General features: G+C 63.2%; 51 protein-coding genes and 8 pseudogenes (2 of these 59 running past the window's edge). 31 read left to right on the top strand and 28 right to left on the bottom strand.

Translation table 11 applies throughout. The annotated features are described in order from the left end of the window. Both AB3L03_RS34610 and AB3L03_RS34605 read right to left on the bottom strand, forming a co-directional pair. On the bottom strand, positions 1–1,139 hold the 5' portion of the coding sequence (locus AB3L03_RS34610) for an acetyl-CoA carboxylase biotin carboxylase subunit (RefSeq protein ID WP_368507932.1). The gene continues 877 nt to the left of window position 1, outside the view; only the first 1,139 of its 2,016 coding nucleotides appear in the window; its start codon is at positions 1,137–1,139; the stop codon falls past the left edge of the window. 183 nt (positions 1,140–1,322) lie between these two features. Next, positions 1,323–2,393, bottom strand: coding sequence for a putative zinc-binding metallopeptidase (locus tag AB3L03_RS34605; protein WP_018455236.1), 1,071 nt, complete (start codon positions 2,391–2,393; stop codon positions 1,323–1,325). Between the two features lie 216 nt (positions 2,394–2,609). Here AB3L03_RS34605 and AB3L03_RS34600 point away from each other — a divergent pair. Continuing rightward, positions 2,610–5,088 (top strand): annotated as a pseudogene (locus tag AB3L03_RS34600) (PAS domain S-box protein). 286 nt (positions 5,089–5,374) lie between these two features. Next, positions 5,375–6,625 (top strand): arsenic transporter, encoded by a 1,251-nt coding sequence (locus tag AB3L03_RS34595; protein WP_368507931.1) that lies wholly within the window; start codon positions 5,375–5,377, stop codon positions 6,623–6,625. 9 nt (positions 6,626–6,634) lie between these two features. Here AB3L03_RS34595 and AB3L03_RS34590 read toward each other — a convergent pair whose 3' ends face one another. After that, positions 6,635–7,999 carry an MFS transporter gene (locus AB3L03_RS34590; RefSeq protein ID WP_085351341.1) on the bottom strand — a complete coding sequence of 455 codons (1,365 nt, stop codon included), beginning with the start codon at positions 7,997–7,999 and terminating at the stop codon, positions 6,635–6,637. Between the two features lie 25 nt (positions 8,000–8,024). Then, on the bottom strand, positions 8,025–8,789 hold the full coding sequence (locus AB3L03_RS34585) for a GntR family transcriptional regulator (RefSeq protein WP_018455240.1): 765 nt from the start codon (positions 8,787–8,789) through the stop codon (positions 8,025–8,027). A 177-nt stretch (positions 8,790–8,966) separates the two neighbouring features. Here AB3L03_RS34585 and AB3L03_RS34580 point away from each other — a divergent pair. From AB3L03_RS34580 to AB3L03_RS34570, 3 genes and pseudogenes are all read left to right on the top strand, one after another. Continuing rightward, positions 8,967–10,167, top strand: a pseudogene (locus AB3L03_RS34580) (mandelate racemase/muconate lactonizing enzyme family protein). Between the two features lie 11 nt (positions 10,168–10,178). Further along, positions 10,179–10,946 carry an SDR family oxidoreductase gene (locus AB3L03_RS34575; protein ID WP_368507930.1) on the top strand — a complete coding sequence of 256 codons (768 nt, stop codon included), beginning with the start codon at positions 10,179–10,181 and terminating at the stop codon, positions 10,944–10,946. Between the two features lie 26 nt (positions 10,947–10,972). Further along, positions 10,973–12,004, top strand: a complete 1,032-nt coding sequence (locus AB3L03_RS34570; RefSeq protein WP_368507929.1) for an L-idonate 5-dehydrogenase — start codon at positions 10,973–10,975, stop codon at positions 12,002–12,004. Positions 12,005–12,017: 13 nt separating this feature from the next. Here AB3L03_RS34570 and AB3L03_RS34565 read toward each other — a convergent pair whose 3' ends face one another. Continuing rightward, entirely contained in the window at positions 12,018–12,887 is an 870-nt protein-coding gene (locus AB3L03_RS34565; RefSeq protein WP_204511427.1) for a DUF3280 domain-containing protein, read from the bottom strand. A gap of 190 nt (positions 12,888–13,077) precedes the next feature. On the opposite strand from AB3L03_RS34565, the gene AB3L03_RS34560 reads away from it, so the two are divergent. Continuing rightward, positions 13,078–14,463 (top strand): HAMP domain-containing sensor histidine kinase, encoded by a 1,386-nt coding sequence (locus tag AB3L03_RS34560; protein ID WP_018455245.1) that lies wholly within the window; start codon positions 13,078–13,080, stop codon positions 14,461–14,463. After that, positions 14,460–15,122 carry a response regulator transcription factor gene (locus tag AB3L03_RS34555; protein WP_085384464.1) on the top strand — a complete coding sequence of 221 codons (663 nt, stop codon included), beginning with the start codon at positions 14,460–14,462 and terminating at the stop codon, positions 15,120–15,122. The genes AB3L03_RS34560 and AB3L03_RS34555 overlap by 4 nt, the downstream gene beginning before the upstream one ends. Before the next feature lie 4 nt (positions 15,123–15,126). Here the strand turns inward: AB3L03_RS34555 and AB3L03_RS34550 are convergent, their stop codons facing one another. After that, positions 15,127–15,969, bottom strand: coding sequence for a hypothetical protein (locus AB3L03_RS34550; RefSeq protein WP_018455247.1), 843 nt, complete (start codon positions 15,967–15,969; stop codon positions 15,127–15,129). 210 nt (positions 15,970–16,179) lie between these two features. Here AB3L03_RS34550 and AB3L03_RS34545 point away from each other — a divergent pair, with 210 nt between their 5' ends. Genes AB3L03_RS34545 through AB3L03_RS34535 form a run of 3 tightly spaced genes read left to right on the top strand, consistent with a single transcriptional unit; the run spans position 16,180 to position 19,312 of the window. After that, the gene (locus AB3L03_RS34545; RefSeq protein ID WP_368507928.1) at positions 16,180–17,058 is read left to right on the top strand and encodes an IclR family transcriptional regulator; all 879 of its coding nucleotides are present in this window, start codon (positions 16,180–16,182) and stop codon (positions 17,056–17,058) included. Positions 17,059–17,094: 36 nt separating this feature from the next. Beyond that, positions 17,095–18,069 (top strand): Bug family tripartite tricarboxylate transporter substrate binding protein, encoded by a 975-nt coding sequence (locus AB3L03_RS34540; protein ID WP_368507927.1) that lies wholly within the window; start codon positions 17,095–17,097, stop codon positions 18,067–18,069. Positions 18,070–18,091: 22 nt separating this feature from the next. Then, the gene (locus AB3L03_RS34535; protein WP_368507926.1) at positions 18,092–19,312 is read left to right on the top strand and encodes an ABC transporter substrate-binding protein; all 1,221 of its coding nucleotides are present in this window, start codon (positions 18,092–18,094) and stop codon (positions 19,310–19,312) included. Positions 19,313–19,431: 119 nt separating this feature from the next. On the opposite strand, the gene AB3L03_RS34530 is transcribed toward AB3L03_RS34535, so the two are convergent. Further along, positions 19,432–19,923, bottom strand: coding sequence for an SRPBCC family protein (locus AB3L03_RS34530; protein ID WP_018455251.1), 492 nt, complete (start codon positions 19,921–19,923; stop codon positions 19,432–19,434). A gap of 2 nt (positions 19,924–19,925) precedes the next feature. Continuing rightward, complete coding sequence (locus AB3L03_RS34525) at positions 19,926–20,330, bottom strand: helix-turn-helix transcriptional regulator (RefSeq protein ID WP_247377527.1); 405 nt, start codon at positions 20,328–20,330, stop codon at positions 19,926–19,928. A gap of 369 nt (positions 20,331–20,699) precedes the next feature. Between AB3L03_RS34525 and AB3L03_RS34520 the strand changes: the two genes are divergently transcribed. Then, positions 20,700–21,755, top strand: coding sequence for a serine hydrolase (locus AB3L03_RS34520; RefSeq protein ID WP_368507925.1), 1,056 nt, complete (start codon positions 20,700–20,702; stop codon positions 21,753–21,755). Between the two features lie 70 nt (positions 21,756–21,825). Here AB3L03_RS34520 and AB3L03_RS34515 read toward each other — a convergent pair. Continuing rightward, positions 21,826–22,645: pseudogene (locus tag AB3L03_RS34515) on the bottom strand (outer membrane protein). A gap of 266 nt (positions 22,646–22,911) precedes the next feature. Then, on the bottom strand, positions 22,912–23,616 hold the full coding sequence (locus AB3L03_RS34510) for an SDR family oxidoreductase (RefSeq protein WP_085384467.1): 705 nt from the start codon (positions 23,614–23,616) through the stop codon (positions 22,912–22,914). A gap of 122 nt (positions 23,617–23,738) precedes the next feature. Between AB3L03_RS34510 and AB3L03_RS34505 the strand changes: the two genes are divergently transcribed. Further along, positions 23,739–24,581 (top strand): GNAT family N-acetyltransferase, encoded by an 843-nt coding sequence (locus AB3L03_RS34505; protein WP_368507924.1) that lies wholly within the window; start codon positions 23,739–23,741, stop codon positions 24,579–24,581. An 18-nt stretch (positions 24,582–24,599) separates the two neighbouring features. Here the strand turns inward: AB3L03_RS34505 and AB3L03_RS34500 are convergent, their stop codons facing one another. Beyond that, positions 24,600–25,040, bottom strand: a complete 441-nt coding sequence (locus tag AB3L03_RS34500; protein WP_026232911.1) for a hypothetical protein — start codon at positions 25,038–25,040, stop codon at positions 24,600–24,602. 282 nt (positions 25,041–25,322) lie between these two features. Between AB3L03_RS34500 and AB3L03_RS34495 the strand changes: the two genes are divergently transcribed. Continuing rightward, entirely contained in the window at positions 25,323–25,607 is a 285-nt protein-coding gene (locus AB3L03_RS34495) for a hypothetical protein (protein WP_018455258.1), read from the top strand. A 53-nt stretch (positions 25,608–25,660) separates the two neighbouring features. Here AB3L03_RS34495 and AB3L03_RS34490 read toward each other — a convergent pair whose 3' ends face one another. The 6 genes from AB3L03_RS34490 to AB3L03_RS34465 form a co-directional block, all read right to left on the bottom strand. After that, complete coding sequence (locus tag AB3L03_RS34490) at positions 25,661–25,951, bottom strand: hypothetical protein (RefSeq protein ID WP_204511437.1); 291 nt, start codon at positions 25,949–25,951, stop codon at positions 25,661–25,663. Positions 25,952–25,970: 19 nt separating this feature from the next. Beyond that, complete coding sequence (locus tag AB3L03_RS34485) at positions 25,971–26,393, bottom strand: curlin (protein ID WP_276018145.1); 423 nt, start codon at positions 26,391–26,393, stop codon at positions 25,971–25,973. 74 nt (positions 26,394–26,467) lie between these two features. Further along, positions 26,468–26,845 (bottom strand): curlin, encoded by a 378-nt coding sequence (locus AB3L03_RS34480; protein ID WP_247336127.1) that lies wholly within the window; start codon positions 26,843–26,845, stop codon positions 26,468–26,470. Between the two features lie 32 nt (positions 26,846–26,877). Next, a complete protein-coding gene (locus AB3L03_RS34475) occupies positions 26,878–27,270 on the bottom strand; it encodes a curlin (protein ID WP_204511438.1) in 393 nt (130 codons plus the stop codon). A gap of 119 nt (positions 27,271–27,389) precedes the next feature. Then, entirely contained in the window at positions 27,390–27,791 is a 402-nt protein-coding gene (locus AB3L03_RS34470; RefSeq protein WP_018455265.1) for a hypothetical protein, read from the bottom strand. 165 nt (positions 27,792–27,956) lie between these two features. Then, on the bottom strand, positions 27,957–28,616 hold the full coding sequence (locus AB3L03_RS34465; RefSeq protein WP_018455266.1) for a response regulator transcription factor: 660 nt from the start codon (positions 28,614–28,616) through the stop codon (positions 27,957–27,959). Between the two features lie 643 nt (positions 28,617–29,259). Here AB3L03_RS34465 and AB3L03_RS34460 point away from each other — a divergent pair. The 6 genes and pseudogenes from AB3L03_RS34460 (at position 29,260) to AB3L03_RS34435 (ending at position 35,777) form a co-directional block, all read left to right on the top strand. After that, complete coding sequence (locus AB3L03_RS34460) at positions 29,260–30,687, top strand: efflux RND transporter periplasmic adaptor subunit (RefSeq protein ID WP_085351325.1); 1,428 nt, start codon at positions 29,260–29,262, stop codon at positions 30,685–30,687. Continuing rightward, positions 30,684–31,409: an ABC transporter ATP-binding protein gene (locus tag AB3L03_RS34455; protein WP_204511439.1), complete on the top strand. Its 726-nt coding sequence runs from the start codon at positions 30,684–30,686 to the stop codon at positions 31,407–31,409. Before AB3L03_RS34460 ends, AB3L03_RS34455 begins: the two co-directional genes overlap by 4 nt. After that, positions 31,406–31,981: pseudogene (locus AB3L03_RS34450) on the top strand (ABC transporter permease); the annotation flags it as partial. The gene AB3L03_RS34455 and the pseudogene AB3L03_RS34450, both read left to right, overlap by 4 nt. 133 nt (positions 31,982–32,114) lie before the next feature. Then, positions 32,115–32,630, top strand: a complete 516-nt coding sequence (locus AB3L03_RS34445; protein ID WP_368507923.1) for an ABC transporter permease — start codon at positions 32,115–32,117, stop codon at positions 32,628–32,630. 48 nt (positions 32,631–32,678) lie between these two features. Continuing rightward, on the top strand, positions 32,679–32,996 hold the full coding sequence (locus tag AB3L03_RS34440) for a response regulator transcription factor (protein WP_204511440.1): 318 nt from the start codon (positions 32,679–32,681) through the stop codon (positions 32,994–32,996). 914 nt (positions 32,997–33,910) lie between these two features. Beyond that, a pseudogene (locus tag AB3L03_RS34435) lies at positions 33,911–35,777 on the top strand (alkaline phosphatase family protein). A 57-nt stretch (positions 35,778–35,834) separates the two neighbouring features. On the opposite strand, the gene AB3L03_RS34430 reads toward AB3L03_RS34435, so the two are convergent. Further along, positions 35,835–36,407 (bottom strand): hypothetical protein, encoded by a 573-nt coding sequence (locus AB3L03_RS34430; RefSeq protein WP_085360898.1) that lies wholly within the window; start codon positions 36,405–36,407, stop codon positions 35,835–35,837. Positions 36,408–36,799: 392 nt separating this feature from the next. Between AB3L03_RS34430 and AB3L03_RS34425 the strand changes: the two genes are divergently transcribed. Further along, a complete protein-coding gene (locus AB3L03_RS34425; RefSeq protein ID WP_018455274.1) occupies positions 36,800–37,459 on the top strand; it encodes a peroxiredoxin in 660 nt (219 codons plus the stop codon). Positions 37,460–37,515: 56 nt separating this feature from the next. On the opposite strand, the pseudogene AB3L03_RS34420 reads toward AB3L03_RS34425, so the two are convergent. Beyond that, a pseudogene (locus AB3L03_RS34420) lies at positions 37,516–39,245 on the bottom strand (methyl-accepting chemotaxis protein). A gap of 191 nt (positions 39,246–39,436) precedes the next feature. On the opposite strand from AB3L03_RS34420, the gene AB3L03_RS34415 reads away from it, so the two are divergent. Continuing rightward, a complete protein-coding gene (locus tag AB3L03_RS34415; RefSeq protein WP_368509109.1) occupies positions 39,437–40,840 on the top strand; it encodes a deoxyribodipyrimidine photo-lyase in 1,404 nt (467 codons plus the stop codon). Between the two features lie 66 nt (positions 40,841–40,906). Beyond that, a complete protein-coding gene (locus tag AB3L03_RS34410) occupies positions 40,907–41,221 on the top strand; it encodes a hypothetical protein (protein ID WP_018455277.1) in 315 nt (104 codons plus the stop codon). Between the two features lie 62 nt (positions 41,222–41,283). Here the strand turns inward: AB3L03_RS34410 and AB3L03_RS34405 are convergent, their stop codons facing one another. The 3 genes from AB3L03_RS34405 to AB3L03_RS34395 form a co-directional block, all read right to left on the bottom strand. Continuing rightward, positions 41,284–42,024, bottom strand: coding sequence for a hypothetical protein (locus AB3L03_RS34405; RefSeq protein WP_085351318.1), 741 nt, complete (start codon positions 42,022–42,024; stop codon positions 41,284–41,286). A 98-nt stretch (positions 42,025–42,122) separates the two neighbouring features. Then, on the bottom strand, positions 42,123–42,995 hold the full coding sequence (locus tag AB3L03_RS34400; RefSeq protein ID WP_018455279.1) for a DMT family transporter: 873 nt from the start codon (positions 42,993–42,995) through the stop codon (positions 42,123–42,125). Positions 42,996–43,097: 102 nt separating this feature from the next. Then, the gene (locus AB3L03_RS34395) at positions 43,098–43,544 is read right to left on the bottom strand and encodes a hypothetical protein (protein WP_007603109.1); all 447 of its coding nucleotides are present in this window, start codon (positions 43,542–43,544) and stop codon (positions 43,098–43,100) included. A 289-nt stretch (positions 43,545–43,833) separates the two neighbouring features. Here AB3L03_RS34395 and AB3L03_RS34390 point away from each other — a divergent pair, with 289 nt between their 5' ends. Next, the gene (locus tag AB3L03_RS34390; protein WP_368507922.1) at positions 43,834–44,097 is read left to right on the top strand and encodes a hypothetical protein; all 264 of its coding nucleotides are present in this window, start codon (positions 43,834–43,836) and stop codon (positions 44,095–44,097) included. A 50-nt stretch (positions 44,098–44,147) separates the two neighbouring features. On the opposite strand, the pseudogene AB3L03_RS34385 reads toward AB3L03_RS34390, so the two are convergent. Continuing rightward, a pseudogene (locus AB3L03_RS34385) lies at positions 44,148–44,589 on the bottom strand (host attachment protein); the annotation flags it as partial. A 312-nt stretch (positions 44,590–44,901) separates the two neighbouring features. Here AB3L03_RS34385 and AB3L03_RS34380 point away from each other — a divergent pair. The 3 genes from AB3L03_RS34380 to AB3L03_RS34370 all read left to right on the top strand — a co-directional run bounded on the left by AB3L03_RS34380 (position 44,902) and on the right by AB3L03_RS34370 (position 46,887). Beyond that, complete coding sequence (locus AB3L03_RS34380; RefSeq protein WP_018455281.1) at positions 44,902–45,174, top strand: hypothetical protein; 273 nt, start codon at positions 44,902–44,904, stop codon at positions 45,172–45,174. Between the two features lie 438 nt (positions 45,175–45,612). Continuing rightward, entirely contained in the window at positions 45,613–46,578 is a 966-nt protein-coding gene (locus AB3L03_RS34375) for a helix-turn-helix domain-containing protein (protein ID WP_368507921.1), read from the top strand. A gap of 156 nt (positions 46,579–46,734) precedes the next feature. Continuing rightward, a complete protein-coding gene (locus tag AB3L03_RS34370; protein WP_368507920.1) occupies positions 46,735–46,887 on the top strand; it encodes a hypothetical protein in 153 nt (50 codons plus the stop codon). A 221-nt stretch (positions 46,888–47,108) separates the two neighbouring features. Here AB3L03_RS34370 and AB3L03_RS34365 read toward each other — a convergent pair whose 3' ends face one another. Genes AB3L03_RS34365 through AB3L03_RS34355 form a run of 3 tightly spaced genes read right to left on the bottom strand, consistent with a single transcriptional unit; the run spans position 47,109 to position 49,247 of the window. Next, complete coding sequence (locus AB3L03_RS34365) at positions 47,109–47,663, bottom strand: hypothetical protein (protein WP_368507919.1); 555 nt, start codon at positions 47,661–47,663, stop codon at positions 47,109–47,111. A gap of 35 nt (positions 47,664–47,698) precedes the next feature. Beyond that, positions 47,699–48,052: an STAS-like domain-containing protein gene (locus tag AB3L03_RS34360; RefSeq protein ID WP_368507918.1), complete on the bottom strand. Its 354-nt coding sequence runs from the start codon at positions 48,050–48,052 to the stop codon at positions 47,699–47,701. A 13-nt stretch (positions 48,053–48,065) separates the two neighbouring features. Beyond that, positions 48,066–49,247 carry a hypothetical protein gene (locus tag AB3L03_RS34355; RefSeq protein WP_368507917.1) on the bottom strand — a complete coding sequence of 394 codons (1,182 nt, stop codon included), beginning with the start codon at positions 49,245–49,247 and terminating at the stop codon, positions 48,066–48,068. Positions 49,248–49,488: 241 nt separating this feature from the next. Between AB3L03_RS34355 and AB3L03_RS34350 the strand changes: the two are divergent. Beyond that, a pseudogene (locus AB3L03_RS34350) lies at positions 49,489–49,741 on the top strand (hypothetical protein). 640 nt (positions 49,742–50,381) lie between these two features. On the opposite strand, the gene AB3L03_RS34345 reads toward AB3L03_RS34350, so the two are convergent. Further along, a complete protein-coding gene (locus tag AB3L03_RS34345) occupies positions 50,382–50,876 on the bottom strand; it encodes a DUF4142 domain-containing protein (protein ID WP_368507916.1) in 495 nt (164 codons plus the stop codon). A 24-nt stretch (positions 50,877–50,900) separates the two neighbouring features. Between AB3L03_RS34345 and AB3L03_RS34340 the strand changes: the two genes are divergently transcribed. The 4 genes from AB3L03_RS34340 (at position 50,901) to AB3L03_RS34325 (ending at position 53,826) form a co-directional block, all read left to right on the top strand. Then, on the top strand, positions 50,901–51,380 hold the full coding sequence (locus AB3L03_RS34340) for a hypothetical protein (protein WP_368507915.1): 480 nt from the start codon (positions 50,901–50,903) through the stop codon (positions 51,378–51,380). A 213-nt stretch (positions 51,381–51,593) separates the two neighbouring features. Continuing rightward, positions 51,594–52,211 carry an NYN domain-containing protein gene (locus tag AB3L03_RS34335; RefSeq protein WP_368507914.1) on the top strand — a complete coding sequence of 206 codons (618 nt, stop codon included), beginning with the start codon at positions 51,594–51,596 and terminating at the stop codon, positions 52,209–52,211. 1,155 nt (positions 52,212–53,366) lie between these two features. Then, on the top strand, positions 53,367–53,585 hold the full coding sequence (locus AB3L03_RS34330; RefSeq protein ID WP_085353429.1) for a hypothetical protein: 219 nt from the start codon (positions 53,367–53,369) through the stop codon (positions 53,583–53,585). 4 nt (positions 53,586–53,589) lie between these two features. Next, positions 53,590–53,826, top strand: coding sequence for a hypothetical protein (locus tag AB3L03_RS34325; protein ID WP_368507913.1), 237 nt, complete (start codon positions 53,590–53,592; stop codon positions 53,824–53,826). 2,639 nt (positions 53,827–56,465) lie between these two features. Here the strand turns inward: AB3L03_RS34325 and AB3L03_RS34320 are convergent. Next, positions 56,466–56,695: the 3' portion of a hypothetical protein gene (locus AB3L03_RS34320; RefSeq protein ID WP_368507912.1), read on the bottom strand. 13 nt of this gene lie beyond the right edge of the window; 230 of the gene's 243 nt are visible here — the last part of the coding sequence; its start codon lies off the right edge, out of view — the gene reads right to left on this strand; it ends in the stop codon at positions 56,466–56,468.

Genomic DNA, 56,695 nt, shown 5'->3' with positions numbered 1-56,695 from the left:
CCCTCCTGCACGCCGGTGTCGTTGCGCACGGTGATGCCGTCCTGGCTCGCTTCCGCCGGCGGACGGTATTTCACCAGGCGCCCGATCGAGGGCAGGAAGTTGCGGAACGGGTCCTCCGCGTAGAGGCGCGACTCCACTGCCCAGCCGGTCAGCGTGACGTCCTTCTGCGCAATGGCGAGCTTCTCGCCGGCGGCGACGCGGAGCATCTGCTCGACGAGGTCGACGCCGGTGACCAGCTCGGTGACAGGATGCTCGACCTGGAGGCGCGTGTTCATCTCCAGGAAGTAGAAGCTCTTGTCCTGCCCCGCGACGAATTCGACGGTGCCGGCGGAGTCGTAATTCACCGCCTTGGCGAGTGCGACCGCCTGCTCGCCCATCTTGCGGCGGGTGGCTTCGTCGAGCAGCGGCGACGGCGCTTCCTCGATGACCTTCTGGTTGCGGCGCTGGATCGAGCATTCGCGCTCGCCGAGATAGATTACGTTGCCGTGCTTGTCGCCGAGCAGCTGGATCTCGATATGGCGGGGATCGACGATGAACTTCTCGATGAAGACCCGGTCGTCGCCGAACGAGGCCTTGGCCTCCGCCTTGGCGAGGTTGAACCCCTCGGCGACCTCGGAGGTCGAATGCGCGATGCGCATGCCCTTGCCGCCGCCGCCAGCGGAGGCCTTGATCATCACGGGATAGCCGATCTCGTCGGCGATCTTGACCGCGTGCGTGGCGTCCTCGATGACGCCGAGATAGCCGGGCACGGTCGAGACTTTTGCCTTCGCGGCAGCCCTTTTGGATTCGATCTTGTCGCCCATCGCCGCGATCGCGCCCGGGTTGGGGCCGATGAAGACGATGCCCGCCGCCTCCAGCGCGCGCGGAAACGCCTCGCGCTCGGACAGGAAGCCGTAACCGGGATGCACGGCCTCGGCGCCGGTCTTGCGGCAGGCCTCCACGATCTTCTCGATCACCAGATAACTCTCGGCCGCAGCCGGCGGGCCGATCAGCACGGCCTCGTCGGCCATCTCGACATGGAGAGCGTCGCGGTCGGCCTCGGAATAGACCGCGACCGTCTGAACTCCCATGCGGCGAGCGGTCTTGATGACCCGGCAGGCGATTTCGCCGCGATTGGCGATCAGAATGCGTTTGAACATGCTTTTCTTGAGTCTCGACCTTGGGCGGGACCCTTCCCTGGCCGTTGGAGCCTATGGGAGGGGCCGTGTGGCTCCCGTGGTACATCAAAATAGGCTGGAGGCAACGGTCAAAATCCGGCCCCTCTGGCGTACCAGCGCAAGACCGAAGCAAGACCGAAACGGGCCTGACAGGCCCCGGACGGCCTACGGCTTCCCGGCCTTGCCCACGTTCCGGACCAAGCCGTGAATGAAGCCGAGCTTGTCGACAACGACCGGCGAGAGGATGAACGGATAGAGATCGCGCATGCCCATGGCGCGGTTGACGCTGTTCATGGCGAAGGTGAAGGGCAGCCATGCGTTGACGATGGCCTCGACGTCCCTCGCTTCGTACGGGTTGAAGCGGATGCGCGCCGTCAACTCCCCGTCGCGGTCCACCTTGGGCCGCACCTCCATGCCGAACTCGCTAGCCATCTCCAGAGTGTCGACGATGTGAAGATAGTGCGCCCAGGTCTCGGCGAAATCTTCCCAGGGATGCGTGGTCGCGTAGGCAGAAACGTAGTTCTGCTGCCAGTCCGGCGGGGCGCCTTCGGCATAGTGGCGCTGCAAGGCCTGACCGTAATCGGCGGAATCGTCGCCGAACACAGCGCGGCATTCGTCCAGCATGCCGCCGTCGCGCACCAGCACGTCCCAGAAATAGTGCCCGACCTCGTGGCGGAAATGCCCGAGCAGCGTCCGGTAGGGCTCGCCCATCTCCAGCCTGCGCCGCTCGCGCTCGATGTCGTCGGCCTCGGTCAGCGCGATCGTGATCAGGCCGTTGTCGTGGCCGGTCAGGACCTTCTGCCCGCTCTGCGGATCGTCGGCGAGGAAATTGAAGATCAGGCCATGTTCGGGATTGTCCTGCCGGGTCTGGAGCGGCAGCTTCCAGCGGATCAGGGAATAGAACAGCCGGTGCTTCGCCATCTCCAGCTCGCGCCAGCCGGCGAGTTGCGCCTGATCCGACAGATCCGGCACGACGCCGTTATGCCGGCAGGCGCGGCAATAGCCGGTGGTATCACCTGCATCCGTCAGCCAGTTGCAGGAATCATATTCGGCATTACGGCACGGCATGCGTCCGCTGCCCTTGTCGGCGAGCGTGGCCCAGACCTCTCCGTCGGGCTCGATCGCCGACATCGTCTCCTTCTCCGGCAGGAACGCGACCCGATGGCCGCAGCGTTCACAGGTGCGGTTCTCGAAATAGAGGACGTTGCCGCAGGCCTGGCAGACAAAAAGCTTCAAGATTTAGCCTCTTCGGAAAGGGAGCTTTTGGGAATGACAGTTGTGGCGCCTCGCGGATACGCGCGCGGCGGGCTCATCGTTCCAATGTTCGGAACAAATAGCCAGACCTTGGCGTTCGCTCATGCCCACCATACTGCATCCGGCGACGCCTTTCTTTCCATATTCCCTCTGAGCAATGGCCATCGCGCTACGTCTGTGTGAATATCGGTCCGCCACGTGCGCTCTCGCATCACAACGGCCAACGCCTTGAACGATCCTTTGCCCGAGACCATCGCCGCCGAAAAGCTGCGCCAGCACCTGGAAGATGTTGCGCGCGAGCGCGACAACGCCTATCGCGCGCTCCAGGAGCGCGAAGCCGAACTTGCGCGCATCCAGCGCATCGGCAAGGTCGGCGGTCTCGAAGTCGATTTCCGCGAAGGCTTCAAGAACCGCCGTTCGCCGGAATATCTGATGCTTCACGGCCTGCCGCCGGAAGCTGCCGACGAGTCGCACGAGGACTGGATCAATCGCATTCATCCCGGCGACCGGGACGCTACGGTGAAGCACTTCATCGAAGCGCTGTCCGGCACCAGTGAGGACTATACCGCAGAATACCGCATCATCCGCCCCAGCGACGGCGAGACCCGCTGGATCCGCGTCGTCGCCAAGATCGAGCGGGACGGTGGCGGCCGCGCCCTTCGCCTCGTCGGCGCCCATATCGACGTCACCGACCAGATGCTGGTGCGTGAGACCCTGCGCGAGAGCGAAGAGCGCTTCCGGCTGATCGCCGACAGCGCCCCGGTGCCGATCTGGGTCACCAAACTCGACCGCACACGGTCCTTCGCCAACCAGGCCTATGTCGATTTCGTCGGCCTGCCCTACGACCAGGCCATTGCCTTCGACTGGCGCAAGGTGCTGCATCCGGACGACCTGCCCCACGTGCTACAGCAATCCGTTCAGGGCGAAGCATCACTCAAACCGTTCGTGCTGGAAGCCCGCTACAAGAACGCCGCCGGCGAATGGCGCTGGCTGCGTTCGGAATCGCAGCCGCGCTGGGACCCGACCGGCAGGCATATCGGCTTCATCGGCGTTGCCCATGACATCACGGTGGCCAAACAGGCCGAGATCGAGCTCCGGCAGCTCAACGAGACGCTGGAAGAACGCATCGTCCAGCGCACCGCCGAACTCGAATCCAACGAGGCGCGGCTGCGCGCCATCCTGGAGACCAGCAACCAGTATCAGGGCCTCGTCAATCTCAGTGGCGAGCTGCTTTACGCCAACACGACCGTGCTCGACGCCATCAAGGCGAGCCCTGCGGATGTGATCGGAAAGCCGTTGTGGCAGACGCCCTGGTTCAGCACGACGGAGGGCATGGGCGCACGAGTGCGCGAGGCCTTCGACACCGTGCTCAAGGGCGAAGCCGTGCGGATGGAGATGCGCCTGCGCCTTCCCATCGGGGAGCGCGATTTCGAGTTCGGCATGCGCCCGGTGCTCGACCGCCACGGCAACATCACCGGCGCGGTGCCTGAGGCTGTGGACATCACCGAGCGTCGCCGCGGCGAGGAAGCGTTGCGGCAATCGCAGAAGATGGAGGCGATCGGCCAGCTCACTGGCGGCGTCGCGCACGACTTCAACAATCTGCTCACCATCATCCGCTCGGCCACCGATTTCCTGCGCCGCCGCGAGCTGCCGGAGGAGCGCCGTCGCCGCTATGTCGATGCTATCTCGGACACCGTCGAGCGTGCCTCCAAGCTGACCGCCCAGCTGCTGGCGTTTGCGCGCCGGCAGCCGCTGAAACCGCAGATCTTCAACGTCGGCAGCCAGGTTGAAGGCGTGGCGCAACTGGTCCGGCCGCTGGTCGGCGGCCGCATCGAAATCGCGGTGGAGGTTCACGATGGCGACTGCTTCACGGTCGCCGATATCGCGCAATTCGAGACCGCGCTAATCAACCTCGCCATCAACGCCCGCGACGCCATGGACGGCGAAGGCCGTCTCACCATAGCGGTCCGGAAAGTTCAGGGAATCCCCGACCTCCGCACGCAACCGGCGCGCGGCGGCGACTATGTCGCGATCTCCGTTGCCGACACCGGCAGCGGCATCGCGCCCGAAAACATCGAAGCCATCTTCGAGCCGTTCTTCACCACCAAGGAGGTCGGCAAGGGCACCGGCCTCGGCCTGAGCCAGGCCTTCGGCTTCGCAAAGCAGTCCGAGGGCGACATTGCCGTGACGAGCACGCATGGTGAAGGCGCGACCTTCACCATCTATCTGCCGCGGGCGCACAGCCCCGCGACAGATCAGGAAAGCCGCGGCGCTGACCTATGAGGCCGCGGCCACCGGGCGCGGCTATCGCGTGCTCGTGGTGGAAGACGACGACGAGGTCGGCCGGTTCTCCACCGAGCTGCTGGAAGACCTCGGCTATGTCGTCCGCCGCGCCGCCAACGCCAATGCGGCGCTCGCCATTCTCGGCGAGAACGAGTTCGCCGTCGATCTCGTTTTCTCCGACGTCATCATGCCCGGCATGAACGGCGTCGAGCTCGCCGGCATCATCCGCGAACGCTATCCGGGCCTGCCCGTCGTGCTCACCTCTGGTTACAGCAACGTTCTCGCCGAGAACGCCGATCGCGGTTTCGAGCTGATCCAGAAGCCGTATTCGGTCGAAGCGCTGTCGCGCATCTTGCGGAAGGCAATCACGGCAAAGCCGTCGATGGCGCGATGAGTGTTATGGTCGCACGAAGCTGCCACAAACTCCGTAGTTGCGAGCGCAGCGAAACAATCCAAAATCTTTCCGCGGAAACAGTCTGGATTGCTTCGTCGCTGCGCTCCTCGCAATGACGGCGCTATCGTGCCGCTCCAACCCAACGGGCTTTTGAACAACATTGTGGACTGAAACTCGGGCCGAGACGCGGCAATCGCAGATAGCCGTCCGCGCTCGCGGGGGGAAGACATCGACATCGGCTTCCGCTATCGCTGCCGAATGAACCGACACATCTCAAGGATCGAACGTGCCGTCTAACGCCATCTGGGCCTGGAGCATCATCGTCGTCGCGACCGCAGGCGTCATCATCCGGCCCTTTCGCCTGCCGGAGGCGATCTGGGCCATCATCGGCGCCAGTGCGCTCGTGCTGTTCGGTCTGCTGCCCTGGCGGGATGCGCTCACCGGCATCGAGAAAGGCGTGGATGTCTATCTTTTCCTGATCGGCATGATGCTGATCGCCGAGCTGGCGCGGCTCGAAGGCCTGTTCGACTATCTCGCAGCGCTCGCCGTGGAACATGCCGGCGGCTCGCCGCAGCGGCTGTTCCTGCTGATCTACATTGTCGGCACGCTCGTCACCGTCCTGCTCTCGAACGACGCCACCGCGATCGTGCTGACCCCCGCCGTCTATGCCGCGACGCGTGCGGCCGGCGCCAAGCCGCTGCCTTATCTCTTCGTCTGCGCCTTCATCGCCAATGCCGCGAGCTTCGTGCTGCCGATCTCCAACCCCGCCAATCTCGTCGTGTTCGGCGCCCACATGCCTGCGCTTACCGAATGGCTGCGGCTGTTCGCCCTGCCCTCGGCGGCCTCGATCCTGCTGACTTATGTCGTGCTGCGCCTGACCCAGCACCGCGCCCTGAAGGAAGAGACGATCGCGCGCAGAGTGCCGCATCCCAAGCTCGGCCGCGGCGGCAAGCTGACGGCCATCGGCATCGTGGCGATCGGCGTCGTGCTGGTCACGGCCTCCGCGTTGGACAAGCAATTGGGCCTGCCGACCTTCGTTTGCGGCGTGGTGACAGCCGCAATCGTGCTGCTGCTCAACCGGCAATCGCCGCTCCCCGTGCTGCGCGGCGTCTCCTGGAGCGTGCTGCCGCTGGTCGGCGGATTGTTCGTGATGGTGGAAGCGCTGATCAAGACCGGCGTGATCGGGCAGCTCAGCGCGCTGCTGCATGAAGCTGTCGGACAATCCGTGACGAAGGCGGCCTGGAGCGTCGGCATCGCCACCGCGGTCGCCGACAACATCGCCAATAATCTTCCCGTCGGTCTCGTTGCCGGCTCGGTCGCCGCCAGCGATCACTTGCCCGCGCCGGTCGTGAGCGCCATCCTGATCGGCGTCGATCTCGGTCCCAATCTGTCGGTGACCGGTTCGCTCGCCACCATCCTGTGGCTGGTGGCGCTGCGGCGGGAGAAGATCGAAGTCGGCGCCTGGCCGTTCCTCAAGCTCGGACTGCTCGTGACGCCGCCGGCCCTGATCGCGGCCTTGGCGGCCGCGATCTGGTAACTTGCGAGATCAGTCGTTCTCGTAGCCGTAGACTTCCGGCAGGATGAAGATTGCGGCAAGTAATCCGATCAGCGGGAAGATCGCGACGAACAGCGTGGCATTCGCCTGCCCAATCGCCGCGAACAACGACGGGAACAGGAAGATCGCGAGGAACGACGGCAGCTTCACGAACATGTAGGCGAAGCCGCTGGCGGTGCCGCGATATTTCGGCTTGGCGACCATGGTCGGGATCGTCATGCAGTTGGAGGCATCCCAATAATGGCCCCACAGCATCGCGGCAGCCGCGAACGGCAGCAGGATCTTGTTGTCGGTGTAGAGCGCGAAGGCCGCGACCAGCAGCGAGACCAGCACGATCGAGAAGCCCGCGATCGAGATGCCGCGGTGGCCGATTTTCGGGGTCAGCAGCGGACCGACCCAGCCCGACACGGCAGCGAAGGAGAACAGCGCCATCGTCACCAGATTGATGCCGAGCACGCTCGACACGCCGACCATCACGAAGAGCACCGGCAGGTAGAACGCGAAGGTCGAGAACTCGCTGGCCTGCGCGAAGCAGGCGATCCAGCCGTAGATCGTGGCGCGCCAGCGGATCGGATCCTTCTTGAGGTCGGCGAGGAAGTCGCGGGTGGACACCTTGGGCACCTCCACGTCATGGTCCGGCAGCATGGCGAGGTCGTCGTTGAACATCTCGCGCGCGACCTGCTTGGCCTCGCGGTAGCGTCCCTTCTGCACCAGCCAGACCGCCGTCTCCGGCACGTCGTGGCGCATGATCAGGATGATCAGCGCCGGCAGCGCGCCGAGGCCGAGCGTCACCCGCCATAGCGTTTCGTGGTTGATGTCGAGCAGCAGGAAGATCACGATGACGCCGATCGTCAGGACCTCACCGACCGCGAACATGAATTGCCAGCGGTTGCCCATGACTTCGCGCTCACCCTTGGCCATGGATTCCATGATGTAGGTGTAGCCGGTCGAGATGTCCGAACCGAGCGGAACGCCGAGCAAGAAGCGGATCACGACGAGCCAGAACACATTGGGCACGAAGGCCTGCGCCAGCGCCAGCACGATGAACAGCACCATCGTCACCAGGAACATGACGCGGCGGCCGATCTTGTCGGAGAGCCAGCCGCCGAGCAGCGCACCGATCAGGGCGCCGCCTTGCGTACCGGCCGCGGCCAGGCCCAGCATCAGCGGATCGGGATTGAACTGCTCCTTGATGAAGATCAGCACGAAGGCGATCGAATAGAGATCCCAGGCTTCGACCAGGATCGAGGCCATCATCAGCCAGCCGACCTTGTTGCCCTTGGGACTGTAGTTCGTGATGAGGTAGCGGACCGCGGCTTCGCTCGCGGTCGGTTGTGGCATCGCCATCGTCGACATCTTTGGTCCTCTCTTCAAAACTTTCTTACGTGCCAAGCAGCGGCTCGATGCTGCAATCGAGCAGGCGCGGGTCGATCCCGACCTCCATGCCGGTGAACATCTCGCCCATGTAGTCGATCAGTGCATCGCTCGCCTTCACCGCGTCCTCGACGCGGCGGCCGGCGACCGCGGCGAGAATGGCGAGGTGACGATCGATCGTGCCTGACAGTTCGGCCTGTCCCGGCATGAACCGGTGGTGGATGTAGCCGATGCGCCGGTACAGCGTGTGTAACGGCCGTAGCGTGTGCACCAGAAACGGCTCGCCTGCCGCCTCCAGCACCAGCGCGTCGATGCGGCGGTCAATACTGTTGAACTCGTCGAGGGTCAGAGTGGCGCGGCGCTCGCGCAAAAGGCGCTCAATATGCAGCGCCTGATTGCGGTGCGAGAGGCTGGCGCGATCGGCCGCAAGCCGGATCACGAAGCGCTCCATGTCGCGGCGCAAGGCCAGCAGCATGCGCTCGCGTGCCAGATCGATCGGCGCAATGCGCAGACCGTGGCGCGGTCGGATGATGATCAACGTATCGGCGGAGAGACGATTGACGGCGTGATGAACCGGCGTACGGCCGAAGCCGGTGATGTGCTGCAATTCCAGCATTGTCATGAACTGGCCTGGCTTGAGCTCGCAATGGACGAGCAGCTCTTCGATCCTCTGGTAGGCGAGCTCGAAGAAGTTGAGACGGTTGCGTCGGAAGGGCTTGCCCTCGCCGTCGTCGTTCCTCACCACCTCGAGCGCGCGCTTGCGCGTTGCCATGCCGTCTCTCCCTCAGCCCGCGCCGTCGTTGCTGGATGGCGCCTTGTTGGTGATATCCCTAAAACATGTTGTGATATATTACAAGCGGGCGTAAGACTTGACGCCTGCCCGCACCATGTTGCGGTGCGCAATGACAACAAGACGGCGCTGCGCGCGCCTGCGACGGGAGGAGTTGCCGTGAAAATCACGTCGATAGAGACGCTGCGCACCGAAGAATTCTCCAACGTCATCTGGGTGCGCGTCCACACCGACACGGGCATGATCGGTCTCGGCGAAACCTTTTACGGCGCCGGCGCAGTCGAGGCGCAGATCCACGACACCTTTGCCGGCCGCCTGCTCGGCCGCAATCCGCTGCACATCGAGGCGATCCATCGCGACATGCTGAACCTGCCGATGGCGCAGTCGTCCACCGGCGTCGAATATCGCGCGGCCTCGGCAATCGACATCGCGCTGTGGGACCTGTTCGGCAAGGTCTGCAATCAGCCGGTCCACCAGATGCTCGGCGGCCTCTGCCGCGACAAGCAGCGCATCTACAACACCTGCGCCGGCACCCAATATGTCCGCTCCACCAATATCAGCCCGGTCGCGAACTGGAATCTTGGCGCTGCCAAGAGTCCCTACGAAGACCTCGACGGCTTCATGCACCGCGCCGACGCGCTTGCCGAAAAACCTGCTGGAGAGCGGCATCTCCGCGATGAAGATCTGGCCGTTCGATCCGGCGGCGCAGGAGAACAAGGGTCTCTACATCTCCGCCGCGCAGATGAAGCAGGCGATCGAGCCGTTCGAGAAGATCCGAAGGGCGGTCGGCGACAAGATGGAGATCATGGTCGAGCTTCACTCGCTGTGGAACCTGCCAACCGCAAAACAGATCGCGCGCGCGCTCGAGCCCTACAAGCCGACCTGGTACGAAGACCCGATCCGTATGAACTCGCCGCAGGCGCTGGCCGAATATGCCCGCTGCACCGACGTCTGGGTCTGCGCCAGCGAGACGCTGGGGTCGCGCTTCCCCTACAAGGACATGCTCGACCGCGACGCTATGCATGTGGTGATGGCGGATCTGTGCTGGACCGGCGGCCTCACCGAGGGCCGCAAGATCGCGGCGATGGCCGAGACCTATCACCGGCCCTTCGCACCGCACGACTGCATCGGCCCGATCGGCTTCATCGCCGCCATCCACATGTCGTTCAGCCAGCCCAATACGCTGATCCAGGAATCGGTGCGCGCCTTCTACAAGGGCTGGTACAATGAGCTCGTTACCACCATGCCCACGATCAAGGATGGTTTTGTCTATCCAATGGAAGGCCCCGGCCTCGGCGTCGACCTTCTGCCTGCCGTCTTCGACCGCTCCGATCTGACCGTGCGCCGTTCCAACGTCTGAGGATTCTTGAGATGAGCACCGCCCTCTTCGACCTTTCCGGCCGCACCGCGCTCGCGACCGGCTCCTCCCGCGGTCTCGGCCGCGCCATTGCCGAGGGCATGGCCAAGGCCGGCGCCAGGATCATCGTCAACGGCGTCGATCCCAAGCGTGTCGAGCAGGCCGTCGCCGAGTTTCGCGCCGCCGGCCACCAGGCCGAAGGCGCCGCTTTCAACGTCACCGACGAGCCTGCGATCGTCGCCGCCTTCAACGACTTCGACAAGAGGGGCATCGCGGTCGACATCCTCGTCAACAATGCCGGCATCCAGCACCGCAAGCCGCTGGTGGAGTTCACCACCGACGAGTGGCGCAAGGTGATCGAGACCAACCTCACCAGCGCCTTCGTGATCGGCCGCGAGGCGGCCAAGCGCATGATCCCGCGCAAGTACGGCAAAATCATCAATATCGGCTCGCTCGGCAGCGAGCTCGCGCGTCCCACGATTGCGCCCTACACCGCTGCCAAGGGCGGCATCAAGAACCTGACTCGCTCGATGGCGGTGGAATGGGCCCAGCACGGCATCCAGGCCAACGCGATCGGCCCCGGCTACATGCTGACCGACATGAACGAGGCGCTGGTCAACAACACCGACTTCAACAACTGGCTGATGGGCCGCGTTCCCTCCAAGCGCTGGGGCCGACCGGACGAGCTGGTGGGCGCTGCGATCTTCCTGGCCTCGGATGCCTCGACCTATGTCAACGGCCAGATCATCTATGTCGATGGCGGCATGATCGCTGCGATGTGAGCCGCGAAACGCTGAGGGAGCTAACCATGCGCGCCGTCGTCATTCACGCACCGAAAGATCTGCGGATCGATAGCTACCCCGATGCAGCGCCCGGTCCGGGCGAAGTCCGCGTCAAGATCGCGAACGGCGGCATCTGCGGCTCCGATCTGCACTACTATCATCACGGCGGCTTCGGTGTCGTGCGCATCCAGCAACCGATGGCGCTGGGGCACGAGATCGCCGGCGTGGTCGCAGCCATCGGTGACGGCGTCACGAACGTGAAGCCGGGCACTCGGGTCGCGGTCAATCCGAGCAAGCCGTGCGGCCGGTGCCTGCATTGCCAGGAAGGCATGCGCAACCAGTGCCTCGACATGCGCTTCCTCGGCAGCGCGATGCGCTTTCCCCATGTGCAGGGCGGCTTTCGCGAATTCATCACGGTCGATGCGGCGCAGGCCGTTCCGATCGCCGACAAGCTATCGCTGGCGGAAGCCGCGGTCGCCGAGCCGCTCGCGGTGTGCCTGCATGCCGGCAAGCAGGCCGGGCCCCTGCTCGGCAAGCGCGTGCTGATCACCGGCTGCGGCCCGATCGGCGCGCTGATGATTTTGGTCTCGCGCTTCGGCGGCGCGGCCGAGATCGTGGTCACCGATGTCGCGGAGGCGCCGCTTGCGGTCGCCAAAAAGCTCGGCGCCACTTACGCCATCAATGTCGCGGCCGGCGCGACGGCGCTCGATCCGTGGCGCACCGGCAAGGGTGTGTTCGACACGCTGTTCGAAGCCTCGGGCAACCAGGCCGCACTCCGCACCGCGCTCGACGTGCTCAGGCCCAGGGCCACGTTGGTGCAGCTCGGCCTGGGCGGCGAAATGACGCTGCCGATCAACTCCATCGTCGCCAAGGAATTGCAGCTCCGCGGCACCTTCCGCTTCGATCCCGAATTCGAGCTGGCGGTGCGGCTGATGTGCGAAGGCCTAATCGACGTCAAGCCGCTGATCACGGCGACCATGCCGTTCGAGAACGCGGTCGCAGCGTTCGAGCTCGCCAGCGACCGCTCGCAGTCGATGAAGGTGCAATTGACGTTCTGATCGATGAGCGCTGCTATTGGTTCTCGATCAGCCGGTCGCTGACCAGCCGCACGGCGCCCCGTTTCCAGGAATAGTCCGCGCCCAGGCGCAGGCCGCTGTCGCCGCGTGCCAGCACCGCGCCGGTCCTGGCATCGCGCACCTGGAAGCCGAGCGTGTATTCGGTGCGGCTGACCCGCCGCACCACCCCGATCAGAGACTGATCCGCACCGAGCCCTTGCGCCATCGCCGCTTCGCAGCCGCCGCAGTCGCGTAAAGCGCGTGCCTTTACCGCCTCCTCGTTCGCGCTGCCGACATCGACGAGGCGGTAGCGGCCGGATTGGCCAAGGGCATCGCGCACACTGCCGGTCACTTCGGCCAGATAGAATGCATCTGCGGCCGCGAGACCGGCGGCCGGCGCCGCGGTGTTGTCCTCGAGCTCGAATTCGAACACCGCCAGCGCGATCGGCGCGGGTGCGCCGAGCGCGGCCATGATCTCGCGGGACACGAAGATCTCGGCACGCTCCCATGATTCATCATTGTCGCCGCGGAAGGTGTAGAGCTTGTCCATCACGACCTTCCTGGCGCCAACGTCGATCACGGCGACCTTGGCCCATTGCACCAGTGTGCTCGTCTTCTGGATGCCGCCGATCACCTTGAACGCCGCGCCGTCCTGGGCCGAGGGCACCAGCCGGTAGCGCCGGTCTCCGCCGATATCTTGCCGGAGCGCAGCCATGAAGGCCGCCAGCCGTCGCTCGTGGGCGGCGGTCTGGTTGGCAGGCTCCGCTGACGTATCGGTATAACTGAAATCGTCCATGGCGACGCCGACGGCAGTCTCGGCACCGAGCGCATAAGCCGGAAGGACGACAAGGAGACAGACTGAGAGGATCAACCGGCGCAGGTGCATAAATGTGCCTCGTATGACGGAGCGGCGCACAATCTGGACGGCGTAATCAGGGCTCGCAGCAGCGCCGGTCCCGGCGATGACCGGGAAAATTTCACGACGGTGCACCGCACTCACGCCTGACGGCTTTGCGCTAGGTGCGTTCTGCCGTTTAATGCGGGCGCGACAACCCGTTCGCACCAGGTGCCCGCCGATGTGGAACCGCCCGAGGTTCGATCTCAAAGTCCGTCTGACGTTGCGCGTGGCCGCGATATCGGCCGCCTGCTTCGCCGTTATCTCCGCCTATTTCCTGATTACGGCCGACCGCGCGGCGCATGCGCGCCTCGACGACATCGCCGCCATCGTCGCCAAGACGCTGGAGCTACAGCAGGGCAAGATCCAGTGGGTCGCCAGCCCGCGCTCGGACTTTCCCAACCTCGACCCCGTTTCGGCCTATGTGATGACGCCCGGCCTGTGCCTGGCATTCCGCGGCACGAGCGGCGACATCCTCCAGCGCTTCTGCAGCGGCGCGCCCGCCCCGGCAAACCCACCGCCGCAAGCCTTCACGGCCTTCTATCGCAGCCTGTTCGACCCCGGCCGCGAAGCGGCACGGCCTGTGATCGTGCGCGGAGCGAAGCTTGGCGACGCCGTGGTCTCGGTCGAGCCGGCCGTGCAGACGGCGGAGGCCTGGCACGAGGCCGGCCGCCTGATGCTGGCGCTGGCGATCGCGCTGCCGCTGCTCTGCGCCCTGGTCTACGCCGCGCTGGCACGCGCGCTGCGCCCCACCCGCATGATCCGCACCGGCCTGGAGCGGATTGCCGCCAACGACCTCACCACGCGGCTGCCGCCGTTCGACCTTGCCGAGCTCTCCGCGATCCGCGACGGCTTCAACCATCTCGCCGAAAGCCTCGAGACCGCACTTGCCGAACGCAGCGAGCTGACGCGGAAGCTGATCGCGCTCCAGGACGAGGAGCGCCGCCATCTCGCGCGCGAGCTGCATGACGAGTTCGGCCAGTCGCTCGCCGCCATCCGGGCGCTCGCCTCCTCCGCCCGCCAGACCGCCGCGCAGGACTGCCCTTCCTTGCTTGGCGAATGCGACGGCATCGCGCGGACCGCAACCGGCATGATGGAGACGTTGCGCGGCACACTGTTCCGGCTGCGGCCGCCGGATGTCGAGGAGCTCGGGCTCGTCGCCAGCCTCGAAGGCCTGGTCGCGGGCTGGAACGGGCGCAGCCGCGGCGAGACGCGCTTCTCGATCCGGTTCGACGGCGCATTCGAGACCCTGCCGGCCACGATCAGCGCCAGCCTCTACCGGATCGTGCAGGAGGCGCTCACCAATGCCGCCAAGCATGCCGTCGCCACGCGGGTCAGCCTGGAATTGACGATGGGGGCGAGCGAGATCGCGCTTGCGATCGACGATGACGGACGCGCGACCGATCCCGTCGCGAAATCCGGAATGGGCCTGCTCGGCATGCGCGAGCGCGTCGCGGCCTTGCGCGGCCAATTGAGCTTCGAGGCCAAGCCGAACGGCGGCTCCGCACTGCGCGTCGTCATTCCGCTCGCAGCCGCCGATCGGCCGCCGCTGGAGCACGCCGCATGAGCGCGGCCGGCGCGACCATTCTGCTGGTCGACGACCATTCCGTCGTCCGCGAGGGCTATCGCTCCGTGCTCCAGAAGCAGCCGGGACTTCGCGTCATCGCCGAAGCCGCCGACGGCGCCGAGGCCTATCGTCTCTACAAATCGGAGGCGCCCGACCTCGTCATCATGGATCTGAGCATGCCCGGCATCGGCGGCATCGAGGCGGTCAGGCGCATCAGGCAGTGGGACAAGGGCGCGAGGATCCTCGTCTTCACCATGCACGAGAATGCCGGCTTTGCCGTGCAGGCGATCCGCGCCGGCGCCAGGGGCTACGTCACCAAGACCAGTCCGCCGGAGACGCTGGTGCGCGCCGTGATGGACGTGCTCGCCGGCAGGATCGCAATCAGCCCCGACATCGACCATGAGCTCGCGCTGAGCCGGCTGGCCGGGGAAAGCTCTGCCGCCGACGTCCTCACGCCGCGCGAATTCGAAGTGCTGCGGCTGCTGCTCGCCGAGAATACGACAGAGGAGATCGCCGAGACGCTCCATGTCAGCCCGAAGACGGTGGCGAACCTGCATTCCCTGATCAAGGACAAGCTCGGCGTCGGATCCGACATCGAGCTGGTCCGGCTGGCGCTGCGCCAGGGCATCTTGACGGAGGTCGATCTCGGCGAGGCCTGATTGCTCAAGCCAGATAGCGCGTGAGATAGCCTTCCATCGCGTAGAGCGCACAAAGCGCAAGGCTCGACCACACGGCGGCGGTGAAATACAGGAACATCCAGGTCAGCTCGCCCTTCCAGTGCGCGATGTCGTGGGTCACGACCCAGCGCGTCGAGACGTCATGCAGGCCTTCGAGGAAGCCGAGCAACCGGTTGCCCTCTTCATACCCTGCCCGCCAGCGGCTGAGATACATCGGCACGTCGACGGTGACGAGGAAGGCCAGGAAGCAGGCGATGCCGACGATGCCGGCAATCAGCGCCCAGCGCACCGGCCCCTGGAATTCCGGCATCAGCCGGCACAGCGCGATGCCCGCGAGGAAGAATGTCACCGCCCACAGCGAGTTCTCGATCGCGTTGAAAAGGAAGTTTGTCGTCACCACCGCATACCAGGAGAAGCACTCCGCGATGATGATGATGGGCACGATCACCCACGCGATGTTCACAACCGTCTCGGCGCCCGTCATGGTCCCGAGTTGATGCAGGATGACCGCCCATTGCGCCGCGAAGCACAGTTCGGCCACGGTCGCGACCGTGCGGCCGACGAAGACGCTGGAGAGCCAGGTGTCGAACAGACAGATGCGCTGCACGTCGGCGCGCGGCAGGAACGAGCGGAAGGCGCAGCCGAAGACATAGCCGGCGCAGAGCAGGAACATCAGTCCGATGTCGGAGCCGCCACTGATGCTGCCGGCGGACGTGGGATAGAACGCGCGGTACAGCATGAACCAGGCGAGAATGTTGGCAGCACTGACCAGCGTCAGGGACCCCCACCACCACGCGAGGGGATTTGTCCGCGCCTGCCACTGCAACATGAATCGCTCCGCTGTAATCGATATGACATTCAGCCGTAGTAATCCTGTCACAACAACCCACGGAATCACGACGAGAATCTGTGTGCGGCGGAGCTCGTCGCGCACATTTTATCCGCACGGGCAACGCCGCCGCGTGTCCGGATAGTGGACACAAAATACAATTTTATGAATCTATTGGACAACCGCCCCGACCGGGTTCATTAATCCTGGATGGCCAAAACCGCGTCCAAACCGATCCGCGCCTCCTCGTCCGCTGCCGCCGTGCTGGCGGACAGCATCGACGACGCCGCGTTCGCGACGACGCTGGCAAAGGGTCTCGTGGTGCTCGAAGCGTTCAAGGCGGGAGCGACGCAGCTCGGCAACATGGAGCTGTCGACGCTGACCGGGATTCCGCGTCCAACGGTGGCGCGGCTGACGCATACGCTCGCCGAGCTCGGCTACCTCCGCTACGATTCCGAACGCGCCAAATATCGCGTCGGCGCGCGCGCCCTTCGCATGGCGCATCCGCTGCTCGCCGACATGCAGTTCCGCCAGGTCGCGCGGCCCATGATGCAGGAGCTCGCGCAAAGCGTGCGCGGCACGGTCTCGATCGGCCTGCTCGATGCGACCTCCATGATCTATGTCGAGACCGCGCGCTCCGGCGACGTCGGCCCGCACGTCCCCGACATCGGCATGCCCATTTCCGTGGTGATGACGGCGATGGGCCGTGCCGCGGCGGCGACCTTGCCGCAGGCCGATGCCGCGCTGCTCGAAGAGCGCATTGCAAGCGAGGACACCGAGCTGTGGTCGGCCTTCCGCGAGACCTACCGCGCCGGCCTTGCACAATGCGCCAGCCGCGGCTTCTGCACCTGCTTCGGCGAGTACATCGCCTCGATCCATGCCGTCGCCGCGCCGCTGTTTCATGCGCGTGAGGCGAAGCAGGCCTTTTCGATCAATTGCGGCATCCCCGCATTCCGGCTCCAGCCCGGCCAGCTGGAGGGCGAGATCGGCCCGCGCATTGCCGCTCTTGCCGACAGCATTCGCACCATGATTGGGGCGGCACCGGCGACCGAAACACAAAAGCAGAACAAGAAGAGCGCCAGGCGATGAGCAAGAGAATCGGCGCTCCGCCATCGGGAGGCCACCATGACCATCACACGGCGAACATTTTTTGGCACCCTCGCTCTTTCGATATCCGGACTTCCATTCGCCGCACGCGCTGAGGACGCCTGGCCGTCGCGTATGGTGCGGCTGATCTCGCCTTACGGGCCCGGCGGCTCCAACGACATCTCGCTGCGGCTGCTGGCCGAAGAGTTCGGCCGCAACCTGCACCAGCAATTCATCGTCGAGAACAAGCCGGGCGCCGGCACGCGCATCGCCAACGACACGGTCGCGCATGCGCCGGGCGACGGCTATACCCTCCTCTATGTCGCGGCCCCCTATGCGACCGCCGAAGCGCTGTTCGGCAAGCTGACCTATGAGCGCAAGGATCTGCAGCCCGTCGCGATGGCTGTGATCGCGCCACTGTTCCTGATCATCAGCGCGGACGCGCCGTTCAAGACGCTCCCCGAATTGATCGCCTACGGCAAATCGAAGCCGGATGGCCTGACCTTCGCCTCACCCGGCGCCGGATCGCAGCCGCATCTTGCCGGCGAACTCCTGTTCAGGGATGCCGGTGTCAAGGGGCTCAACATTCCCTTCCGTGGCGATGCGGCGTCCTACACCGAGCTGCTCGCCGGCCGCGTCGATGCCACGCTGACGGCGCTGCCGACCGCACTGCCCTACATCCAGAGCGGCAAGTTCATCGTGCTCGGCGTCGCCTCGGCCGAACGCAGCGCGCTTTACCCGCAGGCGCCGACCCTGCGCGAGCAGGGTTTTCCCAACGTGGCCGCGGCCGGCTGGTACGGCTTCATGGCGCCTTCGACGACGCCGCGGGCGATCGTCGACAAGCTGCAGGCCGAAGTCTTGCGCGCGCTGGCCGAGCCGGCGATCAAGGACAAGCTGACGGCCCAGGGCCTCGAAGTGCGCGCGGGCACCGCGGCCGAATTCGGCCAGTTCATCGACAACGAAATAAGAAAGTGGACCGGGCTGATCCGCGAGGCCGGCCTCAAGGGCGAGTGACAGTCACGAACAGGGAATGGAAATGAAAAACGTACTTCTCAAACGTGTCGCGGCAGTCGCGATCCTTCTCGCGCTATCGATCCCGGCGGCACAGGCCCAGAAGAAATACGATCCCGGCGCATCCGACACCGAGATCAAGGTCGGCCAGACCGTCCCGCTCAGCGGGCCGGCCTCGGCCTATGCCGTCATCGGCAAGACCCAGGCCGCCTACATGAAGATGATCAACGACCAGGGCGGCGTCAACGGCCGCAAGGTCAATCTGATCCAGTATGACGATGCCTATTCGCCTCCGAAGACGGTTGAGCAGACCCGCAAGCTTGTCGAAAGCGACGAGGTGCTGCTGACCTTCCAGATCATTGGCACGGCGCCCAATGTCGCCGTGCAAAAATATCTCAACGCCAAGAAGGTCCCGCAGCTCTTCGCGGCAACGGGCGCGGCGCGTTTCACCGATCCGAAGAACTTCCCCTGGACCATGGGCTTCAATCCGTCCTACCTCGTCGAGGGCCGGATCTACGCGCAATATCTTCTGAAGAACCATCCGAACGCCAGGATCGGCGTGCTCTATCAGAACGACGATCTCGGCAACGATTACCTCGCCGGCTTCAAGGCAGGTCTCGGTGACAAAGCGAAGATGATCGTCGCCGAGACGTCCTACGAGATCACCGAGCCGACCATCGACTCGCAGATCCTGCGGTTGAAGGATGCCGGTGCCGACGTGCTGTTCAGCGCCACCACGCCGAAACAGGCCGCGCAGGCGATCAAGAAGGTGGCCGAGATCGGCTGGAAGCCGCTGCACATCATCGACATCAACGCCTCCTCGGTCAGCGCGGTGCTGAAACCTGCCGGACTCGACAACGCCAAGGGCGTCGTCAGCGTCGGTTATGTCAAGGATTCAGCCGATCCCGAATGGAAGGACGATCCCGGCATGAAGCGATATCTCGCCTTCATGGCCAAGTACTACCCGGAGGGCGACAAGGATTCGAACCTGAACGTCTACGGCTATATCACCGCGCAGCTGCTGGTGCAGGTGCTGAAGCAATGCGGCGACGATCTCACGCGCGAGAACGTGATGCGCCAGGCCGCCAGCCTGAACAACATCGCACTCGACCTGACGCTGCCGGGCATCTCGGTGACGACGACGCCGACGGACTACCGCGTCAACAAGCAGTTCCAGATGGTGCAGTTCGACGGCCAGCGCTGGCAGAAACTCGGCGACATCGTCACGGACGACGCGAAGGAATGAAGCGCCCCTCATCCCGAGGGGCGCGCGCCTTGAAGAATGAAGGCTTCACCAATGGTCCTCGTGCTTCGAGGCGGCCGCTCCGCGGCCTCCTCCGCATGAGAGGGAAGTGGCTGCTCGCCCTACCTCTTCATCCCACTCACATAGGCCGCGAGCTTGTCGAGTGTCTGGTAGCCGTATTCGACGGCACCGAAGTTGATCATGCCGTCGCGCTGCGCCGCGCTCGACGCCAGCTGCCGCATCATCAGAACCGTCTTGCCGTTGCTCTGCTCGGCGAAGGTGACGGTGAAACGGAACATTCCGGGATCCTCGTCCTGGTCGGTACCGTGATCCATCTCCATCAGCGACGGCCGTTCGATGCGGCGAAAGCGCATGCGGTTCGGGTAGACCGTGCCGTCCGGGCCGATCATGTTGAAGCGCCAGACGCCGCCGACCCGCACGTCGATCTCGAAGGTCTCGAGCTTGAAGCCCTTCGGGCCGAACCATTGCGGCAGATGCTTCGGGTCGGACCACGCTTCGAACACCAGATCGCGCGGCGCGTCGATCACGCGCGACATCACGATCTCACGGTCGAGCGACCATTGCGACAGAGCGGGATTGGCAGAATTCGTCATCGTCAGGAACCTTTCCGTCTGGTTGTCTTGTCGATCGTCTTGTTACTTGTCTTGGTCGGCCGTTTGGCAGCCGCCCGCTCTTTCTTCAGCTTCATCACATAGGTTTCGAAGCGATCGAGCCGCGCCTCCCAGATCGCACGCTGGTGCTGGAACCAGTCCTCCGCAGTGAGGAGCGCGTCAGGACTGAGGCGGCAGGTGCGCACGCGACCGGATTTCTCCGACAGGACGAGACCGCTCGTCTCCAGCACATGGATGTGCTTCATGAAGCTCGGCAGCGCCATCGCGAAGGGATCGGCGAGTTCGCCGACCGACGCCTCGCCGGCGCAGAGCCGCATCACGATCGCCCGCCGGGTGGGATCGGCAAGGGCCGCGAAAACCTGATCGAGCCGGGATAGTTGGTTAGCCATGGGGCTAACTATAGGGCTGCCATGATCTCGCGTCAACAATTGTTAGCCAATTAGCTAAGTTAAATTCGCCGACTGGTAGCCTGGATGAAGGGAAGCGAATCGGGGCCGCTAGCTCGGCTGCGGCACTTTCCGGATTGCGCTTCGCTCCATCCGGGCTAACGGACCATTCGCGCGGAACCCACCACGCGCAATCGTGAATAGGGACGATCGGCCCTTCCCGCTACAAGGGACTGGGGGCGCATCGAATCTTGCGCCAGAGCCGTGTCGTCTGTTGTCACCTCATCGTATCTCACCCGACGGGCGCTCGCCCGGGCCGCGCTCGTTCCCCTTGCGCTTGCATGGCCGCGCGGGGCCGCCGCGGATTCCGACATGATCGCGCAGATGCGCGACATCGTTGCGAACGAACTGACGCCGACCGCGACGCCGGACCAGCCGGGCGGTCTCGCCGCTGCACTTTATGCCGGCAGCCATGTCGAGTACTTCAATTACGGCTTTGCCGACAGCGCCACGCGAAGGCCGGTCACGCCGGACACGCTGTTCAACCTCGGTTCCCTACGCAAGCCGTTTGAGGCGACGCTGGTTGCGCTCGGCACCCTCCGCGGCGAACTGCGGCTCGACGATCGTCTGGCGAAATATCAGCCGGAGCTCACCGGCGACTATGTTCGCCGCATCACTGTCGGCGAACTCGTCACGCACACCTCAGGCATGCTGCTGCCGACCGATCATCCGCCGTGGCCGAGCGACACGTTTTCCCGCGCGCAGCTCATCGACATGTTCAACAGCTGGAGACCGCAAGCCGGCGAAGCGCCCGGCAAGCAGCGCGTCTACAGCCACGCCGGCTACGTGCTGCTTCAACTCGTGCTCGAGCGCTGTTACGGCGCTCCGATCGCAACCCTGTTTGAACAACACATCCTCAAGCCGATCGGCATGAATGCGACCTCCGTGCCCGAACGCGGCGAGGACAGCCGTGCCGTCATGGACGACGCCTGGATGCAGCTCGCGGTCCAGGGCTACTCGGATCAGGGCATGGCAATCGGCCCCATCGGCAACCAGCAGAGTTATTTTGATTTCCCCGGCACCGGCCAGATGTTTTCTTCGCCGCGAGATCTCGCCGCATTCGTTGCGGCCTGCGTCGATGGGCGGTCGACCGAGCCTCACTTGCGCGAGGCCCTGCGGATGACGCAGCACGAGATTTTCCGCGTCGACGACAAGTTTGGGCAGGGAATGGCCTGGGAGACGGTGCGTCTGCCGGGCGTCACCGTCGTCGACAAGCCGGGTGGGCTCAACAACGCCTCTGGCTATATCGGCCTGGTGCCGGCGCAGCGGATCGGGATCGTCCTGCTCGCCAATCGGGGCGAATATCCGCACGAGATCGCGCGCTACAGGATCCTGCCAGCATTGGCGCATCTGGTGGCATCGCACTGAATCCGCCTAGCGAAAAACAGAAAGCCCCGGCTAAGCCGGGCTTTCCACGCCCAGGTCGGAACGGGAATGCTCAGTACCTGGCAACGACGGGTCCGCCGAACTTATAGTTCACGCCGACGCGCACGATGTTCGATTTGAGATCGACCGAGTGGGTGAAGACGTTGGTCGGAAACGCGCCGCCAAGCAGATTGGTGCTGGTCACGGTGCTGCGTCCGAGGTCGACGTAGAGATATTCCGCCTTGAGCGACCAGCCACCGCCGAAGGCATATTCGGTGCCGACACCTGCGGTCCAGCCCAAGCGTGTCGCGGAACGCGGCCGACTCAGTCGCCGCAGCGAACGTGTCCACGAAGTTGAAAATGCCCTTCACCTCGGCGATCGCCGCACCGCCGGTGGCGTAGAGCAGCCAGGTCGGAGCAGCGAGGAAACCGATGCGGCCGCGGATGGTGGCGAGCCAGTCGGCCGAGACCGACGACGACACGGTGAAGCCGGTCGGTGCGCAGCACGGATAGAGCGCCGAACCCGTCGCACTGCCCTTGAAGCCGAAATAGTTGATATCGCCTTCCAGGCCGAGCACGGCGTTGTTAAGTTGCCAGTTATAGCCGGCGGTAAGACCGCCGGTGACGCTGGAGCTGTTGACACGCTGGGCGCCGACTGCAGCAATCGCGGTAACACTGGTGTCCGCGAAATAGCCGGCGGGATCGAACGCGGTCGAGGTGGCCGGATCGGCGCTGCCCCATTGCCCGCCGACATTGCCGCCGACGTAAAAGCCGGTCCAGTTGTAGGCCGTCGCCATCATTGGCGCCTTGGTGTAGTGCGCCGCGAGGTCGGCCGCCTGCACGGATGCGGAGCCCAAAACAACCGCGGCAACCGCCAGCAAAAACTTCTTCATTCCAGTCTCCTTGCCCCGCGCGATTGATCTCGCGTTTCGAATGCGCGGGCGGAAGTTGTCCGGCGCAGATTGGGCATAGGCTGCCGGTCCCTGGCCGTCTTGGGCTGCGGCGAAGTTCATAGGGACTGTGACGTAGTGTGAGCCGTGCGGCACGCGAACGCGTGACGGGTGTGACTGGAGGGCCACGCGTCATCCCTCCTCCGTGACGCGCGACGCACACCACTGTCGCATCGCGACAACCCGCGCGCGATCCGACGCTCCGCGTCTCAGACCGAACGCGTCAGTCCGCCGTCGACGCGGATGTTCTGTCCCGTGATATAGGCCGCGCCGTCGGACGCCAGGAACGAGATCGTCGCGGCGATCTCCTCGACCTTGCCGTAGCGCCGCATCGGCACGCTGTCGCGGCGTGCATCCAGCTGCGGCAGGCTGTCGATCCAGCCCGGCAGCACATTGTTCATCCGGATGTTGTCGGCGGCATGGGTGTCGGTGAAGATCTTCGTGAAGGCGGCGAGGCCGGCGCGGAACACCGCAGAGGTCGGAAACATCGCGCTCGGCTCGAACGCCCAGGCGGTCGAGATGTTGATGATGGCTCCGCCCTTCTGCGTCTGCATGATCGGCATCACCAGCCGGGTCGGACGGATCACGTTGAGCAGATAGGTGTCGAGGCCGGTGTGCCACTGCTCGTCGGTGATCTCGGTGATCGCCGCCCGGGGCCCATGGCCCGCGCTGTTGACGAGCACGTCGATGCGTCCCCATCGGGCAAGCGCCCCGTCCACAAGCCGCTTCAGATCGTCGTTCGACTTGTTGGAACCGGTGATCCCTAACCCACCGAGCTCGGCTGCCAGCGCCTCGCCCTTGCCGGAAGAAGACAGGATGGCGATGCGAAAGCCGTCGGCTGCGAGCCGGCGCGCAGCCCCTGCCCCCATGCCGCTGCCGCCGGCGGTCACGAGTGCGACCTTCTCTGCTGCCATCTCTGCTGCCATGAGCGATCATCCTTTGTGATATCGTGGAGGCGAGCCGTGGGCCCGGCCTATCATGAGGCCTTCTACCGCCGGACCGGCCGGAAGGTCCACCGTCGAAGGCGACTTGAAAGATGAGCGATTTGGAGATCCGCAATTTGCGCCCCGAGGAGATCGCCATCGCCGTCGACTGGGCCGCGGCCGAGGGCTGGAATCCGGGCCTCTCCGACGCCGCCTGTTTCGCGATCCCGGACGCGAAGGGCTTCTTCGTCGGCGAGATCCACGGCGAGCCGGTCGCGACCGTCTCCTGCGTCAACTACGACGATCGCTTCGCGTTTCTCGGCTTCTACATCGTGCGATCGGGTTTTCGCGACAGAGGCCACGGCCTGCGCATGTGGAACGCGGCGATCGCGCATGCGGGCGCTCGCGTGATCGGCCTCGACGGCGTCGTGGCACAGCAGGACAATTACAGAAAGTCCGGCTTCCAGCTTGCTCACGCCAATGTCCGCTATGGCGGCTTCGTCGCCGCGCCATCGAGGCCGCCCGCCGATGTCGTTGCGCTCGACACGATCCCGCTCGCGCTCGTTGAAGGCGACGATGCAACGGTTTTTCCGGCTCCGCGCAGTGCCTTCCTGCGTGCCTGGATCGGCACATCAGGACATGTCGGGCGCGCGCTGCTGCGCGACGGCAAGCTCGCTGCATGGGGCGTGATCCGGCCGTGCCGGATCGGCCGCAAGATCGGCCCGCTCGTCGCCGACGACCGCGCGGCGGCGGAAGCGATCGTGCAGGCCTTGCTGGAAAGCGCAAACGGCGGCGAGATCTTCCTCGACGTCCCCGCCGTCAATCGCGAGGCGATTGCGCTTGTGGAATCACTCGGGCTGAAGCCGGTGTTCGAGACGGCGCGGATGTACACGGGGCCGATCGCGCCGCTGCGGACCGACCGCGTCTTCGGCGTGACCAGTTTTGAGCTGGGCTAGCTGAGCCGAACTCGCTGCTCAGTAGCAGCGCATGATGTTGACGGTGTGCTCGCCGCCGCCGCGGCCGGGCACAGTGACCTGCTCCGTCGGACAGCTCGGCACGTAGGGCCGGTCTGACGGCACCACGTTGGGCGGGAAGCGATGCGTCCAGTCCCAGGGAACGTCGTACGTATAGGTGTAGCGCACGTCGCTGGAGACGGGTTGGGCGGTCTCGGCGAAAGGCTGGCCGTAGCCAGCATTGTCATAGTAGAACCCGCCGCCGCCCGGCCAGTAGACCCAGGGCGTGTTGCGGCCACGGAACCTGGCGCCCGGCGCAATCGGCGGACGCGCCGCCGGACCGGAAGGCGTGGCGGCATGCGCGACGGTGCCACCGGGCCTGGCAAAACCGACGCTGGGGGCAAGGAGCAGCGCGGCTGCGCTGAGCGAGGCGAGCAACGCCCCAAATGATCTCGACATCATGATACGCACCAACTCGTTTGGCTTCGCGAATAGCGGCTCCCCACCGCACGCTAGGCCGGGCTGTCGCCCACCCGCAAACGTATAATTAATTATTGGTTAAGGCACGGGATGAACAGGGAACAAGCTGCGGCAAGACGCCCGGGATTCCGGCTGATGTCGCTCGTGTTCCCGGGAAACGGACTTCATAACCAGTTGATCGGAGTTGATCGCTTCGGCCGACAACACCCGGAACGCTCCCGCACTGCGGTCGTTGGCTCCCGACACCAGCAAGGAGCATCTCCAATGCAGAACAAATCGAAACTCCTCTGCCTGATCACGGCTTCCCTCGTCGCGGGCACGACGGCCGCCTCGGCCCAGGGCTATGATTGGAACGGATCCCGCGCGGGTTGGGATCGCACCGCCCCCGCTTACCAACCGGTTCAGCCACGCGCGTACTATCCTGATGTGGCCGGACCTTACAGTGCGCTCAACGGCACCAACCATCCCGCGCCGAGCTCGACGCAGGGCGATGTCGGCCCGGAGGGCAACAACAACGGCACCCTGACCGGCGTCTATCGCAGCTGGTAACGCCCGCTCACGATGAGGCCCATCGTCCATCACGGACGATGGGCCTTCGTGCGTCAGCGGCCCTGCTGCTTGCGTAGCCAGTCCAGCATGTCCTGTGGATTTCCGGTGCCCTGCGTCACAATGGCGGTGTTGCCGCCGCTGCGACGATAGACCGTCGTGCGCCCAGGCTCCTTCTCGATCTTGACCTCAGCCTGCGCCGGATCGCCGCTCTGGGTGATGACGGACGTGCCGTTCTCGTCCTGAACCATCGTGGTGTGGCCGTCACCTGACTCGCCGGCTCCGGCCGGCCTCGCTGCCATTGCCATCATGATGCTCATTCCTGCTGCAAGTACGATGAACCTCATATTGCACCTCACCTTCTGATCACCGGCTGAACTGAAATATCGACAGCCAGTTGAAGCGCCCGAATTGTCGCACCGTTCCCGTGTTCATATCGCCGATCTGGAGCAGGAGGGCATTGGTGGAATTGCCGACCTGAGTGATATCGGCGATGTTGCTCACACCCGACTGACCGATCGCCAAATTGGTGGTGCCACCCACCTGGATCACATCGACATAATTTCGCGTGCCGTTCTGGATGATCGTCGCATCGACCGTTCCCGTGCCACCGATCTGGATGACACGCGCAATATTGATGCTGCTGTTCTCCTCGATCGTGACCGGCTGGACGTCGTTGCCGAATTGCACGATCGTTTCGATGCTCACGTTCCGGTTCGTCACGCCGCGCTGGACAGATCCGGCGGATGCCTCGGACGCGACGCTGACGGCGGCGAGCAATGCCGCCAATGCCAGGAGCAGTCTACCGCGTATCATTGCCTTGCCCCCATTGCATTTCTGACGACGCTGAGGTCGCGCCCAACTCAATGGCTATTCTGGACAACAGTCGCCGAGTTGAACGCACCGAACTGGGACAGGAAACTGCTGGTCGACTGGCCGGCCTGGCCGACAAACGCGACATTGTTCACGCCCGCCTGCCCGACCGATGCCGACGTCGTCCCGCCGAATTGCAGGATTCCGGTCGCGTTGTTCGTGCCGTTTTGAGTGACGGTCGCGCTGGTGCTGCTGCCTATCATGAACACGCCGGCCATGTTGAGTTGACTGTTCTGGTTCAGCACGACCGGCGGGCCGCCGAGCGACACGATGGTCTTGATGTCGGCGGTCTGGGCACCGGCCGATCCGGCGCCTATGCAACACAAGGTGAGAAACGCGCCGCAGGCGGCGCCGGAAAAATGTCTCATGACATGCCTCGCGACTGAAAATGGATTTGCGATCAAGGAGTCTGCTGCAAAATCGTCGAGCCGTTCAGGATTCCGAGCTGTCCGACGGCCGCCGCGTTGTTCGCGCCGATCTGGCCGATCAGGCTCGAATTGGAGCCACCGGCCTGGCCGAGTAACGCGGTGTTGGACGCCGTCGCGGTGGTGCCGCCCTGCCCGATCACTGAGGTGTTGACGGTCAGGAGCGAGCCCGTCTGCAGGGTGGTCGCAGTATTGGTGGCGCCGAATTGCATCGTGGTGGCGCTGTTGTTGGTGCCGCCACTCTGCGAGATGAAGGAGTTGTTGGTGGTGCCGAATTGCAGCACGCTGGCCGAGTTGCCGGCCTGGGCATCGACAGCGGTCAGCAAGCCGAACGCGACGATCGTGGCAACGAGATATTTTTGATGCATGACATTTCCTCCGCGAAAGTCGGCGGACAAGCTCTCACCGAGTCGTCCCGCCCGAGGCGGTGCTTTCAAGGATGGCGCGGACGCGCCGCAGATGACGCGTCCGGCCAAACGGGGCTGGCTTAGTGCGCCGTCTGCGAGACGGTGCTGCTGTTGACGCCGAACACGCTGAGCTGTCCGACGGCGGCGGCGTTGTTCTGAAGCGCGGCAGGCCCGAACGAGTTCTGGGTAATCGCGCTGCCGTTGTTGCCGAACGCCACTTGGCCGGTCGTCGCCGAGTTCTGCACGCCAACCTGGTTGACCGTGCTGCCGTTGTTGAGCGAGGCCGCGCTGGTGCCCTGCATCGTGGTCGCGCTGTTGATGATGCCGAGCTGGCTGGTCGACGAGCTGTCGTTGGTGAGGCCCTGCTGCGAGACGCTGGAACCGTTCACGACGCCCACTTGCACCGTGGTCGCAGTGTTGGCGGCCTGCGCGGCGGAGGAGAGGGCGAGCACGGCAACGGAAGCAAAAAACAATTTGCGCATGGAATATCCTTTCTGGCTAAGATCTCTGACTGGGTTCGGATGCCGTCTTGGAGGAGGCCGACATCGCAGGACCGACTTTGAACCGATCGTGCTGCGTGCGACAGACTGCAGTTCATGCTAATCGGTACGGACTAGACGTTGCGCGGCGCCTTGGTGCCTGCGGCACTAGCTGTACGGTTGTCCCGTGCCGGTTCGTGTCGTCTCTTCTTCGCGTCCCATGCTGTCGACCAACCGCACCACCTCGATCGGCGAGCGAAGCTCCAGTTTTCGCATCATCCTGGTGCGATGGACCTTGGCCGTCACTTCGCTCACCCCGAGCCTCGCCGCGATCTGCTTGGCGACGAGACCTTCGGCCATCAACAGCATGATCTCCCGCTCCCTCGCCGTCAGCGTCTCGACGCGCTGGCGCGCTTCGCGCACGCTATCTTCGCGTTCGAGCCGCCTGCGGTCGCGCTCGATGCCGTGCCTGATCGCGTCGAGGATCTCCTGTTCGCGAAAGGGTTTTGGAAGAAACTCGACTGCGCCGCGCTTCATGGCCTCGACCGAGACGCGGACGTCGGAATGGCCGCTGATGAAGACGATCGGGATAAGCACGCCCGTCTCGGCGAGCCGGCGCTGAAGCTCGAGGCCGGTCGGCGCCGTGCCGGGAAAGCGGACGTCGAGCACAAGGCATGAAGGCCCGCCGGAAATAGTCTCCCCGAGAAACTCGTCGGTCGACGCAAACAATTTCACCTGATGCCCGGTCTCCTCGCAGAGACTTCCTATCGCGGTTCGAATCTGGATCTCGTCGTCAATGACATAAACTGTGGCTTGACCTGAACTCATGGAAACGGGCTCCCCGGATTGGGGCTCGATGAACAAGCAACGAGCCATCCATTCTTCTTGCAAGCGAGATCAAGGTGCTCGGATGAATTCGCGGGGATCGAGCGAGTCGCTCCGATCCGCCGCTTCGACGTCTTAGGCCCAACACCCGTTCAAGACGAGTGAAGGTGTTCACACATCGGGTTTCGTGATTGCGGGGATGCGCCCTCGCGACCTGCGGCATCATGGCGAGGCGCGATATCGGCAATGCTGCGATTGGGAATGCGACGACCGGAAACGCGACGATCTGGCGTGGGAACTTCGGTATCGCCGAGTGCGTCATGGCGTCGCCACCCACGTGCCGACTTGAACGCCGGGCGCTGGCCGCTTCGGCCAGAGCAGACGAGACGTTCAGTCAGCTTGTCGAGTTCGATACCGCGCGCGTCATATCGATACGCTCCGTATGCATTTCGGGCAAGTCGTGAAAAATAGCACCCGCGGACTTTACTTCTGGATCATCAAGCGCACCCGACCGTCGCCCCGGCAGCGGCGACACACTGACGATCGCCCGCGTTTTTCAAGATTTACAACCATAGCGGGTTTACAACCATAGCGCGATCTCTGCCTTTGCCGCCAACGATGCCATTTCAAGAGGCGGGTTTTTGATATGCGATTTGTGCCAGTTATTGCCTTGCTCGGAACTGCATGTGGCCTCGCCGCGGTCTACGCCGCGGGGCCGGCCGTCATCACCGACGCGGCCGGGGCCGCGGCGCAGAAGGCGGCCCTTGCCTACGCATCGAGCCAACGGCTGCTCAGACCCGTGGGGCTGGAAGCACGGAGCTTCGGATCGGACGCCCCCGTATTCCGCTTTGCCTCAATCCAGCGCGGCAGCATCGAGCAGACCATCACCGTCACCGGAGCCCTGCAGCCGGTCAAGACGATCGAGGTGGGTTCCCAGCTGTCCGGGCAGCTCGCCCGGGTCTATGTCGATTTCAACGACACGGTCAGCAAGGATCAGCCGCTCGCCCTGATCGATCCGCGCAGCTTTGCGGCCAAGGTCGACGAAGCCCGGGCCTCTCTGGCCGTTGCCAATTCTCTGGTCGACGTCGCACGGGCCAAGCTCGATCGCACCAGGATCGATCTGCAAAACGCAAGGGGTAGCCGGGACGTGCTCGCCGCCAAGCTCGAGAGTGCCCAGGCAGTCAAGAGCTCGGCGCAAAAGACCTTGCAGCGGAAGCAGGCACTCCAGTCGCAAAACGTGGTGGCCACGACGACGGTCGACGACGCGCAGACGGAGTTCACCGCGCGTCTGGCCCAGGAACGCGAGGCCGAGGTTCTGATGTCCCTCAACTCCTATGCAGTGGATGGGGCGCAGGCCGACGTCCGCCGGATCGAGGCGGAATTGCAGCAGGCACGCATGGCCGTGCCGGAAAAGGCGGCCGTTCTCGCTGCGGCCCAGGCCGATCTCGACCGCACCGTGATCCGCTCGCCGATCGATGGCGTCGTCGTCGGCAGGTTCGTCAACGAGGGCCAGACGCTCGCGGTCGGACTGGAATCGCGCACCACGTTCGTGGTCGCGCATCGACTGGAGGACATGGAAATCCACGCGCAGGTCGACGAAGCCGATATCGGACGCATCGCCCCCGACCAGCGCGCGCATTTCACGGTGGATGCCTACCCGGACCGTCGCTTCGAGGCGGTGGTGCGGCAGGTGCGCAAGGCACCGCAGAACCAGCAGCACGTCGTGACCTACACCGTCGTCCTGGCCACCTCCAATCTCGACGGCGCGTTGCTGCCCGGCATGACCGCCCTGGTAAAGATCGTGATCGAGCGGCAGGACGACGTGCTGAAAGTGCCGCTTGCTGCATTGCGCTTCCAGCCCTCGGGCACGCGGCCGGACGCCGCGGCGCGCAGCGCCGTGTGGGCGCGCACCGCCAGCGGCTCACTCCGGCGTATTCCGGTGACCGTCGGCGCGGCCGGCACCGAACAGGTCGCACTCAGGAGCGGAGACCTCGTCGAGGGCAGCCAGGTCGCCGTGGGTCAGGCCATCCGGCCGGCCGGCATGGAATTTCTCGGCATAAGGTTCGGATCATGACGGCCCTCCCGCCCCTCATCAGCCTGCAGTCGGTCTCCAGGACCTATCGCGCCGACGGAGTAGCGGTGACTGCGGTGCGCAATGTCAGCTTCGACATCGAACGAGGCGAGATCGTCGCGGTGATGGGACCCTCGGGCTCCGGAAAATCGACGCTGATGAACATGATCGGGCTGCTCGACCTGCCGAGCGAGGGCGCGCTCTATCTCGAGGGAGCCGACGTCGCCGATCTCTCGGAAGACCACCGGTCGTCCCTGCGCGCCCGCAGCATCGGCTTCGTATTCCAGTCCTACAATCTGCTCGCTCGCCACAATGCGATTGAGAACGTCGCGCTGCCGCTGGTCTATTGCGGCATCAGCCGCAAGGAACGCCTGGCCCGCGCCGAGCAGAGCCTGGAGGCCGTCGGCATGGTGCACCGGGCCCACCACTTCCCGCGACAGCTCTCGGGCGGTGAGCAGCAGCGCGTCGCGATCGCGCGCGCCCTGATCGCCTCCCCGCTGATCGTGCTCGCCGACGAGCCGACCGGCGCGCTCGACAGCCGTACCGGCGCCGAGATACTGGCCCTGTTCGCCGCGCTGAACCGGTCCGGCCAGACCATCGTGATGATCACGCATGACCCCGGCATCGCGACCCAGTGCCGGCGCACGATCCGCCTGCACGACGGCGAGCTCGTCGCTGACGAAACGCTGGTCCCGATCCTGCCGAAACGGAACGCTGCGCCATGACCATGCTCCAGGGCTTTCAAATCGCTTTGCACGCGTTGCGCCTCAATCCGTTGCGCAGCATCCTCACCATGCTCGGCATCGTGATCGGCGTCGCCTCGATCGTGACGGTGTTTGCGATCGGGTCCGGCGCGCAGCTTCGCCTGCAGGAGCAGATCCGCTCGATCGGCGCCAACGTGCTGATGATCAACCCCGGTGCGGTCTACCAGGGCGGCGTGCGCCTCAAGGATGGCAGCAAGCTGACCATGACCGAGAGCGACGTGCAGGCGATCCTCGAGCAGATCCCCGAGATCCAGGCAGCGGCCGGCTCGATTGCAGGAACGGCCCAGGTCATTCACGAGAGCAAGAACTGGAACACGACGATCAACGGGACGACGACCGGGCACTTCATGGTGCGCGACTGGCAGCTTGCGACCGGGCGCTATTTTTCCGGCAGCGAGGAGGCAGGCGCCGGCAAGGTCGTGATCCTCGGCAGCACGGTGGCGCATGAGCTGTTCGCGCCCGGCGAAGACCCGATCGGCGCACAGATCAGGATCATGAAGGTGCCGCTCGAAGTGGTCGGCGTTCTCGATCGCAAGGGACCGGCGCAGGACGACGTCGCCTTCGTGCCGCTCACCACGGCCAAGCTGCGCTTCCTCGGCAGCGCAAGCAACATCAACCGGGATCTCGGTCGCCTATATCATCGCCAAGGTGGCCGCGGACGGACAGATGGCGGGGGCGCGAACGGAGATCGAAAACCTGCTGCGGCAGCGCCACCGCATTCCCGCTGGCCAGGAGGACGACTTCAAGGTCCAGGATCCGGCCGCCGCCATGGAAGCGCAGCAGGGAGCGATCCGCACCGTCGCGCTCCTGCTCGTCGCCATCGCCTCGGTCTCGCTGCTCGTTGGCGGCATCAGCATCATGAACGTCATGATCGTTTCGGTCACCGAGCGCACGCGCGAGATCGGAATCCGCCGCGCGCTTGGCGGGCGGATGCGGGACATCCGTCTTCAGTTTCTCTGCGAGGCCCTCGTGCTCTGCCTGCTCGGCGGCGCGATCGGCGTCGGTGCCGGCGTCACGCTCTCGATGACGGTCGCTCGCATGGCAGGATGGATCACCTCGATCGACGGTCAGGCGATCGGCCTTGCCCTCGCTTTCTCGATCGCGACCGGCCTGATCTTCGGCTTTTATCCCGCCCACAAGGCATCCAAGCTCAGCCCGATCGAGGCACTCAAGACGGAGTGAGAATATGCTGGAGTGTTCGCATCGACCAATGGCCACGGAGGAGCAGTTATGAGTCCGGATCCGAAATATTCGATCACACCAACGCCACGCGAGCGGGACCTGATGACGCTGATCGCCCGCGGAATGCAGAACAAGAACATCGCGTACGAGCTCAAGATCTCGGAGAACACGGTGCGGGCGCATATCGGCAACATCATGCGCAAATACCGCCTTCAGAACCGGACCCAGATCGCGATCATCTTTGCCCTGCAGGCGGCGCCGCCATCGCTTCGCCGCAACCTGGCCAATGGCGGCCGCAATTCCACGACGGCCGCGCCGGCCAAGGCGGTCGCTCAGAATACGCCGGTGCCGACGGCACCGGATTGACCGCTCGGCCACAATCCCTTGCGTCATTTCTGGCGAAACACCCAAGTCCGGGGTCAACGCAACGGCGACAAAATATTTCTCTTTATTAGAATTCGGATTTTTGTTAGGAATTTCTCAACCCGGCCCAAGGAAGAGGGGCGTATCGCGATCGTCACGAACGCGGGCCGGACGGCGGTGGACGTTAGTCACATCGGCGCGAATGGCTTCGCAGGGCGGCTAACCGTGAGCGAAGGCGTCGCGCACACGACCGGTGCGATCGGCGTACGGCAAAATCGTGTGGTCCTGACGCCCGGGGTCTGTGCGTCAAGCGTTGCGGTGATGTGGGTTGCCCAACCGGGCACACGCATCAGCCATCCGCAAGGCGACGGGGGCAATAGTGCATCGCTCCCCGGGGAGAGCACGACATAAGCCGTAAAGCCACTGCGCAGGGAAGGCCGGATGTTGGGCTTCACCTGTATGCCGCTGTGCATTGTTCTTACGACAATCTCGCACAGTGGACCGCGGGTGCCAGCCGGCACCCGGTCTTCCCTGCGCCCTCTTTCATTTTGAGGGTGAGGCGACCAAGCAAAGCTCGGGCGAAATGCGCCGCGAGAGGGCGAAGGTGTGTCTGCCGCTCGGAATGCGAATCGAAGCGCGACGCTGCCAGCCACTCACTCCGTCATTGCGAGCGCAGCGAAGCAATCCAGTCTGCCGCCGGGGAAAGATTCTGGATTGCTTCGCTGCGCTCGCAATAACGATGCTGAAGCAGCGCGTGCCGACACCGCGATCTCGTGCCGCCGGACGCCGCGCAGAGCGGGGCCCCTGTCCTTCTTTACATGGCGCTCCGCTCTTGTAACAAAACCGTCATGCAGCGAAACTAAACGAAGCCGGGGGCCGCGGTTGGCGGCCAAGCCGCCTCGCAGGGAGAGATTTTGATGCGCCGTTCGCTGGTTTTGCTGTCAGCCGGACTGACAGTGTTGTCCGCAGGATTTTCGACCGGACCTGCCTCCGCAGAGAACAACACGCCCCGTAACCTGATCCTGTTCATTCCGGACGGTCTGCGGGCGCTGAAGGTCACGCCTGAGACCGCCCCCGCAATGGCCGAAATCCGCGACAAGGGCGTCAACTTCAAGAATTCGCATTCGCTGTTCCCGACCTTCACCATGGCCAACGGCTCGGCGATGTCGACCGGCCATTATCTCGGCGATACCGGCGTGTTCTCCAATACGATCTGGACCAACTACACCTCGGTACCCGCCGGCGACACCGTGGTCCCCTTCATCGAGAACGACGCCGTGCTTGGCGACATCGACGAGCATTTCAAGGGCGACTACCTCAACGAGGACACGATCCTGAAATTGGCCCGCGACAAGGGCTACAGCACCGCCGCGCTCGGCAAGCATGGTCCGACCTATCAGTTCGACCACACCGACAAGCCCGAAAAGGCCGGCCTGCATTCGGTCGTGTTCGACGATGCGACCGGCGGCAAGAACGGCGTGGCGCTGTCGGACGAGGTCAAGGCCGCTCTCACCAAGGCCGGCCTGCCCCTCGCCACGCCGCCGCGCGGCGACAACTCCAAGGCGGGCGATGCCAAGACGCCCGGCACCACGGCGGCCAACGTCGCGCAGCAGGCCTATTTCGCCGATGTCGCGGCCAAGGTCGTGCTGCCGATGTTCAAGGCGCGCAACAAGCCGTTCGTGCTGGTGTTCTGGTCGCGCGACCCCGATGGCAGTCAGCACAACACCGGCGACAGCCTCAACCAGATCATGCCCGGCATCAACGGGCCGACCTCGATGGCCGGCATCAAGAATGCCGACAACAACCTCGCCCAGCTCCGCAAGGCGCTGGACGAGCTCGGCCTTGCCGCCACCACCAACATCATGGTCCAGGCCGACCACGGCTTCTCGACCATCTCCAAGGAAAGCAAGACCAGCCCCTCGGCCAAGGTCAGTTATGACGACACGCCGAAGGACTTTTTGCCGATGGGTTTTCTGGCGCTCGATCTGGCGAAGGCGCTCGACCTGCCGCTGTTCGATCCCAACGACAAGAACGCCAAGGTCGAGGGCAACAAGCATCCCAAGGCCGGCAACGGCGTGCTCGGCAAGGATCCGGAAAAGCCCGATCTCGTCGTCGCCACCAATGGCGGCTCTGACCTGATCTATTTGCCGACCAAAGACAAGAAGCTGGCGGCCAAGACCGTCAAGCTGCTGCTTGAGCAGGATTACGTCTCCGGCCTGTTCGTCGATGACTCGCTCGGCCGCTTCCCCGGCACGCTGCCGCTGTCGAGCATCAATCTGCGCGGCAAGGCGGCGACGCCGACGCCGGCGATCGTGGTCAACTTCCGCTCCTATGCCAGCGATTGCGGCGAGGCGCCGACCAACTGCTCGGTGCAGGTCGCCGACACCGTGCTGCGCCAGGGCCAGGGCATGCATGGCAGCTTCAGCCGCGGCGACACCATGAACTTCATGGCCGCGGTCGGTCCGGACTTCAAAGCCGGCTATGTCAGCGAGATCCCGGTCAGCAATGCCGACGTCGGCATGACGGCCGCCCAGCTCCTCGGTCTGCGCGCTTCTCCAGAACGGCGGTCTCGTCGGCCGCGTGATGTCGGAGGCGTTGCCCAACGGCATCGTGCCGAAGGCCTACAAGGGGGTCGAGAAGTCGAAGAAGTCCGAGAACGGCCTGCAGACCGTGCTGAACTTCCAGCGCGTCGGCAGCCAGCGCTATTTCGACACGGCCGGCTTCCCCGGCCGCACGCTCGGGCTGGAGCCGGACGCCGGCAAACAAAAAACGGCGGGGAAATAACCCCGCCGTTCAAATGCGTCCTTCGTGAAAGGCGCAGAATTTTACATGCCCAAAATCTTACATGCCGATGTCGAACACGTTCGGCAATTGGCCCGCCAGAGGCAGCGCGGTGGCGCCCAGGAAGGTCGCCACCATCGCCATCAGGCGACGGTTGTTCTGGCGCTTGCCGCGCATCTGGCCGGCGATCCACTCGAGCATTTCGCTGTTGACCTTGGAGGCATAGGACGGCGCCCAGCTCTCGATGTCGGACTCGGCCGACAGCGCCACGCTGCGCGGCGGCACCTTCAGGCCGGAGGCGCTCGCGGCATAATGAGCTACCGCCTTGGCGAGCAGGTCGTCGAACCGGCCGCCATCGGTGCGCTCGGTGGCGGCTTCGTTGATCTCGAACAGCACTTCGGCCTCAGTGCGGCTGACCGGCTGGTCGTTGACGGCCGTGGCGGTGAGGATGCGGGCGCACCAGGCGGTGTCATCGGCATCGAGCGAGCGGGAGAAGTGCACCCTTCCCTTGGTGGTCGGGCCTTCGCCCGTGATCACGCCGTCGCGCACGATGGTCAGTGCATGGGTCGAGGTATCGCGGCAGGATGGTTCGAGGGACGGTGACTCAACAGACTTATGCGCAGCGGCAGACATAGTTCACTTCCAGATTTCTTCTGATCGGCCAGCATTTTCATGCCGGCGTAAAGGGGTGGTTAATGATTCGGCACCGGGATCGCGACTCTTTGAGATAGTTGCCAATTGGTCGCTGTCAGGACCATTTTGGTTCTGGCGAGCGCCGGGCGAGCGTGATGGAAGCCATAAAAGGCTTTCTCGGGGCAATCACGCCCGTATAGCCCCGGTGGAGATGTTTCGCCGCGGGCGCGGCTGTAACAAAAAGGTGCTAGGAAATCAGGCCTTCAAAGAAGGAATTCACATTTTACTTGAAGCGGTTCAGTTAGCGTTCACTTGGGATCGCGGAGACCCTATAATGCCCGCGACGGTCAAAGATGAATTCGCAAGTAAATTCAATAACATGAGGTAGAACCATGACACTTCCGATTGGCACCACCGCCCCCGACTTCGAAGCCGAGACCACCGAAGGGAAGATCAAGTTCCACGACTGGATCGGCAATAGCTGGGCGCTGCTGTTCTCGCACCCGAAGGACTTCACACCGGTTTGCACGACCGAGCTCGGCGCGCTGGCCAAGCTGAAGCCGGAATTCGACAAGCGCGGCGTCAAGCTGATGGGCCTCTCGGTTGATCCGGTCGACCGCCATTCCAAATGGTCGGAGGACATCAAGGAGACGCAAGGCGCGGCCCCGAACTATCCGATGATCGGCGACACCGATTACAACGTCTCCAAGCTCTACGGCATGCTGCCGGCCGCGATTTCGGGCGATCCCCTCACCCGCACGGCCGCCGACAACCAGACGGTCCGCAACGTCTTCATCATCGGGCCGGACAAGAAGATCAAGCTGGTGCTGGTCTATCCGATGACGACGGGTCGGAACTTCCAGGAGATCCTCCGCGTGATCGACTCGCTCCAGCTCACCGCCAAGCACCGCGTCGCGACCCCGGCCGACTGGTCGCAGGGTGACGACGTCATCATCGCGGGCTCGGTCTCCAACGACGAGGCCAAGACGATCTACCCGCAAGGCTGGAAGGAGCCGAAGCCCTACATCCGGATCGTGCCGCAGCCGAAATAACGGAACTGTCATTCCGGGCGATGCGTCAGCGCCGCCCGGGACGACGATGTTAGCTCTTACGCCGCGCGCACGCGTTCGAGGAAGCCCTCGACCTCGGCCTTCAGGTGCAGGCTCTCGCCCGACAACGCCTGGGCGGAGGCAAACATCCGGCTGGACGTCTCACCGGTCTCGTTCGCACCCTCGGCGGCCTGACGGACGTTGACGGCGACATCGGCCGTGCCCGATACCGCCGCGCGAACGCTGACGACGATGTTTTGGGTCGCGCTCTTCTGCTGCTCGACCGCCGCCGAGATCGAGCCCGCGATGCCGCTGATGCGCTCGATGGTCTGGCTGATCGCCTTGATGGCGACAACCGATTCCTCGGTCGCAAGCTGCATGCTGGCGATCTGGTTCGAGATCTCGTCGGTCGCCTTGGCAGTCTGGCCGGCGAGCGTCTTGACCTCCTGGGCCACCACCGCAAAACCGCGGCCGGCATCGCCCGCGCGCGCGGCCTCGATGGTCGCGTTCAGTGCCAGCAGGTTGGTCTGCTCGGCGATCGAGGTGATCAGCTTGACGACATCGCCGATGCGCGCGCCCGCCTCGGAGAGCTGCGCGATGCGCTGATCGGTCGCCTCGGCCTGCCGCACGGCCTCAGCGGAAATGACGTTCGATTCCTGCACCCGCCGGGTGATTTCGAGATCGATTGAGACAGCTCGTCCGAGGCCGACGCCGCCGAACGCACGTGCTCGGAGGCGCTTTCGGAAGCTCCGGCCGACCGCGCCGACAGATCGGCGGTGGAGCGCGCAGTGTCGGTGAGCTGCCGCGCCGTCCGCTCGAATTCGCCTGACGATGTCAGCACCTTGTCGAGAATGCCGCCGACACCGCCCCGGAACTCCTCGACGAAATTGCGCAGCTCGGATTTGCGCTGCTCGGCGGCCGCAGCCGAAGCGGCCGCCTGCTCGCTGCGCATCCGCGCCCGCTCCTGCGAATTGCTCCTGAACACCGCGACCGTGCGGGCGATCTCGCCGATCTCGTCGGCGCGATTCTCGCAATCGATCTCGACGTCGCTCTGGCCTTCGGCGAGCGCGGTCAGCGAGCGCGTCACTGAGGTGAGCGGCTTGGTGACGCGGCGGACGACCAGCAAGGTCAGAACCAGCACCAGCAGCGCCGCGAGCCCGGCGGCGATCGCCATGCTTTCGATGGTGTGGGCCAGCATGCTCTCGAATTGGGCCATCGGGATGCCGACATAGAGGATGCCGGCGACCTTGCCGCTGGCGTCGGCGATCGGGAAATAGGCGGTCATGAAGGACTTGCCGAACAGGGTGGCCGGGCCCTTGTAGGCCTCCCCACGACGCAGCAGCGCCTGCGCCGGATGATCGGCGGCAAGCTGGGTCCCGACGGCGCGGTCGCCATTTTCCTTCTTCACGTTGGTCGACCGCCGCACGAACTGCCCGCTCGCATCGTCGAACACGAACAGGGTCGCGTTGCCGCCGACATAGGACACCGCGCGATCGACGATGGCGTGATCCCTGAAGTCCGGCATCTTGGGAATCTCGGCGCGCGCCACCGCGCCATCCCGCATCGTGATCTTCGCATCGGGAACGATTTCGGCAAAGGCCAGGGCCAGCGTCCGCAGGCTAACCTCGATGTCGCGGAGCGCACGATCGTTGAAAGCGGAGCTGAGCGACCAATAGCCGGCGCCAACCACGAGCGCCGTATTCATGGCGATCAGCAACACCGCGCACAGGAGCGCCTTGGTGCCAAGTTTGAATTGCGGCAGAAACTTCGCCGTTGCTCGTCCGTACATGAATGAAATCACCTCCGTAATTCCTGCATACTCGTGCAATCGGCTTACGGTCGCATTAATGACGGTTCCATCGCAGCACGCGACATGCTTTCCAAATCGTTAACGAGGCCACCCTGACCACGCCCAGAACTACGCTAAGCACTACGCCAAGCGCTCCGCCTATCATCGTCTGGCTTCGCGACGACCTCCGCCTGTCCGACCACCCCGCCCTCCACGCTGCCGCCAAGGCGGCTGCGAAGACCGGCGCGCCGGTGATCTGCCTCTATGTGCTGGACGATTCGGCCGGGCGAGCGCCGGGCGCCGCGGCGCGCTGGTGGCTGGCGCAGTCGCTGCGGGCGCTCGGCGCCGACATTGCCACGCGCGGCGGATCGCTGATCCTGCGCAAGGGGCCGGCAGCCAGGGTGATCGCGGAGGTGGCGCGTGAGAGCGGAGCCCGCACGGTCCACTGGAACGGGATCGCACAGGCGCCGCATCAGGTGATTGAGCGGCAGCTCGAATCCGCGCTGGCAAAGATCGGCGTGGACTCGCAATGTTTCCCCGGCGACCTGCTCGTTCCGCCCGCGGTAATCCGCAACAAGGAAGGCCGCGGCTTGCGCGTGTTCACGCCATTCTGGCGGCGCGTGCTGGCGCTCGGCGATCCGCCAAAGCCCCTGCCGGCGCCGAAGGACCTGCGTCCTGCGCCGACGGTCGCCAGTGACACGCTGGAGACCTGGAAGCTCGAGCCTGGCAAGCCAGATTGGGCCGGCGGCCTGCGCGAGACATGGACCCCGGGCGAAGCTTCCGCCCGCGCTCGCCTGCGCGACTTCCTCAAGCACACCGCACAAGGCTATGTCGGCGATCGCGACCGCCCGGACCGCGAGGGCACCTCACATCTGTCACCGCATTTGAGATTCGGCGAGCTCAGCCCGCGCCAGGTCTGGCACGCCGCGCGGTTCGCCGCGGCGGAAAATCCCGCGATCGGACCCGGCGTCGACAAGTTCCTGAGCGAGCTCGGCTGGCGTGAGTTCTGCCGGCACCTGCTGCACGACCATCCCAACCTTGCCTCCGAAAACCTGCAAGCGAATTTCGACGGCTTCCCATGGAAGCCCGACGCCAAGGCGCTCGCCGCCTGGCAGCGCGGCCGCACCGGCTATCCCATCGTCGACGCCGGCCTGCGCGAACTCTGGCACACTGGCGTGATGCACAACCGGGTCCGAATGGTGGTCGCCTCGTTCCTGGTCAAGCACCTCCTGATCGACTGGCGCGCCGGCGAAAGCTGGTTCTGGGACACGCTGGTCGATGCGGATGCCGGCAGCAATCCCGCCAACTGGCAGTGGGTCGCGGGCTGCGGCGCCGACGCGGCGCCCTATTTCCGCGTGTTCAATCCGGTGCTCCAGGGCGAGAAGTTCGACCCGGATGGAGCCTATGTGCGACGCTGGGTGCCCGAGTTGAAGGATGTGCCACCCGAGCTGATCCATCAGCCCTGGCAGGCGACACCGATCGAGCTTGCGAGCGCCGGCGTCACGCTCGGCAAGAGCTATCCGCATCCGATCGTCGATCATGCCAAGGGACGAGAGCGCGCGCTCACCGCCTACGCAAAGATCCGCAAAGGTTGAGCGTTGCTTTGACACAATTATGAAACGCGCTATCGTCACCGCTCCATGCAAACCGTGGGGGACGATATGGATGACGACAAGCCGATCACCGAACAGGCGATGGACACGATCACCACCGCCGTGGAAGCGACCAAGGACGCCGCTGTCACTGCGGTGAAGCAGGTCAGGAAAGCCGCCAAGAAGGCTGCGAAGAAGGTAGCGCCGAAGAAGGCGTCCAAGAAGAAAGCCAAGAAGGCTCCGAAGAAAACTTCGAAGGCCACCAAGAAGACTTCGAAGAAAGCTGCAAAGAAGTCGTCGAAGAAGGCGGCCAAGAAAACAGCAAAGAAGGCCACCAAGAAAGCTGCCAAGTCGAAAAAGAAGGCCACGAAGGCCAAGCGCTGATCGCAACGCTCAAGTCTCCGGGGGCGGACGCGCCCGGAGACGGCTCCAGCGATACCCTACCCTCACCGCTTGGCTGCGCGCCGGCCCGGGTGATGCTCGCCTTGCGGATCGCGAAATTCGCTGCGATGGCCGCGCCGGTCCTCGGCGTTGAAGCGCCGGCGCTTCTCGGGCGAGCCGAACTGCTTGATCAATCTCCTGCCGTTCACCTTTTTGATGACGTAGCCGCCCTCGGTCATCGAGAACGGCTCCTTGAGCAATCCCATGTGGTCGAACTTCGTGCCGCGGGGATGCTTGAAGGGTTCGAACCAGGACGGATAAACGAAGTTCGACATCGGGAGATCGTTGACGACGAAGGCGTCCTCTTCCACTGCGTCGCAGACCTCGTAGGCGTATTGGGTGTGCCGGGTCTTGTCGGCCCACAGATTGGCCATAGGGTCGAGCACCATCTCGAACAGCTCATGCGAGGCTGCCAGACTGACCGGATCGTCCTTGGACAGCGCCTTGAGGAAGATCTTCGAGATCGGCTGTCCCCGATGCGTCAATTCATGCCGCCCGAGGAAATTCTTGTGGGTCGCATCGTCGAAATAGACCAACTGCCAGTCAGTGGGCTTCGGCTTGCGGGTAACGTCGAGATCGACGGGGTAGCCCCAGACCGGCAGGAAGTGCTCGTCATAGCATTTCTGCAGCGCGGCCGTGAGCCGCGCCATCACCTGCTCGCTCATCATCTCCTCTGCATAATTAATGCAGGCAATCCGGACTGGCTTCAGGGACCTGCCAAGCAATGCGCGTCTCGCCTTCTTCATGGAAAATCACCTGTGAAAGGGGCACTGAAATGCACCGACCCTAGCACGAACGCGCCGCGCACGTCAGGGATGTATTCGAGCGGCTTGGCCCGCCGGCCCTAGAAGCGTCGGTTGACCACGAACACCGCGGCCGCGCACATCACCATGCCCGCGATCGCCAGCGCATCGAGCTTTTCTCCGAACAGCAGATAAGCCATCAGCGCCGTCACGGCGGGCACCAGATAGAACAGGCTTGCAACAGACGTGGCGGCGGCGTGGCGGATCAGCCAGTACAGCAGCCCGATCGACCCGATCGAGAGCGCCACGGCGAGCCAGGCCAGCGCGAGCATGAACTCGCGCGTCCAGTGCACCACGCGGTCCTCGAACAGGAACGCGCCGATCGCGAAGAAGATCGTGACGGACACGTACTGCACGAGATTGCCGGCGCGCCAGTCGATGTGGTTGCAGTAGCGGCGCTGATAGAGCGTGCCGAGCGTGATGCTGATCAGCGAGACCACCGAGGCGAGCCAGCCGAGCCCGGCTTCGCCGGTCATGGGACGGCCGTGCAGGATCAGCACCACGCCGCCGAGGCCAAGCACGAGCCCCGCCCATTGCACCGGCGTCACCTTCTCCCCGAGCCAGCGGTTGGCGATGGTCGAGGTCAGGATCGGCTGAAGGCCCGGAATGAGCGCGGAGAGCCCGGCCGGAATCGAGTGCGCGATCGCGATCGCGGTGCCGCCGAGATAGAAGCCATGGACGAGAATGCCCGCGACTGCGCTGTGCGCGATGCCGATACGATCCGGCCATTTCGGTCGCGCGATCGCGACGATGATCGCCATCAGACCGACCACGAACGCCATGCGGATCGCGAGATAGGTCAAGGGATCGGCATTGTTGACGACGTATTTGGTGCCGATGAAGCCCGTGCTCCAGAGCAGGACGAACAGGATCGGCGCGGCGCGGGCGGCCAGGGCTTCTTGATTGTGGTTCATTGCCGCCCTCATTGCCTCACAGGGGGCCGATGCGGCAATGCGAATTACGGCCAATTTCGTCCGGGCGATGCTGCGCTGCGACGGACCGGACGGCTCAGCGGCTCACCATTCGTCCGGACACGGATCGATGATCTTCCAGAGCTCGACGCCGTTCTTGATCTTTTTCATGTCGGTGGTGAGCCCGCCATTGCGGCGAATCCAGTCCTTCACCGTGTCGGGGTAGTAGGCCATCAGGTCGGACGTCCCCTCCGCGCTGGTGACCTTGATGCCGAAAGTGAAGGCCTTGTCGTAGTAAGCCTGGTGGAAGCCGAGGCTGGCGCGCGGCGTCACGCAGATCTTGTTCATCGGCACGATGCCGAGCACCAGGGTGCAGGCCGAGTTGCAGATGCCGTCGATGATGACGCGTTCGCCCTTCTCGCGGACGCGCTTGTACTTGGCCTTGTACTCCTCGACATAGCCGCCGTGGTCGCGGGTAATATGCAGCTCGGCCCGCGCCGGCGTGGCGGCGACGACCGAGAGCAACAGCAGGCTCAGAAGCGTGATGCGCATGGCGAGGTGACGGCGAAAGCCTTCAGGAATGGACCGGTCTATGAACCCCGAGAAGCCGGCAACAGGAGTCTTGAGCTAATTCTCTTTGGTCATACTTGTGTGGGGAATTCGTTAAGCATCTCGAAAAGGCCAAAAATGGGCAAGTCCGGACCACAGAACCGGCAATTCTGTCACACCCACCCCGGAATCTGCGGGATTGGCGTCGATTTCCGGGCTGCAGACGGGTGTTCCGGCCGCCCGAACTGGCTATAAACGGCTGACCTATTCGTGCGGGTTCCGGAGATTCGAGATGAGCAAGTTGAAGCTTGTAGCCGCGGTTGCTGTCCTGTCGGCCGCAATCCTTGCCCCTGGCCTCGCAGAGGCGCGGGGATACCACTGGTACCATCGCCACTACACGAACCCGCTGCCCTACCCGATCAGCTATCTGCACAATTACGGGCCCGGCATCACGCCCGGGACGTTCGCCTTTTACGACGGCCCGTCGACCAACCATTGCTACCAGAGCGCAGCCGCCTATGTCGGCCAGGACCGCCGTCGGCACCCCTGCTTCTGAGGGGTGCAGGCGCGTCCTCTGCGGGGGCCGCTATTTGGCGGCGCGGACAGCAGTAATTGCTTCTCGATCTCGTAGACCGGCAGTTTGACGAGGTCCTTGCCGACCTCGCCCTGGAGTGCCTTGCGCACCACATCCGAATAATCGGCGCGAATCATCCCAAGCGCACGCGGCGAGGCCACCATGGTCAAGGCCGAGGTTCTCGCCTGAGCTGACGGCGGCATCGAGCCGTCCGGCCAGGCCGCGCAGGAAGGCGCGCTCGGCCTCGTCGTGCCAATCAGTCTGCTCCACCGAGCTGCGCGTGCTACCGGCCGCGCCGTGGAGCCTGCCCGGCGCGTCGGTCCCTTGCGCACCGGTCGAGGGATTGGGCTGTTCGTGCACCTCCCTGGTGTGGAGGTTCGGAAACATCTCGTCGCCGAGGTTTTCCAGAATAAGCGCCTTGCGCCCGTCGCACACGACCAGCCAGTCACCCTTGTCGATTCTCATTTGGTCCATTGCACAGCTCCAAAGCCACCTCGCTAGCCAGCCCATCGAAATGCTCGAAAGCTGGCCACGACGCCAAGCTTAGGGACGAAGCTGCACCGACGAATTGCGCGGGATCAAGGATGGCGGCGATGTCCTGCGGAGCGCAACGCAAGCGCAGCATTGGTCAAGAGCGCGAACCTGGGATAGTCTGGCGGAGCTAAAGGTCAGGCCTGCGGCGGGCTGGGCTGAAGACCTGTTCATCAGCATTACATTTCGGTCCCGCCACAATTTGATCAGAACAAACTTCGATATCCCTGTATTGCGTAAGCGGAGAAAGACATCATGAAGCTGAGAATTGGCCTCGTCGCCGCGTCCCTGTTCGGTGCGTTGGTCGCATCATCGGCGGCGTCTGCCATGCCCATCGCGCCTGCTCCTGCGACGCCGCAGGTCTCCGACGTCGAGCAGGTCCGCATGGTCTGTGACGCCTGGGGACGCTGCTTCTGGCGCCCGAACTACTATGGATACTACGCCCCGCGGCCCTATTACGGTCCCCGATATGCACCGCGCTTTTACGGTGGCCCTCGCTATTACGGACCACGCTATCGCCGCTGGTGATTCTAAAGGGGCCCTTCGGGGCCCCTTCGCTTTTGCGAGATCAAGGATGTTGGTCTGGAGTCATTCCAAAACTGATCTAGATCAAAGACGCAATCCGCCACGCCGTCATTCTCCGACGATGGTCGATTTGATCGTTTTTCGATGTCCCCAGACGGGCATGAATGTGCAGACACATCTGGAGAAGCAACTGAGACAGGAGGCACAGAGCTTTGCCTCCTTCGCCTGTCCCGCCTGCACGCGGCTGCATTTCATCGACCTCGCCTCCGGCCAGCCGATGACTCGAGATCGTTGACGACGACACCGATCCGCCAAGCTTCATGCCATGATGTCCGCAATACTACGGCCCGGAATCCGGTTTACTGAAGCGCGATGTTTCGCCATTGATGGCGATGTTCCGACGTTCATTTGATTGTCATATTGCAGCAGCCGGTCGCACGCATGTTGTTCGACGCCCTCGCCCCATCCTCGGCGCTTCAATTGATCGGCTTTGCCGACGTCGATGCGTTTCGGCCCATCGAGTCGATGGAAGATGCGAGAAGCATTCCGCTCGACGTTCGGAATTTCGCGGCGGCTCGTGCTGTCGTCTCCCTGCCCGGCTGCCGCATCGTCATGATGCGCTCGTTCGCGCGCATCCTCGACGCCGCCTATCGGATGCCCGGGGGGATGGTGATCCTGCCCATGACGGACGACCTTCAGGTCAATTCCAAGGGCATGGATCTGGACGCGCGTTTCTTCATCGCGCTCCGCGGCAGCGATGAATGCCATTTCGTCGAGCGCCGGACCAATCATCATGCGATGATCATCTTCTCACCCGGCATGAGCGACCGGGGCTGGTTCGATCAGGCGGACGACTTGCGGGCCTATGTCGCGAACCGCCCCGCTTTGCTCCACATTCGGCAGCTCCTGCTCGACATTCTGCGAACCGCCTCGGTGCAGCCGGCCCTGTTCGAAACGACCGAGGTCGCCGCCCATCTCCAGGAAGGCCTGCTGCTCGCGCTCGACGATCTGTTTCGCATTGATCTGCTCTCGGACCGGAGTGCCTCCGTCCAGGGCGAGCGGTCGATCAAACTCGTGCAGCGGATCGACGACTACGTCGCAGCACATCCGACTGCTCCGATCTATACCGCCGATCTCGCCGGCGAGTTTGGCGTCTCGATCCGGACGCTCGGCGGCGCCGTCAGCAAGGTGCGTGGCATGAGCCTGCATCAATACATTCGCCTGAAAAAATTGTGGGCGACGCGGTCTCGCCTTCTCAAAGGCGGGGGTGCCAACGTCGCCACATGCGCGCGCGCCCAAGGCTTTCACCATTTGGGGGAGTTTGCCGCAGCTTACCGCGCGACCTTCCACGAAGCGCCGTCCGACACGCTGGCACGGGGCCGGCAAGCCGGTCCGACGGCACGCTGACCAGATAGGCTCCGGCCTTCCGACGCGGCGCGCGCCTCAAGGGAACCAGTTCCTTCGAACCGCATTATCCAAGCAGTGCGCCGGCGGCGCACTGAAGCACCCCGCGCCCCACACGCGGGTTTTTTCTCGCCGTCAACCAAGTGGTTCAGGAAAAAAATGTCTATCGGCCGCAACGTATTGTTTCTGATCATCGGTGCTCTGGTCGTCACGGCGGCCGTGCTCGGCTACAATCTCTACCAGACGAAGAAGCAGCCCGATGGCCTGCAAATCAATGTCGGTCCCAACGGGCTGAAGATCCAAGGCAAATAGAGGCGGCTCACGGCCTCGCGCCAGATCCGAGAAAACTCTGGCCCTGCAAGTGGCGCGCTCGGAGAGATTCGAACTCCCGACCCTCGGAATCGAAATCCGCCCAGTCCCTCAATAAGATCAACGGCCGTTCTGAATTTTCGCGGTCCGTTCACCTGCTGATAACATTGGCGAAATTCGTGCGTTCAGAACGAAGGCGCGCCTTGCGCTGTGTTGGCGGCAGTTTAGCTGGATGGCAGGCCCAGCGGAGCCGGTGCGAAGATCCGCAAGACATCCGAACCCAAGGAGTGCAGCACCAAGTAGAAAAACGCGAGACCGATCAATGCGCCGGTTAGCACTTCAAATACGCTGTATCTCGGCTTTGTTGAGCGCAAGGTGGCTACTAGTTCAGCAGCTGTCGTGTAGACAAGACGAACTCGCGTGGGATCGGGCTGCCGAACTTCCGCTCCGAACTCTCCGCCCGTCATCGCATCCAAAAAATCTGCAACGTTGGTGACGATCTGGTCGTGCTTGGAAGTCCACGAGCGCTCTCGGATCAGAACCTGAAAGAAGTTAACCTTGAGCTGGTAGCCTTCCAGCTTGCTTTCCGCGAGGCCGAGCTTCGCCTTGAGATCCGGTGCGGGCTTCGCCGCCTTGGATGGCTTCTTCGTGATCCAATACTCTGCAGCTTGGTCGGCAGCTTCGAAGATTAGCTTACAAAACTCGTCGACACGCGCGTTATATGCATCGCGACGATTTTTCCATAGCTGCTGCAGCAGCGCGAAACCGAGCGCGACCACAGCAGTGACCAGAATTTTCTCGAAGTCGCTAATATTCAGCCTGCTGCGACGGTGCTGGGCTTTGCCTCGGAGATATACCGCAGGGCTAGGTGCTTGTACGGTTCGTAGAAAGGATCACGAGCCACAATTTCCAGGGCACCGCTCAGTTGCTTTTGGTCGAACACCCTGAAGCGAACAAGGCCGCCAAAAGCCTCTTCCAAGAACGACGAAAGATAGCCGCGTGGGCCATCCAGGACGACGGTCACCTTTTCACCACGCGCCACGGCATCCTTCAAAGCAGGAGCGAGAGTACGGTCCCTAAACAGCTGGCCACTGAATGGCCCATCACTGATCAGGCGCCCGCCTGGAGTGCGCGAAAAATCTCTTCCAATCTCAATCACGGTCGCCATCTTCTTTTGCCCGTCACAACAACATTTCCCACTCGACCAAGGTTCCTCGCAGAGGCAACGCGTGGGACGCGTGCTTAGGGTCTTCTCCGGCAGTGCAGGTGTAGGTACCATTGCGGCTGATGATCCGCACCGTGCCGCCTCGGCAGTTATCTATGATGTCCCGTATCACCGGCAATCCCTTCCCGTGGTGGTCCTTTCCGGTCGAAGAGCGGCCAAGCTCCATCGCTTTTGCGATGGTTTCGCCGTCTCTGTGGGGGCTGTCGGTAGGATTATACCCCCCACCAATTGTCCGTGCAACGTTAGCACGAAACTCATCGTACTTGGTCCAACGCGGCAGGCTTACAGGGATCGATATTCCGTGATCGTAAATCGCGATGGTAAACCGTTTCTTACTAGGTTCGACCGCGCCGGTCATCCACCACTTCTTCGCCAAGCTAGCGTCGGCCAGCCAGTCGGGATAGGCATGGTCCTGGACGTTTTGAATCGCCTCCCCTAAGCCATCGTACACCCGCGAATGTCCGAGCAAGGTCTCGCCATCTGCGACGCCAGACGAACCTGCAAGCTCGCCTAATCCTTTGATGAGTCGCTCGATCATTTCCCCACGAACTTTGCTGCCGGCGATGAATGGGATTGTGTAGATGCCGTTCCGCTCTTGCAGCTTCGATCGAGCGTCTTCGACTTTGAGTAGATTAAGAAAGCCCACGTCTTTCAGCGTGTCGTGCACCTCCGGCTCCCACAAATGCAGGTTCACGGCGCGCAGCAATTCATCTACGCCGAAAACCGCAATTGCCCGATCATATTCGGATGCAAGGACCAGTGCAGTGACCGGAGTGATACGCTTCATTGTCGCAAAATCGATGTAGCTCTGGAGCCGGCTACTCTGAACGATCCTCTTACCCTCTACCCGCATTCGCTCAAGACGTTGGCCCTGGGTGTCGAGCCTATGACGTAGTAGCCTAAGAAATTGCGACACCTCCTCATAGTTTTCGATCAAACAAAAATTCTCGGGCATCGCTACGCTGCTCCAGGAGACGCCCGGGCTTACCGTCCCCTTGCGGTAGAGCGCGACCTGATGGAGTCCCATTCTCTGCTCGCGCTGCAAGCCGTCCGCGGGCTGCTTGCCAAGAACCCGCTGCCTGAACTTCTTCTTAAGAAGCTTCCGGCGCTCCATGGCGTGCTGGGCCTTCCAGAGCAACCGGGCCTTTTGCCGTACTGACAGCCGCTTCACTCGTCGATCACCCCACCCGCCGATAGGGTGCTATTACCTAGATTCCCGCCCAACGAGAAGAATTATCGTCACGGTCGAGCGTTGCTCACGGCCTCCCCTGTAGCTGGTCGCATTCCTTCCGGGCGGCGGCGTGCCGCTCGAACATCCAGCGGGCGAGATCGGCAATGTGGATGCCCTTTCAGCCCACCGAGGAGTGTTAGAGCGACCAATGACCAAGTTTGCCGCTGAACGCCCCTACTCCGACCCACAAGCCGCGGCCCGCAAGCTGATCGAGCTCGCCGCCAGCATGGAGCCAGTCCAAGGACGGCCGAGTCCACATTGAGAAGATCAACTATCCCTTCCTCTACACGCTCCAGGCAAGCGGCACGGAGTTCGGCGCCGGCATCAGGTGCGCTGTCGAGAAGGGCTGGCTGGAGCTGCATGAGAGCGGCACCTATGTGCGACTGCTTACGCCCGGCTAGGATCTCCTTGGCGCTCAATAGGAACCTAGCATCGTCGCCCGGCTTGCTGTGGCGCTAGCTCCCCAAGCTGGCGGAGTGGCCCCGGCCTACAATCTCCAGCCCCAATGAAGCCGGTGGTTGCCTCTAATCCGCTACTGGGACACCCCTGCGGCAAGGCGAGGACAGCAGCGATGCTCCTTTGCACTTACAGCATAAGCAATCTGACCGAGTTCGAATCCGATCTCGTCCAAATCATCTTGGATCGGGCGAGGCGCAAGAGTTTGCGTCTGTCCTGGCGCAAGAGATCCTCGCGGAAATGCCCGAGCTAAGTTGTAAGGGAATGTGCATCGTCGTTTACGACGAGGATGGCAACGCCATTGCGCACGCTCCGCTGGCCGCGTTGCACTAGCGACTTCGATCGACCATCCTCTTGATTTGGTAACGACGGCGTGAACCCGCGATCGATCACATCTCCATCCCCGCCGTGGAGTGAACGCGCTCAATGGCGCACAGTCAAAAACAACCGGCCGACAAGCTTAACCTCGGCGCTGGGCTGAGGATTCAAGGCAATTCTTGCGTCCCGATTCGGTCCTATCGGCCGAATTGGCCCGTCATCGAAGTTGTGTCGCCATGATCCTGAAGGCCTAACTCCGGCCTCGGTTCATTGACCGGCCTTCAACGATTTTGCGGTGTCCAGATGCTTTTGCAACGTATCTATCTGGCCGGAAGCATATTCACCGGCAGCATCCTTACTTTTGGATGCCTTCTTGTACTCGGCGAGATCCTTTTGGTGGTCTGCAACCATGTGAGCCGCAAACATCTTATCGAAGCCAGCGCCGGACATTTTTGACATCTTGTCGTAGTCGGCTTTTTGCTTCGCATTCGGCCCGCTTGGTGGGCTCATTCCCGATCCTCGGGCAGCATCTAAAGCCTTTTGATTGGCGGCGGCGTGGTCTGTGGAAAGCGTTCTGCCGAATGACTTTACGGCATCGCTTTGGCCGTTCTGCTGCGCCAGCTCTCCCATGCTCACTTCAGCGAAGTTGCCCTCGATTGCCTTCTTGAGGAACGCTTCGCTTTGCTTGTCTTTCGCAGATGCGTTGGCAATTGAGATCGCCATCACGGCTACTGTCCCGAGCGACAAAAGCATTCTGTTCATCGGCGACTCCTGCGTTGTTCGTCGATGAACAATCCGGTTGCGGAAGAGGTTCCAATCGAGCACATCGGGCCGCATTATTATCCTTCCGGTAGTAACGGTTTGCTCGGCGCACTAGTCGTTCGAGCGTCCCCGTGGCGCCGGTCCAAACCGCTCACCCGCTCCGCAGTGCAGACCCGCCTGCTCGGCCGCGATGTTCGCCTCGGCCTAACCGCCTGCCCCCTGAAGATCCCTCCTCGCATTCAGGTAGATGATGAGACGGCGACGCAACTTTGGATCTCCTTCGATCGAGATAAGGAGCGGTCAGCAGTAACTGGAAGATGGCCCGAGCAGCCATGTATTGCGCTGCGGGCCGGCTTCTCTCGCTGCCGACTAACAGAACGTTTCCGCATGGACCTGAAACAGACCATCGCCAGCCGCGGCCGCGACGATCAATCCGAAGATCAAAGAGAGCAAAACCGCCGACGGACATGGCGCGAGCACCTTGAAATAAACATCGGAAATTAGACAGGAGACATTACAGATTCCGCAGACCAACTTTCGGCCAATGTCAGAGTTCCGAGGCATGGTCATATGAAAATAATTGAAGCTTAAAGCATCCGTCTGTACTCTGATGTCTTCGCTAGCGATTCCACATAAAATGCGACCGACATATCCGTGTCGCCGTCCGCCAATTCTTTCCAGCTCAATCTGCGCTGTTTCACGGAAAGCGTGAACTGAATGTCACCTTCCTCTACCGACAAGATCGCGCTCTTCATCGACGGAGCCAATCTCTACGCGACGGCGAAAACTCTGGGCTTCGACATCGATTACAAGCGTCTGCTGAAGGAGTTTCAGAGCCGCGGGACGCTGCTTAGGGCGTTCTACTACACCGCGATCATCGAGGATCAGGAGTACTCCTCCATCCGGCCGCTGATCGACTGGCTCGACTACAACGGCTACACCGTGGTCACCAAGGCGACCAAGGAGTTCATCGACGCCTCCGGCCGCCGCAAGGTCAAGGGCAACATGGACATCGAGCTCGCCGTGAACGCCATGGAGCTCGCCGAGCACCTCGACCAGATGGTGCTGTTCTCGGGCGACGGCGACTTCCGGTCCCTGGTCGAGGCCGTTCAGCGCCGCGGCGTGCGGGTCACCGTGATTTCCACGATCGCGAGCCAGCCGCCGATGATCGCCGACGAGCTGCGCCGCCAGGCCGACGTCTTCACCGACCTCGTCGAGCTACAGTCCAAGCTCGGCCGCGACCCGTCCGAACGCCCCGCCCCGCGCGATCGTGAAGCGCGTGGACACATGCCAAAATTCTTGCAGGAGCCGAAGGGAAACGATCCACGCAACTAGACTGTTGAGACCCACTTTTATGCAGCCCATTTCAGAACGTGAAGGTGGTCGCGGGACGCCACTCCGATCTCGCCGATGCACGCGCCCAGCCCACTAAAACCAGATTGGAACGCTTCGCCAATTACCAAGCTTTCCGACGCCCAGCCCCAATTGGGAAACGCAGTCGGCCCAGCTCATCCGCGCCCTACGGGGTCATTTTCTTTTGGCACCTCCACCAAGGGTGGAGTCCTGAGGAGTAGAGAAGTGAATGAAGGGGCCGAATGGTCGCACTTCGTGAGCGTACCTATTAATTTTAATTGATTTAAGCTGTATTAAATGTATTTAATCTTTCGCCGGCTCCGGAGAGAACCCATGCCTGTCCCCGAGTGGGGTAATGCAGTCGGGCCCCTCGCCCCCGGAACCGAGCCGTTTCTCTTTTTACCGCATTCAAGAAGGCCTGACACCGAGCCTGAAATATTGAACTTCTACTTTTACTCTCGCGCTAATTGCTCTGACGCCGTCCTGATAGTGCTTTTTTGCTGGGGAGGACATTATGCGAGGCTCTCGCGCAAACCTTTACCAACGACTTAGCGAACTCGCTTCTCAGCTCTCAGAGTTGGCAGATCTTCGAGATCTGGTCGAAGAAGCTGAGCGAAGCGCCCGCGGTGTGCCTCCATTACGCTTGACACATCCTCCGTCGCGCCGCGTTCGACGTCGCGAACGGGGCGGTTTGTCTGTTCGCCTCCGTCGCCACGCGCCACTAACCGGGAATGCAGGAGCTATCAGCCCCCCTGACAACGACAACCAAGTCGATTGGACTTTGCTGGAGCCATTCCCCGACCAATGGTGGGCTTCCTCCTAAACCTCTCCAAGCGCTGACTCGACGAAGAGAGCGATCCAATGCTGGCGGCCCACCCACCCTGAGGAGCAGACAGCTAGCCACCCTTGCAGCCCGCGGGTGCCGAGGCTGGTCCGGCCGCACCTGTCAATTCTGGATCACCCTTCGCCAAACTCCGGCAACCTGCAACGGCGAGTGAGACAGGGAAGACGGTCAGCACGACCTATGCGGGGTTAAAGTGAGCAACTGCAAAAGCGAATGTCACTTGTCGGGCGAGAACACCGGCGGCAAGCTGAGGTCATTTCGTAAAGATTGGTTTCAACACCTCTGGAATTGCGATGACGAAGAACGACACCGCCGTGTTCGACGCGATGCGCCCTGATCCAAACGGACGGAGACAATGGGCCGGCCGACTGGGGACGCGCGAGGCAATAAAACGGGATGGCCTGGAGCTCGACCCTGGCTCGATCGTTTACTGTCCCCACGAGTGGATCAATGCCGCCGGCTATGTTGACCTCGAACTGGTCCGCAAATACCCGCTGATGTTCGCGGTCTAAAGTCGTGACGAACCAGAGCCGACGCGCAAGCGATCCGGACGAACCAGCGATTCGACGGCTGCTAAGCCGAGCGGTAAAACGCAGCCGTACAAAGCCGCCTGTGCCACCTGTGCCGTTCGGCACGGAAACAGATCCGAACCGTGAATTTTCCCGGGACGAACCGGAGGCCGTTTGGTTCTTCGTCTTCTTGCCGATCTTCGTGCTGCTCTATGCGATCGTCGAGAAAATGCACGTGAGATAGCACAGGATTGACGTGTCGCAGGTGGCGCCAGCCGCCCAAATTCTAGTCGTCCGGCAGTGCCTTCCTTCAGCCCAGAACGATAGTTTCAACTCTCAGGCAGGGCATGCACCTGTAGGCATAGGCGGCGGGCAGGTTTGCAATTGCCGGCAGCGAGGCGAGAAACTCCATTGGACGCTGACATCTGTTGCAGATGAGGGTTGGTGCCTTGTCCGTGCCACCGCCTTGCGCCATTGCTGGTCCGCCAAAAGGTGAGAATGGTAATTCCAATGGCCGGCGGTTACACCTCCGGACGACTACCGGGCGGCTGTATCGGAATAGGCCCCGCCAGCGTGAGCCGCTATTGCTCCTGAACCGAGACTCAGTTCTGATTTCGATCATTGCGGCCAAATTGCTTGCGGGAGGCGATCGTGAATGGCGAAGCCGGATGCACCGTTTGTAGCCAAGCTCGACTGCTCAAAGCTGTTTTCCCCGTGACCAAAGGCTACGAACTGAAGCGTTATGAATGCGCCAGCTGCCGCAGCGATCTGTGGCTTGTTACGAGAGTGTCCCGATCATCCGCGCCTAAGCAGCAAAGCGGAAGATCCCGCCGAGGTACGCGGCCTAAGACCATCGAAGCGGCCTTGAAAGGCGCCGCTCGTGCCGCAGCTAATCAAAAACCGAAAGCCCCGCCAGCGTGACTGGCCCCCGCAGCTATTCCATTTCTGTACGATCAGACGCGGCGTTCCGATTGCCATTGGAGAATGAGATTTCCGCCCACCTGCCGGGCGGCCGCGACAGCGTACCATTATGACACCGATCGCTCAGACCTCCCCTGGCGGTGTCAATTAACTCGCCGCCATCCCGACCTGCACCGGGGACGCGACCCCGACCTCGCGCGAAGCCATTTCCCGGCCCCGCGAAATCTTGCTGAAACAGAGGGGGTCGAAAGTGGCGGAATCGAACACGGGGATACCACATGCTAGTCCTGATGAACCTGATCTGGCGGCGTCTTGCCTACACGATGCTGACCGGTATGCGGTCCAAGCTTGTGCGCCAATGACGAGAAGGGCGGCCGCGTAAGAAGGCATCCGTGCCGCGTTAAGGACGGTCCGCCAGCCCGCCCCGGAGCCCTCCCCTTGGGCGCCGCGAGTTCAACCGCCCCTTCTTGAGAAAGGGGCTTTCCGTTAGACTGCGAGCGTCGAAGCCGCGACATTCCGCGGCGATGCCACCCTCTTCCGGGGGTGCGCATTTCATTGTGTGACTCATCTTTCAGTCAGGCTTGCCAAGAAGCGGCCCCAAGGACGGGAAAGACCTGAAGCCGAATTACCTTCCCTCCGCGCCAGGCCGATAGGCGAACAAGGCTCGAGCTCATTTTTTTGGGGGGCTAGACCGGTCCTTGCTATCCCGAACAGGCCAACCAAGTGAACCGGCGCGTTTGTTTACCCACCTTGCGCGCCTGCTGAGCCGCTGAGGGCCGACCATTGACTTTCGGCGACATGGCCGTGAAAACCGGCATGCGGCTTCAGAAGATCACCTTTGGTGAGATGCGCGAGATGGCCGAAGCGGCTCCTGATCTGCTGCCAATGGGGTCGCAACTCCCTGGCCGGACGAGGTTCGCTTGTCTGGTATCGAGCCGCGCTTTGTGTGCGCCGGGTGCGGCTACCGAGGGCGGAGGTCAGGCCGGATTTAGCAACGGCAGGCCGCGCCGCAATTGTGTCCTCGAAAGGCTCTTAGAGGAACGAACGCGCAGAGGAAAACTTGGAGGGTTTGCTGGCTCACACGACCGGGAGCCGGCGGGCCGGCCCCGGCCCACCTTCCAGCCCCCCCCGAAGCCGGGGCCGTCTCTCAGCCGCCCAGTGAGGTGGACTTACTTCTGGGTGTTCCGCTTATAAATACACGCTTTTGGAACAAAGGGAGATTTATTAAAATCACAATCTGTTCTCGCCCGGAGAACTGCGGGCCCGCCGGTTCACACTGCCGGGCCTTTTGCTGTCAGATACTGGAGATTGTTAGGAGCCTGTACGGAAGGACCGCCCCTCTAGGAGCGGGCCAAATCCGTCGTTGCGAACTGTGGCTTCCTGCTCCGCCTCCTGGCATCCCTATTCACTAACCTGGGTTAATCGATTTCAGAATTTGGGGGTACCTACTTAAATGGCGACCAGCTGAGGCGGCTCCATGGTCGCTACATGTCGGATTCGGTTTCTGCGCGCATCGAGCGAGTCTTCTACGAATCTCGGGCTATTCGCGAGCAGCGGCGTGCTTTGTGCGAGGAAAGCGAACGGACAATTCTCGCACTAAGACGTTCGATCTTTGAGAGTGCTTCCGTTCGCGCAGAGATCAGGGCTCAGCGTGAGAACCGGAAAGAGTAAGCTTGCGGCGCCAGAAGGGCTTCTAAGCGCGACGCTCGCTCGCTTGGTCGGCATCGCGGATGATCCCTCGCCGCACCGCTGCGGAGCAGCGCCAGCGATGCGGCGATCTGCTCCCGAGATCGGCGGAGCATTTCGACCGTCATCTGGTGGCTGCCGAATTGGGGCGGCGCGGCCGGGTCGTTTCAGATCGATTGTCGGTGAGCATTGGCAGGGTCCCGCCTCTTGCTCACTTAACCTAAATTAGAGCACGGCTCTACAGTGTCCAAAAGTGAACTTAGCCCACGGCCAAAATCAACGCGGTGGCGGCTCGAACCGCTCGATTCTCTGGTCGCCTTGCCATAGCTCCACGGCGTGGCCGTCAACAAGCTGCTTGGCACGTTGGCGGGCGTCGTGTTCATCTCGACAAAGGAGATCGATCCGGCCGGTGAAGTGGCCGTCCTGATCGACGAGATAGGCTCTGTATTCTTCCACCTTGCGCTCTGGTCTGTGCCGCCGTCCCGGCGAGTTCGGATGCGCGCCCG

Origin of the sequence: Bradyrhizobium lupini, from assembly GCF_040939785.1 — a bacterium.
Taxonomy (GTDB): domain Bacteria; phylum Pseudomonadota; class Alphaproteobacteria; order Rhizobiales; family Xanthobacteraceae; genus Bradyrhizobium; species Bradyrhizobium canariense_D.
This window is presented reverse-complemented; position numbering and strand designations above follow the sequence as displayed.

Coding starts and splice junctions, on each gene's coding strand:
- AB3L03_RS34590 (WP_085351341.1), bottom strand. CDS start 7,999: ATGTCGACGATGGCGATGCCACAACCGACCGCGAGCGAAGCCGCGGTC.
- AB3L03_RS34585 (WP_018455240.1), bottom strand. CDS start 8,789: ATGGCAACGCGCAAGCGCGCGCTCGAGGTGGTGAGGAACGACGACGGC.
- AB3L03_RS34575 (WP_368507930.1), top strand. CDS start 10,179: ATGAGCACCGCCCTCTTCGACCTTTCCGGCCGCACCGCGCTCGCGACC.
- AB3L03_RS34570 (WP_368507929.1), top strand. CDS start 10,973: ATGCGCGCCGTCGTCATTCACGCACCGAAAGATCTGCGGATCGATAGC.
- AB3L03_RS34565 (WP_204511427.1), bottom strand. CDS start 12,887: ATGCACCTGCGCCGGTTGATCCTCTCAGTCTGTCTCCTTGTCGTCCTT.
- AB3L03_RS34560 (WP_018455245.1), top strand. CDS start 13,078: ATGTGGAACCGCCCGAGGTTCGATCTCAAAGTCCGTCTGACGTTGCGC.
- AB3L03_RS34555 (WP_085384464.1), top strand. CDS start 14,460: ATGAGCGCGGCCGGCGCGACCATTCTGCTGGTCGACGACCATTCCGTC.
- AB3L03_RS34550 (WP_018455247.1), bottom strand. CDS start 15,969: ATGTTGCAGTGGCAGGCGCGGACAAATCCCCTCGCGTGGTGGTGGGGG.
- AB3L03_RS34545 (WP_368507928.1), top strand. CDS start 16,180: ATGGCCAAAACCGCGTCCAAACCGATCCGCGCCTCCTCGTCCGCTGCC.
- AB3L03_RS34540 (WP_368507927.1), top strand. CDS start 17,095: ATGACCATCACACGGCGAACATTTTTTGGCACCCTCGCTCTTTCGATA.
- AB3L03_RS34535 (WP_368507926.1), top strand. CDS start 18,092: ATGAAAAACGTACTTCTCAAACGTGTCGCGGCAGTCGCGATCCTTCTC.
- AB3L03_RS34530 (WP_018455251.1), bottom strand. CDS start 19,923: ATGACGAATTCTGCCAATCCCGCTCTGTCGCAATGGTCGCTCGACCGT.
- AB3L03_RS34525 (WP_247377527.1), bottom strand. CDS start 20,330: ATGGCTAACCAACTATCCCGGCTCGATCAGGTTTTCGCGGCCCTTGCC.
- AB3L03_RS34520 (WP_368507925.1), top strand. CDS start 20,700: ATGATCGCGCAGATGCGCGACATCGTTGCGAACGAACTGACGCCGACC.
- AB3L03_RS34510 (WP_085384467.1), bottom strand. CDS start 23,616: ATGGCAGCAGAGAAGGTCGCACTCGTGACCGCCGGCGGCAGCGGCATG.
- AB3L03_RS34505 (WP_368507924.1), top strand. CDS start 23,739: ATGAGCGATTTGGAGATCCGCAATTTGCGCCCCGAGGAGATCGCCATC.
- AB3L03_RS34500 (WP_026232911.1), bottom strand. CDS start 25,040: ATGATGTCGAGATCATTTGGGGCGTTGCTCGCCTCGCTCAGCGCAGCC.
- AB3L03_RS34495 (WP_018455258.1), top strand. CDS start 25,323: ATGCAGAACAAATCGAAACTCCTCTGCCTGATCACGGCTTCCCTCGTC.
- AB3L03_RS34490 (WP_204511437.1), bottom strand. CDS start 25,951: ATGAGGTTCATCGTACTTGCAGCAGGAATGAGCATCATGATGGCAATG.
- AB3L03_RS34480 (WP_247336127.1), bottom strand. CDS start 26,845: ATGAGACATTTTTCCGGCGCCGCCTGCGGCGCGTTTCTCACCTTGTGT.
- AB3L03_RS34475 (WP_204511438.1), bottom strand. CDS start 27,270: ATGCATCAAAAATATCTCGTTGCCACGATCGTCGCGTTCGGCTTGCTG.
- AB3L03_RS34470 (WP_018455265.1), bottom strand. CDS start 27,791: ATGCGCAAATTGTTTTTTGCTTCCGTTGCCGTGCTCGCCCTCTCCTCC.
- AB3L03_RS34465 (WP_018455266.1), bottom strand. CDS start 28,616: ATGAGTTCAGGTCAAGCCACAGTTTATGTCATTGACGACGAGATCCAG.
- AB3L03_RS34460 (WP_085351325.1), top strand. CDS start 29,260: ATGCGATTTGTGCCAGTTATTGCCTTGCTCGGAACTGCATGTGGCCTC.
- AB3L03_RS34455 (WP_204511439.1), top strand. CDS start 30,684: ATGACGGCCCTCCCGCCCCTCATCAGCCTGCAGTCGGTCTCCAGGACC.
- AB3L03_RS34445 (WP_368507923.1), top strand. CDS start 32,115: ATGGCGGGGGCGCGAACGGAGATCGAAAACCTGCTGCGGCAGCGCCAC.
- AB3L03_RS34440 (WP_204511440.1), top strand. CDS start 32,679: ATGAGTCCGGATCCGAAATATTCGATCACACCAACGCCACGCGAGCGG.
- AB3L03_RS34430 (WP_085360898.1), bottom strand. CDS start 36,407: ATGTCTGCCGCTGCGCATAAGTCTGTTGAGTCACCGTCCCTCGAACCA.
- AB3L03_RS34425 (WP_018455274.1), top strand. CDS start 36,800: ATGACACTTCCGATTGGCACCACCGCCCCCGACTTCGAAGCCGAGACC.
- AB3L03_RS34410 (WP_018455277.1), top strand. CDS start 40,907: ATGGATGACGACAAGCCGATCACCGAACAGGCGATGGACACGATCACC.
- AB3L03_RS34405 (WP_085351318.1), bottom strand. CDS start 42,024: ATGAAGAAGGCGAGACGCGCATTGCTTGGCAGGTCCCTGAAGCCAGTC.
- AB3L03_RS34400 (WP_018455279.1), bottom strand. CDS start 42,995: ATGAACCACAATCAAGAAGCCCTGGCCGCCCGCGCCGCGCCGATCCTG.
- AB3L03_RS34395 (WP_007603109.1), bottom strand. CDS start 43,544: ATGCGCATCACGCTTCTGAGCCTGCTGTTGCTCTCGGTCGTCGCCGCC.
- AB3L03_RS34390 (WP_368507922.1), top strand. CDS start 43,834: ATGAGCAAGTTGAAGCTTGTAGCCGCGGTTGCTGTCCTGTCGGCCGCA.
- AB3L03_RS34380 (WP_018455281.1), top strand. CDS start 44,902: ATGAAGCTGAGAATTGGCCTCGTCGCCGCGTCCCTGTTCGGTGCGTTG.
- AB3L03_RS34375 (WP_368507921.1), top strand. CDS start 45,613: ATGTTGTTCGACGCCCTCGCCCCATCCTCGGCGCTTCAATTGATCGGC.
- AB3L03_RS34370 (WP_368507920.1), top strand. CDS start 46,735: ATGTCTATCGGCCGCAACGTATTGTTTCTGATCATCGGTGCTCTGGTC.
- AB3L03_RS34360 (WP_368507918.1), bottom strand. CDS start 48,052: ATGGCGACCGTGATTGAGATTGGAAGAGATTTTTCGCGCACTCCAGGC.
- AB3L03_RS34345 (WP_368507916.1), bottom strand. CDS start 50,876: ATGAACAGAATGCTTTTGTCGCTCGGGACAGTAGCCGTGATGGCGATC.
- AB3L03_RS34340 (WP_368507915.1), top strand. CDS start 50,901: ATGAACAATCCGGTTGCGGAAGAGGTTCCAATCGAGCACATCGGGCCG.
- AB3L03_RS34335 (WP_368507914.1), top strand. CDS start 51,594: ATGTCACCTTCCTCTACCGACAAGATCGCGCTCTTCATCGACGGAGCC.
- AB3L03_RS34330 (WP_085353429.1), top strand. CDS start 53,367: ATGACGAAGAACGACACCGCCGTGTTCGACGCGATGCGCCCTGATCCA.